The following is a 57,671-nucleotide window of genomic DNA, read 5'->3' on the forward strand; positions in this document are numbered from 1 at the left end:
GCTCGTGGTATCGTTCTCGGTACGGACACCTCCACGTGCGGGGGGCAGCCATGGTCGAATATCCTGCCAAACGCATCGACTACCGCGAGCAAGGATCGGGGCCGACCATTCTTTTCGTGCCCGGCTCATGGAGTACGGGAGCGCTGTGGCGTGGTGTGATCGCTCTCTTAGGAGATAGCTTTCGGGCGGTGACAACGAGCCTGCTCGGTTATGGCGACACCGAAGAGCGCCGCAGCCCGGACGACATTTCTATCGAACGGGAGATCGACATCGTCGAGGCCGTCATCCAGCGCACCAACAGCGCTGTCCACCTCGTTGGGCATTCGTGGGGTGCCACGGTATGCTTGGCGACCGTCCTCCGTGACCGGACCAGGGTCGCAAGCATGACCTTGATCGAGGCGACCCCGTTCAATCTGCTTCGCCACTCCGGCGATCTCGCGCTGTACGAGCAAGTGCGCGCGATGGCCGACGCTTATGTCCGCTCGTGTGACAACGGAGAACTGCTGGCTGCGCGGAGCATCATCGACTTCTACGGGGGCGACGGCAGCTTTGACACCCTCCCAGCCCGGACCCGGGACTACATTGCTGCCACCACGCCGACGAACATTCTCGACTGGTCGTCGGCGTGGGATTTCGACGTGCCGCTTGCCGCCTATGCGAGCATCACTGCGCCAAGCCTCTTCGTGCGAGGCGAGCGCGGTCATCCAGTCGTTCAGCGCGTCGCCGAGGTGCTGACTAACGCGGTCTCCAGATCGTCGCTAGTGACCGTACCCGGCGCAAGTCATTTCATGATCGCGACCCATGCGTCGGATATCGCGAGGCTCATTCGTGAGCACGTCGCGACGGTCGAGACGCTGCGCTAATTTAGCGAGCGATCCGTACGGCATCGGCTCGACCTCGACATCCAATCGTCGGAGAGCAGCGGGCGAGGCGTCAGGCATCGGCCGTGGGTCGAGATCGTCGAAATCTAATTTTCCCTGCTCGCCTGCTCCAGCGCCTCAAGCAGATCATCGATCTCCATGCGCTTGCGGAAGTCGGGATCGACGAAGCGCGCCTTGACGATGCCGTGGCGGCCGACGACGAAGACTGCGGGGATCGGCAGGATCCAGCCGTCGTTGCCGTGGAACTTGGCCATGTCCTGGTAGGAGAGAAGCCCCTGGATCTCCGCGCCGAGCCAGATCGCCAGATTGAGCGAGAGCGCATAGCCGTTGTCGAGATCGGTGAGCACCGGGAACGTCGCGCCGGACTCGGCCTTGAACCTCTCCGAATATTCCTGCGTCTCCGGCATGATTGCGACGATCTGCGCGCCCATCGCCTTGATGCGATCATGCGCCTCGGTCACCGCGCGCACATTCAGCCGGCAGTAGGGACACCAATGGCCCCGGAAGAACATGACGGCCGCCGGGCCACGCGCCAGCAGCGAAGGCAGCGCGATCAGCTTGCCGTTCTCGTCGGGCAGGATGAAAGGCGGCATCGCCTCGCCGGAGCGCGGTGCGTTTTCGCCGCCGCCATTCTCGTTCAATCTCACCACGAGACGATCGACCGCCGCGCCATAGGCCGGAAAGATTTCGCGGCCGGCATCGGCGTAGGCGCGAAGCTGCTCGTTCAGCGTTCCTTCCATGTCGCGGCAGCGCTGGAAGGCGAGCCTGAGCCGGTCGGCATCGGCTGGTGAGAGAGACGTCATTTTCCGCTCCGGCGTTTCGGATCGAATACTAGGTTCGTCGCGGTACCGCCCGCAAGGGCCGGTCACGCGAGCTCGGGGTCAGTACACATTGAATGCCGAACCGCACCAAAGCGCAAATGCCGATCCGCGATCGGTTCGATAGCCTCCGCCTATCGATAGCGCAGGGCTATCGCGTCGAGAGCGAGACGGCATTTCATCGGAGCCCTCGCTTCGACCAAGCTGATCCCACAGCCGGCCATCAGCGAGGCCGCGGCCAACAGAGGAGAAGTTCCATGTTCAAGAATCCAATCCTGTCGCGCGCAGTGTGGGCGGGCCTTGCTCTCACCGGCGCAGTCGTGGCGCAACCGGCGTTCGCTGGCGAATGTCCGGCCGACAAGATCAAGCCGAATGCACGCCAGATGGTCGACATCAAGCCGGTCGGCGTCACCGACGTCACGCTCGGCTCGATCGACCTCGAGAAACAGCCCGCCAACATCAGGGAGCGCGAGCTGCGCTTCCGCAAGCTGACGATCGAGCCCGGCGGCATCGTGCCCTGGCACAGCCACGACGACCGCCCTGCCCTGATCTTCGTGCAGCAGGGCGAGATCGTCGAATACGCCTCCAACTGTATCGATCCGATCGTGCACAAGGCCGGCGATCTTCGTCCCGAAGTCTACGGCACCTCGCACTGGTGGAAGAACCTCGGCAAGGAGACCGTCATTCTCTATGTCGGCGACGTCCGCAAGGATCCGCGCGACCACAACATGTGACGAGTGCCTCATCCATCGTCTCGTCATTCCGGGGCGGCTCGAAGAGCCGAACCCGGAATCTCGAGATTCCCCGAAGCGCAATTGCGCTCGGAGGTCTGGTGCTTACGCACCATCCCGGAATGACCGCCCCAGGGTGCCTCATGACCCATTTGTCTGCACGGATCGAACCATCGCGAATCGAGATGCACGGGCATTCGCCGGGCGCGGTCCTGCGCTCCCTCGTGATCGGCCTCACGGCGTTCCTGACCGTCGTCGACCTGTTCGCAACACAGGCGATCCTGCCTTCGCTGACCCGTCATTACGGCGTTACGCCGGCTGCCATGGGTTTTGCCGTCAATGCCAGTACGTTCGGGATGGCGGTCGCTGGCCTCGTGGTCGGCTTCTTCAGTCCGCGCATCGATCGAAGACTGGGCATTCTGTTCAGCCTGACCCTGCTCGCCATCCCCACCAGTCTGCTCGCGTGGGCGCCCAACCTCGCGGTGTTCACCGCCTTGCGCGTCATCCAGGGCCTCTGCATGGCCTCCGCCTTTGCGCTGACCCTCGCCTATCTCGGCGAGCGGTGCAGCGCCGAGGATGCCGGCGGCGCGTTCGCCGCGTACATCACCGGCAACGTCGCGAGCAATCTGATCGGCCGGCTGGTCTCGGCCGCGGTCGCCGACAGCCTCGGCTTGGCCTGGAACTTCTACTTCTTCGCTGCGCTCAATCTGGCGGGCGCCGTGCTCGTCTATTTCACCATCCAGCGCGCCCGGCCGATGCAGACGATGACGCCGGCGGCGTCCCCGCTCAATGCCCTGTCGGCGCATTGGCGCAGTCCGCGGCTGCGCGCCTCTTTCGGTCTCGGCTTCTGCATCCTGTTCGCCTTCATCGGCACGTTCACGTTCGTCAATTTCGCGCTGGTGCGGCCCCCGTTGTCGCTGGGCATGATGGACCTAGGTCTCGTCTACCTGGTCTTCCTTCCCTCGGTCTTCACCACCCTTCTCGCCGGCCGCGCCGTAGCACGCATGGGAACGCGACCGACGATCTGGGCGGCGCTCGGCGTTGCCGCGCTCGGTTTGCCCTTGATGTTGACCGCGCATCTGCTCAACGTGCTGGCCGGCATGGTGTTGGTTGGCGTTGGCACCTTCTTCGCCCAGGCCGCCGCGACCGGCTTCGTCGGACAGGCGGCCACCGAGCACCGCGGCGTCGCCAGCGGGACGTATCTGGCCTGCTATTTCAGCGGCGGTCTCGTCGGCACGGCGGTGCTTGGCCGGCTATTTGATACTTATGGGTGGACGGCCTGTGTCACCGGCGTCGGAGCGGCGCTGGCCGTCGCCGCACTGCTGACGCTTGCACTCAAAAACGATGCCTAGCGCTTCACCGACCGCAGGTCAGGCTGCGTCTCCTGCGGAGGCTCATCGTCGGCGATCGCGCGCCATGCCGCGCCGTCGAGATCGTCATACTGGCCGCTCTTAAGTGACCAGAGGAAGGCGGCGAGGCCGGCAAGGCCGAGCCCCAGCGCCAGGGGAACCAGGATGATCAGGACTTCCATGATGTGATCCCCCGCGAGGCGCTGCGCGCGCGCAGCGCGTTCAGCATGACCAGGATGGACGATCCGCTCATCGCGGCCGCCGCGATCAACGGCGTCACGACGCCGCTGATGGCAATCGGCACCGCCAGGATGTTGTAGCCGATCGCGAGCCAGAGATTTTGCCGCATCAGGTGCAACGCCTTGCGGGCATAATCGACGGCCGTCACGACCGGCGCCAGGGGCTTGCCGAGGAAGACGAGGTCCGCGGTTGCCTGGCTGAGATGCGCGGCCGAGATCGGCGACATCGAGACGTGGGCAGCAGCAAGCGAGGGCGCATCGTTCATGCCGTCGCCGACCATCAGCACGCGCGTGCCGCGCCGCTTCAGCTCTTCGATCCGCGCGATCTTGTCGGCCGGCGTGACACCGGCGCGCCACTCGGGAATACCAAGCGCAGTCGCCGCCGCCCTTACCGCAGGCTCGCGGTCGCCGGAGAGGATCTCGATGCCGACATTGCGCGCCTTCAGCGCAGCGATCACCGTGACTGCGTCCGGACGCAAGGCTTGCCGCACCGTGAAGACGAATTTTTCGGCGCCCCTGCTGAAGGCCACGATCGAAGCTTCGGGGTCGAGATCGACACTGCTCCGGGCAAGATCATCGGCACCGCAGAAGGACGGCCGGCCGAGACGGATCTCGACGCCGTCGACGCTCGCGTGCACGCCCTGCCCGGCCTCCTCCACCGCGCCGACGATCGGCGACTTGGCACGGGCAGCCTGCGCCACCGCGGCTGCGACGGGATGATGGCTCGACAGCGCGAGCTGCCCGGCGAGCGCCAGGATATCGGCAGGGATCGCCGCCGCATTGACTACGTCGAGATCGGGCAGCGTCAGCGTGCCGGTCTTGTCGAAGATGATGTGATCGGCTTCCGCCAGCCGTTCGATCGCGTCGCCGGCGTTGAGCAACACGCCGGACTTGAACATTGCGCCCGAGGCCACCGTCTGCACCGTCGGGATCGCAAGTCCGAGCGCACAGGGACAGGTGATGATCAGCACGGCGACGCCGGTGACGATCGCATCGTGCCAGCCTGCCCCAGCCAATACCCAACCGAGGATGGTGAGGAGCGCGGTCGCATGCACCACCGGCGCATAGAGCCGCGATGCGCGATCCGCGAGCCGCCGATAGCGCGAGCGCGCCTCGAGCGCGTTGTCAAGGAGGCGCGTGATCTCGGCGAGCAGCGTCGCTTCCGAGGCGGCCGAGACCCGCACCCGCAACGTGCCGGAGATATTCATCGAGCCGGCGTAGACCGGCGTGCCCGTGTCAGCCGTGACATAGAGCGTCTCGCCGGTGATCAGGCTCTGGTCGATTTCCGAACGGCCCTCGATCACGGTGCCATCGACCGCGCAGCGTTCGCCGGGCCGCAGCAGCACGATGTCGCCCGGATTGATCGCGGCGACCGGCACCTGCGAGATCTCGTCGGGCCCGACGAACTTTCTCGCCGTCTCGGCCTTCAGCGCCGCCAGATTGCCCGCAACCGCACGCGTCCGCCGTCGCATGTTCTGGTCGAGAACGCGCCCGACCAGGAGAAACGTCAGCAGCATGATCGCGGCATCGAAATAGGCGTGCTCGGCGTGGTGGATGGTCTCGACCACGGACATGCCGAGCGCCAGGATCACCCCGATCGAGATCGGGACGTCCATGTTGGTGGTCTTCGCCGACAGCGCGCGCCAGGCCGAGCGGAAGAACGGCTGGCCGGCATAGGCCGCCGCCGGCAGCGCGATCAGCGCCGAAAGCCAGTGGAAGAAATCGCGCTGCTCGGGCAGCATATCGCTGACATTGCCGGACCACACCGGGATCGACAGCATCATCACGTTCATGGTGGCGAAGGCCGCAACGCCAAGGCAACGGAGCAGGAAGCGCGACTCCGCGACCTCGGTCGCCTCCGCGCTTGCCGTCTCGTAAGGATAGGCCTTGTAGCCGAGCTCTTCGAGCCGATCGATGAAGCGCGCGGGATCGAGCGTGCCTGCCTTCCATTCCAGCGCGACGCGACGGTCGGTGAGGTTGACCCGCGCCAGCGTCACGTCGGGAATGGCGGAAAGACCGCGCTCGATCTTGGCCATGCAGCCGGCGCAGTGCACGCCCTCGACGGCGAGATCGATGTGCTGCAGCCCCTCACCCGCGGCACGGACATAATGGGAGAAGTCGCGCGAGACCTGCATGAGGAATTCCTTCAGTTCAGGATCACGCGATTGCGCGACATGAACATGCGCTCGCCGCGCGCATCGCCCTCGAGCACGAGATCCCACTGGCCGGGCGCCACGGCCGCCGCGTTGCCGCCATAGACCCCGATACCGATCTCGGCGAGATCGACGGACAAGTCCGCGCGCTTGTCGGTGGGCCGCTCCAGCCGTCCTGAGAATTTCAGGCCGGTGACCGGCCGGCCGGTGGCGTCACGGGCCTCGATCCGCACCGTCGCGCCGCCATCGGCGCTGCGCTGGATCTTCGCGTCGACCTGCCACTTCCGCTCCGCCTGCCCCCGCGCCGCCGCGATCTCCTTTTCGTAGGTGAGACCGGCCGCATAGGGACTGTCGACGTCGGTGCCGGGAAGCGTCGCGATCGCAAGCTTCATCATGGTGACGTTGACGCCGATCACGACGCCGAAAAACGCAACCAGAATGATGAGGACCGTGGTGCCGGTCAGGGGCTTCGGTGCGGCGGATGCCATGGCGAACTCCAAACGATGCTCTCAGGGCGCGACGAAATTGTCGGTGGCGGAGGCGACCTCGCCGAGCCCGATATCGGTGACGTGGAAATGGACCGGGATCGATTTCTCCGGATTGAGTTCGGCCGGCGCCGTCACGAGCAGCCGCAATTCCGCGGTCTGGTCGCGACCGATCACGACCATCGGCCGGTCCGGCGTCACGGAATCGACGCCGACGACGTGGACCGTCGCATTCACCGGCCCCTCGACATCGATCGCGATGACGCGGTCGAAACCGCGCTTGTTGAGCAGCCGTACCGTGTAGGCGTTGCGGATCGAACCGTCGCTCAGCTTGACGGCGATCGGGTTGCGGTCGTGCAGCACGTTGACGTCGAGCAGGCTGCGGGTCAGCAGCGCATAGAGCATGATGCCGCCGATGACCGCGATGATCGCGCTGTAGACGATGGTGCGGGGCCGCACGATACGATAGATCGGCGGCTTGCCTTCCTGGCGGCGCTGGATGTTGATGTCGTTGTCATAGGCGATCAGACGGGTTGGCCGACCGATCTTGGCCATCACGGTATCGCAGGCATCGATGCACAGGCCGCACTGGATGCATTCCATCTGCGGCCCGTTGCGGATGTCGATGCCGGTCGGGCAGACCGCGACGCACTGGTAGCAATCGATGCAGTCGCCGACCTGCTCGCCGAGCGCGCGCAGCTCGGCGGCCTTCTTGACCGACGTGCGCTTCTCGCCGCGGTCGTAGCGGTAGGTGACGTTGAGCGCCCATTCGTCGGTGAGCGCGGCCTGGATACGCGGCCACGGGCACATATAGGTGCAGACCTGCTCGCGCATGTAGCCGGCGAGCAGATAGGTCGTCGCGGTGAGGATGCAGATCCAGATATAGGCGATCATCGGCCCCTGGAAGGTGACGAGCTCCTTCACCAGCGTCGGCGCATCATTGAAGTAGAGCACCCAGGCGCCACCGGTCCACCAGGCGATCAGGAGCCAGATCGAATGCTTGAGCACGATCTCGGAGATGCGCTCGAGCTTCATCGGGTCGGACGAGGCGTCCTTCTTCATGCGCTCACGCCGATCACCCTCGATCAGGCGCTCGACGGCGTAGAACAGGTCGGTCCAGACCGTCTGCGGACAGAGATAGCCGCACCAGATGCGGCCGCCGATGGAGTTCATCAGGAACAGCGCCACCGCAGCGACGATCAACAGGCCGGTGAAGTAATAGACCTCCTGCGGCCACAGCTCGATGAAGAAGAAATAGAAGCGGCTGTTGGGCAGATCGATCAGCACCGCCTGGCTGGGGGCGCCCAGGCCACGGTTCCAGCGCACGAACGGCAGAAGATAGTAGACGCCGAGGCAGAAGGCCATCAGCCCCCATTTGGTCCGGCGGAACGTGCCCGAGACGCTTTGGGGGTAGACTTTCTTGCGGGACGCGTAGAGCGGCCCGTAATCATCTTCCAGTTTGAGCTCGTTCACGGCCTTGTTCATCGCTGGGTCCGTTAGCGGGTACGATTGAACCTAGATCGAACTCCGACCGTGCAGTTGATCCAGCTCAAGGGGGCGGGTTTCCCCGCCCCCTCGATTGCATAAGCAGCCTTCGCTTACTTGCCGCCGCCGAGCGAGTGGACGTAGACCGCCATCGCCTTGAGGGTGGCCGGATCAAGCCGTCCCTCCCACGCCGGCATGACACCGGAGCGGCCCTGGCTGATGGTCTCGATCAGGGTCGCCTCGTCCGAGCCGTAGAGCCAGATCTTGTCGGTCAGGTTGGGCGCGCCCATGTCCTGATTGCCCTTGCCGCCGTCGCCATGGCAGGCGACGCAGTTCTCAGTGAAGATCTTTTCGCCCTTGGCGGCATCAAAGCCCTGCCGGGTCGGCAGGCCCGAGAGCGAACGGACGTAGTTGGCGACCGTGACGATCTCGTCGGGCTTCAGCACGCCGTCCTTGCCGAAGGCGAGCATCTGGCCCTCATGGGTCTTGGCATGGCCGGACCGCGCGCCATACTGGATGGTCTGCATGATCTGGTCGAGCGTGCCGCCCCACAGCCAGTCGTCGTCATTGAGGTTCGGGAAGCCCTTTGCGCCGGCGGCACCGCTGCCGTGGCATGGCGCGCAATTGTCGCCGAATACGACCCTGCCCTTGGCACGCGCGAGCGCCAGCAGCGCCGGATCCTTTTCGATGTCGGCGAGCGGGGTGGCAGCCAGCGCCGCCATCTTCTCGCCGCGGGCCGCCTCGAGGTTGGCGAGTTCCACTGCGAGGTTGGCGCGCGTCGAATAGCCGAACAAACCGGGCGTATTGGTTGTGATGAGCGGCCAGGCCGGATAGACGATCCAGTAGCCGATCGCCCAGACGATGGTGAGGTAGAACGTCACCAGCCACCAGCGCGGCAAGGGCGTATTCAGCTCCTTGATACCGTCCCATTCGTGTCCGGTCGTAGTCTTGCCGGAGACGCTGTCGAATTCACCGTGGTCGGTCATGATCCCTTACTCCTCGCGCAACGGCAGTCGCGCCGCTTCGTCGAAAGCGGCCTTGTTGCGCGGCCAGAATGCGTAGGCGACGATCGCGAGAAAGATCGCGACGAAGACCGGCGTCCAGATCGTCGTCACGAGATCGGACGCAAAGTTATGGACTGTCAGAATTGCTTTCATCGTTCATGCCTTCTCAGCGGAGATTGGCTTTCTCGTTGTAGAGCTTGAAGTCGACGAGCGTGCCGAGCATCTGGAGGTAGGCGATCAGCGCGTCCATCTCGGTCGGCGTGCCCGGCTTGCCGTCGAAGTTGCGCACCACCGCCTTGGCGTAGCGCTTGGTGAAGGCATCGCTGCCGGCATTGTCCGGATCGGCCTGCGCCTTCAGGTCATTGGCCGCATTGGCGATCTGGTCGTCGCTGTAGGGCACGCCGACGGCCTTGAGCGTCCGCATGTGATCGGCAATCGTGGCGGGATCGACTTCATTCTCGGCCAGGAACGGATAGCCCGGCATCACCGACTGCGGCACGATGGCGCGCGGGTTGGTCAGATGGGTCACGTGCCAGTCGTCGGAATATTTGGCGCCGACGCGGGCAAGATCCGGACCGGTACGCTTGGAGCCCCACTGGAACGGGTGGTCGTACATGCTCTCGGCAGCGAGCGAAAAGTGACCGTAGCGCTCGACCTCGTCGCGCAAGGGACGGATCATCTGCGAGTGGCAGAGATAGCAGCCCTCGCGGACGTAGATGTTGCGGCCGGCGAGCTCGAGCGGCGTATAGGGCCTGACCCCGTCGACCACCTCGATGGTGCTCTTGAGGTAGAACAGCGGCGCGATTTCGACGAGACCGCCGATCGAGATCACCAGCAGGATGCCGACGACCAGGATGATCGAGTTCTTTTCGAAGATTTGGTGGCGTGACCAGAACGACATTGCTGAGCTCCTCATTCCGCCGGCTGAAGAGCGACGGGCATCTGCACTTCCGCCTCGCCGACGCGCACGGTCATCCAGAGATTGTAGGCCATGATCAGCGCGCCGATCAGGAACAGCCCTCCGCCGGCCGCACGGATGACGTAGAAGGGATGCATCGCCTCGACGGTCTCGATGAAGGAATATTCGAGGAAGCCGAGCGAGGTGTAGGCGCGCCACATCAGGCCCTGGAGGATGCCGGACACCCACATCGCCGAGATGTAGAGGACGATGCCAAGCGTCGCGATCCAGAAGTGCCAGTTGACGAGCTTGAGGCTGTAGAGGCCCTTGCGGTTCCAGGCCCACGGCACGAGGCAATACAGCGCGCCGAAGGAGACGAAGCCCACCCAGCCGAGCGCGCCGGAATGCACGTGGCCGATGGTCCAGTCAGTGTAGTGGCTGAGCGAGTTGACGACCTTGATCGACATCATCGGGCCTTCGAAGGTCGACATGCCGTAGAAGGCGACGGAGACCACGAGCATGCGCAGCACGGGATCGGTGCGCAGCTTGTCCCAGGCGCCCGACAGCGTCATCAGGCCGTTGATCATGCCGCCCCAGGACGGCATCCACAGCATCACCGAGAAGGTCATGCCGAGCGTCTGCGTCCAGTCCGGCAGCGCGGTGTAGTGCAGATGGTGCGGGCCGGCCCAGATGTAGAGGAAGATCAGCGACCAGAAGTGGATGATCGACAGCCGGTAGGAATAGACCGGCCGCTCGGCGCGCTTGGGGATGAAATAGTACATGATGGCAAGGAAGCCGGCCGTCAGGAAGAAGCCGACAGCGTTGTGGCCGTACCACCACTGGAACATCGCATCCTGCACGCCAGCCCAGGCGACGTAGGACTTGGAGCCGAACACCGAGACGGGAAGCGCGGGATTATTGCCGAGATGCAGGACGGCAATGGTCACGATGAAGGCGAGATAGAACCAGTTCGCGACGAAGATGTGCGGTTCCTTGCGCTTAATCACCGTGATGAGGAAGACAAGCAGGTAGACTACCCAGACGATGGTCAGCCAGAGGTCCGCATACCATTCCGGCTCGGCATATTCCTTGGACTGGGTAACCCCGAGCAGATAGCCGGTGCCGGCGACGAGGATGAAGAAGTTGTAGCCGACCACGACGAACCAGGGCGCGAGTTCACCGGCAAGCCGGACACGGCAGGACTTCTGCACGACGTAGAAAGAGGATGCGATCAGCACGTTGCCGCCGAACGCGAAGATCACCGCCGAGGTGTGCAGCGGACGCAGGCGGCCAAAACTCGTCCAGGGCAGATCGAAGTTGAGCGCTGGCCAGGCGAGCTGCGAGGCGATGATCAGGCCGACCAGGAAGCCGGCGATGCCCCAGAACATCGACATGAAGGCGGAGAACTTGATCGGCCCCATATTGTAGTTGGGCCGGCCGTTGATCTCCGCAGGCGGCAGCGCCGCCGGGCGCTCGAAGTAGCGGTTGAGAATGACGAAGACCGCCGCGATGCTCGCCGCAGCGCTCAGCGATGCATGGAAGGCGAAGGGCGCGTCGAGCGCCTTGGCTGCCGCGACCACGCAGAGGAAGGCGGTGACTGCGAACACTACCGCCAGGCCGCTTTCACCGATGGTCATGGATTTGGAAATGGAGGGCTGGCTCATGCGGATTCTCTCTGAAAGAACACGCAGCCAGAAACCATATTCACACTCGCGGGGAATTGATTGAAATCAAGATAGTCGGATTTCCGGCGGCCCCGATCGACAGGACATCGCGAAGCAATATCAGCCGCTTACGTGGGTTTTTCGCGCGCACGACGGACCGCGCCTCCGGCAAATTCACGGAGCCCGGATGTCGCAAAAATGATCCAGCCGAAGTGCTAGTCGCGCGAGGTCGCCTTGAGCGCGGTGATGACGTTCTCCCGCGCAATGATGCCGACGAGCTTCTGCGTTCCGTCGAGCACGATGATGCTCCGAATCCGATGCTCGACCATGAGCTGGAGCACGCGGGTCAACCGCGTATCGGGGTGAACGTAAATGAATTCCGGCGTCATGACGTCGCCGACCTTGCGATTCATCAGGTCGAGATAGCGCGGCACCATCTGGCTCGGCGTGAACGCGAAGCATTTCAGGATGTCGAACTTGGTGACGATGCCGACGACCTGCCCGTCCTCCTCGACCGGATAGCCGTTGAAGTCGTCGCGCTCGAACATCTCGCTGAGCTCGAGCATGTTGAGGTCGCGCACAACCGTCTTGACGTTGCGCGTCATGTAGCCGTCGGTGGTCTGTTCAAGGAATCTGTACACGGCGCGTCCTCTGATTGTCTTTCAGTCAACCGATGTTAGTGCGACAGCAGCACGCAACGGGTTGATTGGGTGAGCAGATATTGCGTGACGCCGCCAAGGACCAATTCGCGGAACCTTGAATGGCCGTAAGCGCCGGCGACGATCAGGCCGGCTCCGACGTCGGCAGCCAACTGATCGAAATGGTCAGCCGCGGTTTCGTTCCGGCCCGCTTCCGACACCCGGGCGGTGGCCGTGATGCCATGGCGGGCGAGCCACGAAACGACGTCGGTGACGGAGGCCAGCACCGCCGGGCGATCGTCATCCGGCTCCGGAACAGCGACGATCGTGACCTCCCTAGCCTTGCGCAGCAGCGGCAGTGAATCGACGACCGCCCGCCGCGCCTCCGGCGTATCCTTCCAGGCCACCAGCACGCTGCGCAGATCGAGCCAGTTGAAACTGTCGGGCACGACCAGCAGCGGACGGCCGGCCTGCATCACCAGATCCTTGGGGCTCGCAAGCGAGAAGGCGTCCGAGAAGGCCGGGCTTTGCCCGCCGCTGACGATGATGTCGGCACAACGCGCCTGCTGCAGCGCGTAACGCGCCGGGAAATCGACCGCGCCGCGCCACTCGACGTGCCCGCCGCGATTCCTGGTTGCGGCACGGAATTGCCCCTCCAGCTCCGCAAGGCGCTGCCGGACCGAGGTCTCGCCCCGGTCGATCAGACGCTGGGCCTCGGCGCCGTCGGTGAAATAGAGCGGCGGCGCGAACTGCGCCGCAGCAACGCCGACGATCGCCGCCTCGAAGCGCTCCGCGAGCTCGCCCGCGACCTGAAGCCTCGCCTCGTTGGGCTGACCAAGCGCCAGGCTGACCATGACGGTCGCGTATGTCATTCCATGTCTCCCGAACCTGCCGATGTTGGCCATGCTAGGCGTGCCGCGGCGGGCGCGGGATGAGATAGATCAAGCCCGCAGACGGTTCGGACCGCGGCTGGACCGTTCAACCTGTCGCGAGGTAGCCGATCGCCGAACTTGCCTCCGAGGCGGCCATGCGCGAAATTGCAGCCGGAACCGCGCCCCCCGGACCCACGACAGGATGGAAGAAAATTGAGCCCGACCCGCGTAACTCATCCGGCAGATGACGGTCGGGGCGAACATTTCCGGGTCCGGATCGAGGGATTCGGCGTCGGCACCTGGGACCTCGACCTCAAGACGCAGGAATTCGAGTGGTCGGATGCGGCCGGGGCCATGTTCGGCGTCGGCCGCGACCAGCCGGTCACCTACGAGATCTTCCTGTCGCGCCTCGAGCCGAGAGACCGCGAGCGGGTCGAAGCTGCGATCAGGCGCGTCGCCGAGCGCGGCGGCGGCTTCGACGTGTCGTTCCGAATCGCCGATTCCGGCAGAGGGCAATGGATCAGGGCCCGCGCCGGCCTGATCCGGGACGAAGCCGGTAGCGCACGCCATCTCAGCGGGATCTTCCTCGACATCGACGAGGAGAAGCAGGTCGAGGAGGCGCTGCGCACGCGCGAGACTCATCTCCGCTCGATCCTGCACACGATCCCCGATGCCATGATCGTCATCGACGGCCATGGCATCATCCAGCTGTTCAGCACGGCCGCCGAGCGCCTGTTCGGCTATTTGGAGCATGAGGCGATCGGCCAGAACGTCAGCATCCTGATGCCCGAGCCCGACCGCTCCCGCCACGACAGCTATATCGCCCGCTATCGCACCACGCGCGATCCCCACATCATCGGCATCGGCCGCATCGTCACCGGCAAGCGGCGCGACGGCACGACGTTTCCGATGCACCTGTCGATCGGCGAGATGCAATCCGGCGGCGAGCCCTATTTCACCGGCTTCGTCCGCGACATGACCGAGCACCAGCACACCCAGGCGCGGCTCCAGGAATTGCAGTCCGAGCTCGTCCATGTCTCGCGCCTGAGCGCGATGGGCGAGATGGCCTCGGCGCTCGCACACGAGCTCAACCAGCCGCTGGCGGCCATCAGCAACTATATGAAGGGTTCGCGCCGGCTGCTGGCGGGCAGCAGCGATCCGAACATCGAAAAGATCGAGAACGCGATGGACCGCGCCGCCGAGCAGGCGCTGCGCGCCGGCCAGATCATCCGCCGCCTGCGCGATTTCGTCTCGCGCGGCGAATCCGAGAAGCGGGTCGAGAGCCTCTCCAAGCTGATCGAAGAAGCCGGCGCCCTCGGCCTTGCCGGCGCGCGCGAGCAGAACGTCCAGCTCCGCTTCAACCTCAATTCGGAAGCCGACCTCGTGCTGGCCGACCGCGTGCAGATCCAGCAGGTGCTGGTCAACCTGTTCCGCAACGCGCTGGAGGCCATGGCGCAATCGCCACGGCGCGAGCTCGTCGTGACCAACACCGAGGTGGCCGACGACATGATCGAAGTCGAGGTCGCCGATACGGGATCCGGCTTCCACGACGACGTGATACCGAACCTGTTCCAGACCTTCTTCACGACCAAGGAGACCGGCATGGGCGTGGGACTCTCCATCAGTCGCTCGATCATCGAGGCTCACGGCGGCCGCATGTGGGCCGCGAGCAACGCATCGGGCGGCGCGACGTTTCGTTTCACCTTGCCGGCAGCCGACGAGAACTGATCAATGACCACCAAAGGACATGTCTACGTCATCGACGACGACGAGGCGATGCGGGATTCGCTGAACTTCCTGCTGGATTCGTCCGGCTTCAGTGTCCGATTGTTCGAGACGGCGCAGAGCTTCCTCGATGCGCTGCCGGGCCTCTCCTTCGGCTGCGTGGTCTCCGACGTGCGCATGCCCGGGCTTGACGGGATCGAGCTCTTGAAGCGTATGAAGGCCACGCAAAGCCCATTCCCGATCCTGATCATGACCGGTCATGGCGACGTTCCGCTGGCGGTCGAAGCCATGAAGCTTGGCGCCGTCGATTTCCTCGAAAAGCCGTTCGATGACGATCGCCTGACCGCGATGATCGAAGCCGCGATCCACCAGGCCGAGCCTGCTGCCAAGAGCGAGGCGATCACGCAGGATATCGCCGCGCGTGTGGCCTCGCTCAGCCCGCGTGAGCGCCAGGTCATGGAAGGGTTGATCGCGGGCCTCTCCAACAAGCTGATTGCCCGCGAATACGACATCAGCCCGCGCACCATCGAAGTGTATCGGGCGAACGTCATGACCAAGATGCAGGCGGGCAGCCTGTCGGAGCTGGTGCGGCTGGCGATGCGCGCCGGCATGCTCAAGGATTGAGGCGGCTTCGACTTGAGGCATGTCAAGTCCGTCCCCTCGCCGCGTGCTAGCAAGGCTGCCATGACCGAGATCAGCCTGCATCATGAGCGGCATCCGATGTCGTCCCCACTCAAGCCTACCGTCTATGTGGTCGACGACGACGATGCCGTCCTGGGATCACTGCGATTCCTGCTGGAAACGGACGGCTTCGCCGTGCGGACCTTCAGGAATGCCACGGCATTGCTGAATGCCCCGAACTCTCCTGGCGCGGACTGCTACGTGATCGACTACAAGATGCCCGATATCAACGGTGTCGAGCTCGCCAGGCGCTTGCGCAAGTCGGAGGAAGACACGCCCGTGATCCTGATCACGGGCTATCCGGACGAGAATATTTCGACCCGGGCCGCCGCGGTCGGGATCAAGGACGTGATCTTGAAGCCGCTTCTCGACGAGAATCTCATCAAGCGCATCCGTGGCGCCATCCAGGGCAAGCCCAAAAGTTGACCTCGAGGGCTGACCTACGGGAATCTACGTAGGTACACCTCCTTAAGATATCGCTCGAAATTTTCACGCCCCGTGACCCGCGGTAACCATCTGCCATCTGAAATGGAGATGGCCAACATGCTCACCCAGTCGCTCAACACCCAGGTTCACGGCAGCAAGATCGCCCCCGCCGCGCATCACGTTTCCGATCAGTTCGGCGCCATCACCGGCCATGTCGGTCTTGTCGCCACCGAGTTTTCCTACCGCAAGGACGAGGAGATCTACGGCGAGGACGAGCCTGCAGAATACGTGTACCAGGTCGTCTCCGGCGCGGTGCGCAGCTACAAGCTCCTCTCCGACGGCCGCCGCCAGATCGGCGCCTTCCATCTCCCCAGCGACGTGTTCGGCCTCGAATCCGGCGCCACACATCGTCTGGCCGCCGAGGCCATCATCGACACCACCGTGCGCCTCGTGAAGCGCTCCAGCCTCGAGAAGGCCGCCGGCACCGACGTGCAGGTCGCCCGCAAGCTCTGGGCGATGACCGCGGGCGAGCTGCGCCACGCCGAGGACCACATGCTGCTGCTTGGCCGCAAGACCGCGATGGAGCGGGTTGCGACCTTCCTGCTCGAAATGGACCGCCGGCTTGCTGTTGCCGGCATGATGGCCTTGCCGATGTGCCGCCGCGACATCGGCGACTATCTCGGCCTGACGCTGGAGACTGTGTCGCGCGCGCTGTCGCAGCTCCATTCCCAGGGCATCCTGGGCTTCTCCGGTGCCCGTCAGATCGTGTTGCGCAACCGTCAGCGCCTGCACAATCTCGACGCCTGACTTCTTCCTCCCTGCCATCTTCCCAACTGGCCGGCCGAATCCGTTTCGGCCGGCCTTTTTTTATGCTCAACGCGCCCTGCGCCGCGTCTCCGGCATCACCAGGAAAATCAGGACGAGCCCGACTGCCGCGACGCAGGCGAGGCCGACGAAGGCGGTGCTGCTGCCGAACCTGTCGCTGATGAAGCCGCCGAGCACGGTGCTCAGCGACGCACCGATGCCGGTCGCGGTTCCCACGACTCCCTGCGCAAGATTGAAATGGCCGCTGCCGAAGGCGACGTCGGCAACGATCAGCGGAATCATCACCGCGAACACCGCGGCCGTGATGCCATCGAACACCTGCACCAGCACCAAGAGATAGGGATCGCGGACGGTCGCGAACAACAGGCCGCGAATCGCGAGCGCGCCAAATCCGATCAGCAGGAGCGGCCGCCTGCCCCAGGCCTGCGCCTTGCGCCCGACCGAAGGCGACATCAGCGCAACGATCGCCTGCGGCACGATGATGCAGCCCGCGATCAGGACGGTCGCCCACTGGCTCGACCGCGTCGTCACCACGCTCGCCATCAAGGGCAGCATCGCCGCGTTCGCGAGCTGTAACAGCAACACGCTGCAGGCGAAGATCAACAGCGGCCGCTGCCTCAACAGGTGCCACACATTCGTGTCCGCGGCCTCGGTGGCTTCGCGCGGCATCGCGCCGTGTGCGCGCGCCACGTCGACCTCCTCCTCGCGGATCCGCGACAAGGCGATCAGGGTCGGGATCGCGAGCAGGAAAGTGACCAGGAATACCGAGCGGCTCGACAGCAGATAGCCCGCGGTGCCCATCACTGCAGCGGCGACGCCATTGCCGAGTGAAGCGAAGCGCGCGTTGCGGCCGAGCCGTTCGCCGATCGCGAACGGGCCGACGAGACCGAGGCTGATCGCAGCGATCGCAGGCCCCAACACGCAGCTCGCGGCGGCATGCAGGGTGGCCGCCGTCACCACGACCGGGAAGATCGGCATCGCCGCATAAGCGAGCGCGCAGCAGCCGATGGTCGCAATCGCCAGCCCCGCGACCAGCCGCTCGGATTTCGCGGCATCGATGATCGCGCCGCCCGGCACCTGGCCGATCAGGCCGACGATGCCGCCAATCGACAGCACGAGGCCGATTTCGACCTGCGTCCATTTCTGCGTCGTGAGATAGACCGCGATGAACGGGCCGAAGCCGGTCTGCACGTCGGCCAGGAAGAAGATGAACCAGTCCAGCGCCCGCAGGCTTTGCTTCGACGGGACCGGTTGCGCAAGCGCAGGGACAGCGTTGCGGCTCTCAGCTCGGCCACGTTGATCATCGCTCGGATGGCTCGGCTTCCTGGACAAGCGCACCGGCAGTCTGCCCTCCCTTCCTTACGGAATGAACTGCAGCGGTTGCAGGGTGCCGGAGGCGCCCAGCACGACGATCGGTGTGTCCTCCTTGTATTCCGGCGCAGCCGCGACCTGCGCCTTGGTCAGCTCCAGGCTGATGCTGTCTTTCTTGTTGGCGATCTTGCCGAAGTGCAGCGCGTTCCAGTCGACCACGATCTTGCGGCTGCCGACGCCAAGGAAGCCGCCGAAATCAATCACCGCCGCACGCACCTTGCCGGTGCGATCGACGACGACGTCGACGATGCGTCCCATGTCCTCATCGGCGGCGCTGCGCACGTCGCGACCGAGCACGCCATGCGCGTCGCTGGCCCCGATGATGGTGACCGACGGCGGCGGTGGTGCGTCCTTCGGCACCACCGGCACGGCCGGCGTCGGCGACGGCGGCGCGTTCGGCTCGGCTTGCGTCGCAGGCGGCTCCTCTGCCGCGTACGACACGGCGGGCGCGATGCCTCCCGCGATTATTGCGACCAGCATCAACCGCATCATGGCGCGCATGCGACGTCCTCCGGCTGATTGCGCTAATGCGCCAGCACGATCGATACCTGGATCTGGCCGCGCGTTCGCAGCACCTCGAGCGCGACATCGCCGCCGTGGCGGCGGATCCGCAAATCGACGCTCGACGGGCCCAGTTGCAGGTCGCGCAGCACCACCTCGTTCAGGAACGCTGGCAGATGCGGGTTGCGCAGACGGATCTCGCTGCGCGCGACGTCGAACTCGATGCCGAGCGCCGCTTCCAGCAGCGTAAACGGCGTCGCGCTGGCCCAGGCCTGCGGCGCGCAGGCGACCGGATAGAGCGTCGGACCGCGGCGCTTCTCGCGCCGGAAGCCGCAGAACAATTCCGGCAGCCGCCGAAGATCCATATAGGTCGCGGCCTCGAACAGGCCCTTGAAGACATGCGCGACCGAATGCTTCAGGCTGTAGCGCGCGAGCCCGAGCGCGATCAGCGCATTGTCGTGCGGCCAGATCGAGCCGTCATGATAGGACATCGGATTGTAGCGCATTTCGCCGAGCGCCACGGTGCGGATGCCCCAGCCGGAGAAGAAATGCGGCCGCATCAGGTCGGCGGCAACCTTGCGCGCGCGGTCCTCTCTGATCATGCCGCTGAACAGAAGCTGGCCCGCATTCGACGTCCGCACCTTGCAGGGACGCTTGGCGCCGTCGAGCGCGAGCGCGTAGGTGCCGAGCTCCTCGCACCAGAACGCCTCCTCGAAACGCGCGGCGAGCGCCTTTGCCTCAGCCTCGAGCTTCCTCACCTTGTCCGGCTTGCCCAGGCGCAAGGCGCAGCGCGCGGCGAGCTGTTTGGCGGCAAAGACGTAGCCCTGCACCTCGGCGAGGGCGATGTAGCCTTCCGCGAGGGTGCCGTCGGCATGGAAGATAGCATCATAGGAGTCTTTCCAGCCCTGGTTGGCGAGGCCTTGTTCCGAGGCGCGCTGATATTCGACGAAGCCGTCATGGTCGGGATCGCCGGGGCCATCGATCCAGGTCAGCGCGGCCTCGATCGCTGGCCACAATTCCAGCAGCGTTTCGACATCGCCCGTGCGCTCGAAATAGCGGCCGGCGAGCAGCACGAACAGCGCCGTGGAATCGACGCTGCCGTAATATTGCGCGAACGGCACCTCGCGCAGCGCCGCCATCTCGCCGCCGCGCATCTCGTGCAGGATCTTGCCGGGCTCCGCGTCGGCGAGCGGATCAGTGGCCTTGGCCTGGAAGTGCGCAAGCCGCCGAAGCACTCCCCTGGCAACCCGCGGATCGATCCACAGCATCTGCAAGGCCGTGATCAGGCCGTCGCGGCCGAACGTCGTCGAGTACCAGGGAATGCCGGCATACGGATAGCGGCCTTGCGGCGTATCCGTCATCAGCATGTTGAGGTCGGCCATCGCCTGGCACAGCACCTCGTTGAAGATGTTGTTGGAGGTCTCGATACTGGTCGTCCCCGCCGTACAGGAACGCATCTCGCGGCGATGCGCGAGCATGGCTGGAAAGAAGCGCACCGGCTTGAGCGTTTGCGGCCGGTTGCAGGACACCGCCACGAACAACGACTTCGTATGATGCGGCTCGAGCTCGAGCTGCCAGGTGGCGGCATTGACCGAGAGCCGGGTTGGCCTTGGATCGAAATGTAGCCCGGTCGTGCGCTGCGCGTCATCGAGGCCGCGATATTCGAACAGGACGTCGGTCGGGCCGAGCAATTTGCTGGCGCCGGTCCCCCGCCGCGGCCGCTTCTCGCCGCGCACCTCGAACAAATCGGCGAAGTCGCTGTCGAACAGCAGCGTCAGATCGAAGCTCGCCGGCCGGTCACCATGGTTCTGCAGGCCGATGCGCTGATACGCCGTGCCGCGCCACAGGAACACGGTGCGCACAATGTGCAGCAAGTCCTTATGGAGGATGATGCGGCCATTGCGGTAGATATCGGGATTGGTCAGATCGACGGTCAGGGCCGAGTTGTCGTCCCGCAAGTTCGAGCCGAGCAGCAACGGCTGAAGATCGTCGAGCACGAGCTCAAGCCGCGCAAGATAGCGCGTATCGCAGTTGAACAGGCCGTCCGGACCACCGGCGGAGGCGCCGATATCGCCGTGGCTGTCGAGCACGATGAAGGTGTCGTCGTGCTTGAGCGAACGCCGCGGCCTCGCCGCAGGTCCCGTCATGGGAATGTAGAACGGCTGCTCCTCCACCACTTCCACGGTTCGCGATGCCGCGACGAACTGGGTGACGACTTCGGCTGACATGCGCTATTCCCCTGCGCCGTTATCCAAAACGCAATCGACCTGAACGCGACGACCTGGACGCGACTGACAACTTACGCGGCGAACTTCGAGAGCCGGTTCATCTCCTGCGTCACCAGCTCACGGTAAGGTCCGTGGTTCTGCATTAGGCGGTCGGGCGATCCGTCCTCGATGATCTTGCCGGCCTTCAGCACCACCACGCGGTCGAAATTGCGCAAGGTTGCCAACCGGTGCGCGATCGCAACTACAGTGCGGCCGCGCATCAGGCGCGACAGAGCCTCGCGGATCGCCTCCTCCGCCTCGCTGTCAAGCGCTGCGGTGGCCTCGTCGAGCAGCAGGATCGGCGCGTCCTTCAGGAAGGCGCGCGCAATCGCGATGCGCTGGCGCTGGCCGCCGGAGAGCTTTACGCCGCGGTCGCCGACCATGGTGTCGAGCCCTTCGGGCATGCTCTCGACGAAATCGCAGCGCGCCGCGATCGCCGCGCGCAACACCTCGTCGTCGGTCGCATTGGGTCGGCCGTAGCGGATGTTCTCGCGAACCGATCGATGAAACAACGAAATGTCCTGCGGCACCACGGAAATCGCCTCGCGCAGGCTCTGCTGTGTCACCCGCGCGATATCCTGGCCATCGACGGTGATGCTGCCGTCATCGACATCGTAGAACCGCTGCAACAGCGTGAACAACGTCGACTTGCCGCCTCCGGACTGCCCGACCAGGCCGACGCGCTGGCCAGGTTGCAGCCGCAGGCTGAAGCGCTCGAAGATCTTCGAAGCTCCGGGATAGCCGAACGTCACGTTGTTGAAGGCAATTGCGGCGCCGCGCTTGACCAGCGGCTCAGCTTCGGGGTGGTCGCGCAGTTCATGCGGTACCAGAAGCGTTGCGATCGCCTCCGTCAGCCGCGCGACGTGCTGGGTGACGTCGACCAGCGCGACGGCAAGGTCGCGCGTCGCATTGAGAATCGAGAGCCCGAGAGTGCAGACCAGCACGACGTCGCCGGTGGTTGCCTCACCCTTCTGCCAGAGCGTGATCGCCCAGGCGAGCAGTGCGATCGTGAGGACGACGGTCACCGCGGCGTGGGTCAGGCGCAGCTTTTCGAGGTAGCGCAGGCTGCGGCCGCGCGCGGTGAGTTCCCGGTTCACGGTTGCATCGAAGCGCTGATGTTCGTGTGTGATGCCGCAGAACGCCCGTACCAATGGCATGTTGCTGATGACGTCGATCATCTCGCCGTCCACGACGGCAGCCTTGTCGGCGAAATCGTCATGCAGCGGCTTTCCGGCCGCCGCGAGGTGGAACATCGCGATTACCATGCCGCCGGCAATCACGATCAGTCCGGCTGCCATATAAGGGCTCACGGTTCCAATCAGCAGGATTGCCGCAACTGTGGCAATGCACGGCGGCAAGACATTCCAGACGAACATGTTCTCGACCGTGAACACGGCGTTGGAGGTCGCGGTGATACGACTTGTCAGCATGCCCGGCATGCGATCCGAGAAGTAGCTGGGCGCATGGCCCGTCAGATGGCGGAAGATGTCGCGACGAAGATCGCCCGTCACGCCAACAAAGGTGAAGCTCGCTGTCCAACTTGCGATACGCCAAAGGAAGTTGTCGGCGGTGATCAGCGACATGAGTAAAACGAATGACAGCCATACGCCTCCGCTATGGGAGGCGCCCGCGGAAAGGCTGTCGACCAGCGATTTGACGCCGTATTGCGTTCCCACGGAGCAGGCAACGGCCGCGACCACGGCGGTCAGGATCACCAGGTGCGACGCGAGCCGCCGGCGAAGATAGCGCAAAACAAAGGCAAACGGCCGCCTCGCGTAGCCCGATAGTTGATCCATGTAGCTGCCACCCCGTCATCAGAATTGTCAGTCGTGCCTGCGCAGCACTGGCTGAGTGAACATCGACCGGTTCGTTCCGGTTCCCTTGCAATGCGATCACGACATGACGATGCGGACGGACTGAGAAACAGTCGTGACATCATCAAGACCAGATTGCGGACGAGTCACGCCGCATTGCGGACGTGTCGAATAAGTAACCTTCACGGGTGGGAACTTCGCAGATGCGGGAACGTTCCCATGGCTGGCATTTGCCGGTGCCGAAGTGAGCTGGGGGGGTTCAACTTTCATGATCGCGACAAGGAGATGGTGAGATGCGCATCGCGCAGGTAGCTCCGTTGACGGAGGCTGTTCCACCCAAGCTTTATGGCGGCACCGAACGGGTGGTGCATTGGTTGACGGAGGAACTGGTGGCGCTCGGACACGATGTGACCCTGTTCGCCAGTGGCGACTCGCATACCTCGGGCAAGCTCGACGCAATGTGGCCGAAGGCGCTACGCCTCGACGGCGCGGTGCGCGATCCCAACGCTCTGCACATGGTGATGCTGGAGCGGGTGCGGCAGAAATGCGACGACGAGGAATTCGACTTCCTCCACTTCCACCTCGATTACTATCCGTGGTCGCTGTTCTATCGCCAGCCGACGCCGTTCCTGACGACGCTGCACGGCCGGCTCGACCTGCCCGAGCACCAGCCGGTGTTTAATACGTTCTCTGAAATCCCGGTCATCTCGATCTCGAACGCGCAGCGTCGGCCGGTGCCGCAGGCCAATTGGGTGCGCACCATCCATCATGGCCTGCCCGAGAATCTGCTGACGCCTGTCCCTGCGAAGCAGGATTATCTCGCGGTGCTCGGCCGCATCGCGCCGGAAAAGGGCGTCGATCGGGCCATCAGCATCGCAACGCGCTGCGGCATTCCGCTGAAGATCGCGGCCAAGGTCGATCGCGCCGATCAGGATTATTACGACGAGCTGATCCGGCCGCTGATCGAGAACAATCCGCTGGTCGACTATATCGGCGAGATCAGCGACAACGAGAAATCGGAATTTTTGAGCGGGGCGCTCGGCCTTCTGCTGCCGATCGACTGGCCCGAGCCGTTCGGGCTGGTGATGATCGAAGCCATGGCCTGCGGCACGCCGGTGATCGCCTTCAACCGCGGCTCGGCGCCGGAAATCATCGACGAGGGACTGACCGGGTTCGTCGTCGAGGACGAGATCAGCGCGGTCGCGGCCGTCGGCCGCCTGTCGCAGCTGAGCCGCACGGCGATCCGCAAGCAGTTCGAAACGCGCTTCACCGCAAGACGCATGGCGCTGGATTATCTCGCGGCGTATCGCGGCCTGATGGAGGCGACCGCACCGAAGATCAAGCTGGTGAGCAGCGCGGAGTAGCGGTGTGTCGTCATTCCCCGCGAAAGCGGGAATCCAGTACGCCGCGTCCTCTCCGTATCCTCGCACTGCCTCTGGAATACTGGATCGCCCGCCCCAGTGCGCAATTGCGCACAAGGCGGGCGATGACACCGAAAGTGTGGCTCCTACGTCACCACCACCCGCTTCGGCTCGACGATCTCGAACATGCGCGGGAATTCGTCCATCAGGGCCATCAGCTCGGCAAGGCGCAGCGCGTTGCCCGACAGCTTGATCTTGCCGGCGGCAACCGCCTCCGGGAAGGTCGTGAGCTTGGCGATCACCTCGTCGAGCGTGGCGCGGGCAAGCGTGAAGCTGGCGTCGGCTTTCTCAGCCTGTGCGCTTTCGGTGTAAGTGAGCGCCGAATTCTCCAGGTTGAGCACGAAGGTCTCGCCGGTGTCGGAAAAGCTCCAGTTCAGCACGATGTGCTTGCCCTCCGCCTTCGGGCCGTTGAGACGGATACCAAGCACGTCCCAGAGCTGCGAGGTGCGAAGCGCGGCCAGCGTCTCTCGCGGCATCGGCGGGCGCGGCGGCGTCTTCGGCATGCCCTGGCGCAATTCCTGTGCACCGAACAGATAGGCGTTGCGCCAGGTCGCGCTTTCGGCGGCATAGCCGAGCTGCTCCAACGTGTCGGCGAGCAGGCTACGCGCCGCCACATGATCCGGCTCGGCGAAGACGAGATGGCTCAGCGCCTGCGCCACGAAGCGAAATTCACCCTTGTCAAAATCCTTGCGCGCGCGTGCGAGGATCGCGTCCGCACCACCCATATACTCGACGTACTTCTTGCCGGATTCGACCGGCGGCAGCGGATCGAGATTGACGGGGTTCGCATCGTACCAGCCGAGATATTTCTGATAGATCGCCTTCACATTGTGACGGATGTGGCCGTAGTAACCGCGGCCGTGCCAGGCGCCTTCGAGACTCTTCGGCAGTTGGATGGTCTCGGCGATTTCGCTGGCGGTCAGACCATGATTCATCAAGCGGATGGTCTGGTCATGCGCGAATTTATAGAGGTCGCGCTGCTGGCGGATCATGGTGTCGATGCGCTCGCGCCCCCACACCGGCCAGTGATGCTGGCCGCACATCGCCTCTGCTTTGCCGCCCCATAGAGCCAGCGCTTCGTTCAGGTATTTCGACCACGCCAGCGCATCGCGCACGTCGGCGCCGCGGAACGGCAGCAGATTGTGGAAATTATGCGTGCAGTTCTCGGCTAAGTTCAAAATCTTGTAGCGCGGGATGAAGAAGTGCATCTCGGCCGGCGCCTCGCTGTTCGGCGCCATCTGGAATTCGAATTCGACGCCGTCGATCACCCGCGTGTCGCCGGTCGCCATGATCAGGTCGGTCGGACGCAGCAACGCAACCGAACCGGCCGCCATCGACTTGCCGAGACCGCAATCGACCTGGCCGCGCGGCCCCTTGGCGAGGAACGGGCCGAACTGATACTGCGCGCGGCGCAGCATCGCCGGTCCCGCGATGATGTTCTCGGAGACCGCGTGCTCCATGAACAGGTTGGGCGCGATGATCGGCACGCGATCCGTGGCGAGCGCGTCCTCCTCCAGAACGCCGCGCACACCGCCCCAGTGATCGGTATGGGTGTGGGTGAAGATGACGGCCGCAACCGGCCGTAGGCCGCGATGCCTGAAATAGAGATCGAGCGCGGCGCGGGCGCCCTCGATCGAGGTCAAGGTGTCGACCACGATAACGCCGCTGTCGCCTTCGATCAGCGTCATGTTGGCGATGTCGAGCCCGCGCACCTGGTAGACACCGGGCACCACCTCGAACAGGCCGTGATGCATGTTGAGGCGCGACTGTCGCCACAGGCTCGGATTGACGGTCGGCGGCGTCTGCTCGGCCGACAGGAAGCCATAGGGCTCGAGGCTCCAGACCGTCCGGCCTTGCGGATGATTGATTCTGGCGTTCTCGATCGTGCCGAGGAAGCCGCGGGCAGCATCCTCGAAATCCCGCGTGTCGGAAAACGGCAATGCGCTCAGCATCGCCTCGTGCTGCGCGACGACGGACGACATTGCATCTTTCGGCTCGCTGCTGGCGACCTCGGCCATCGGACCGGCTCCCTTCCTGATCTGGTGGGGCGCCATCTAAGCGCATTCGCGCGCCGGTTCCAACAGCCCGCGCGACCGGCAAGGCCGGTCGCTACGTATGCGAAGCCTGATCCTAGTGCATCCCGAGCAGTCTCGGCAGGAACAGCGTCAACTCGGGCCAGTAGGTCACGACGACCAGGAAGGCGAGCATCGTGAGCAGCCACGGCATGACGGCCACCGCGAGCTCGGTGATGCGCATTCGCGCGATCATCGAAGCAACGTAGAGATTCAACCCTACAGGCGGATGGCAGAGGCCGACCTCCATGTTGACGTCGATGACGATGCCGAAATGCACGAGGTCGATGCCGAGCTTTTTCGCCGCCGGCGCGAGGATCGGCGCCATGATCAGGATGATCGAGTTCGGCTCCATGAAATTGCCGGCGAGCAGCAACAGCACGTTGACGACCAGGAGGAAACCGACCCAGCCGAGATTTTGCGCCGCGATCCAGTCGGCGAGCGTTGCCGGCAGGTTCTCGTTGGAGAGCACGAAGGAAAACAGCACCGCATTGGTGACGATGTAGAGCAGCATCGCGCTGGTGTTGGCGGCGCGGAGCAGCACGCGCGGCACGTCCTTCATCCCGATCGCCTTGTAGACGAACACCGAGATGAAGAAGGAATAGACCGCCGCCATCGCGGCCGCCTCAGTCGCGGTGAACAGGCCGCTATAGATGCCGCCGATGATGATGACGACCAGCATCAATCCCCAGATGCTCTCGCGGAACGTGCGCACCGTCTCGCCCCAGCTCGCTTTGGGCAGGCGCGGATAGTCGCGCTTCTTCGCGAGCCACCAGGTGACGATGCACAGCATCGTGGTCAGCATCATGCCGGGCAAAAGGCCGGCAACGAACAGCGCGCCGATCGAGGTGTTGGTCGAGACCGCGTAGACGATCTTCGGAATCGAAGGCAGCATCAGGATGCCGAGCGAGCCGGCGACCGTGATGATGCCGGCACCGAAGCGCATGGGATAGCCGTGGCGGACCATCTCGGGCAGCACGATGGCGCCGATCGCGGCCACCGTGGCGACGCTCGAGCCGCACACCAGCGCGAACATCGCGCAGGCGACGATGCCGGCAAGACCGAGGCCGCCGTGCCAGTGGCCGATCAGCGAGGTCGCGAAATTGATCATGCGCCGCGCCACGCCGCCATGGGTCAGGAAATTTCCCGCCAGGATGAAGAACGGGATCGCCATGATCTCAAAACTCTCGATGCCCGTGAAGAGCTTCATCGAGACCGCCTCGATCGGCACCGTCGTCAGCGTGAACAGGAACGTCATCACGGTGAGGCCGAGCGCGATCGAGACCGGGATGCCCGTCAGCATCAGCGCGATCAGCAGCGCAAACACGGTCGCGGCGCGCATCCAGTGCGGCAGCACGATGACGCCGGACTTTTCGGCAAGGCACAGCGCGAAGATCAGGATCGGCGCCAGAATCAGGATTAGGCCGAGCGGCGAGATTTTTCGCGCAGCTGCCTTTGTCGCGGCACCCGCCGGCTGCGGATGCAGCGCGGGCGAAGCGTCGGCCTGCACGCCCTCGACATGGGTCTCGTCGTGATGCGGCAGCTCGCCGGTCCAGAAATAGAACCAGGCGACCTGGAGGAAGCGGAAGCACATCAGGCCGGAGCCGAGCGGGATCGCCAGATAGACGATCCACATCGGCGCTTCCAGATCGTTCGACTGCTGTCCGGTGTGGAACATCTCGCCGACGAAGGAGGCGCCGAAGGCCGCGATCATGCCGGTGAAGATCGCGCCGCAGAGCAGCGCGAACAGGATCACGTGCTTGCGGGAATGTTCGGGCAGGCGGTTGACGAGCAGGTCGACGCCGACATGGATGCCGGTGCGCACGCCATAGGCCGCGCCGAACTTCGCCATCCAGATGAACATGTAGATGCAGAGCTCCTGCGCCCATGACAGGTCGAGCTCGGACAGGAAGGTGAATGCAGCCTTCGACAACGCCGCGAGCCAGGTCAGACCGTGCGCCGTGGCCCATCTGGAGAGCGCGATCGACTCGCCGGCGCCGTAACGATGCAGCACGGCGATGAAGATCAGGCCCGTTGCAGCCGCAATGAGCGTCGCGATCAGCCATTCCTCAAGGTGATCGAGCGCACGATTTAGCACGCGTAGCAAATCAAGTCCCCCCTCTCAGACCGAAACGGCCGGGAGTGCGTTCACTCCCGACCGTTCTTGTTGTTGTTCTACGCCAGGCCGCGTCAGTTCATCTTGACGTCGAGTTCCTTGGCGACGAGATCGAGCACCTCCTGCCCGACCCGGCCCTTGGCCCATTTATACGTCGGCTGCATCGCTTCCTGCCATGCCTTGCGGTCGGCATCGGAGAGATAATGCAGCGTGGTCTTGCCCGACTTCTTGATCTCGGCGAGCGCGTCCTCGTTCTCCTGGCGCGCGATCGAGTTGGTGTAGTCGGTCGCCTCCGCCATCGCCTTCTCGAGCTGGGCACGGATGTCCGGCGGCAGGCCGGACCAGAACTTCGAATTGACGATCACGGCATATTGCAGATGCGCATGATAGGACACGGTGATGTCCTTCTGCACCTCGTAGAACTTCTGCGTCAGGTAGTTCGACGCCGTGTTCTCGCAGCCGTCGACGACGCCGGTCTGCAAGGCCTGATAGACTTCGGAGAACGCCATGATCTGCGGGATCGAGCCGACGAGGCGGAAATACTGGTCGGCGATTTTCGAGCCGGAGATGCGGAACTTCAGCCCCTGGAAGTCGGCGGGCTTCATCAGCGGACGGTTGGAGGACACCATGTGGAAGCCGTTGTCCCAGTAGGCGAGACCCGTGATTCCCTTTGCCTCCAGTTTCTGGAACAGCCACTTGCCGATGGTACCCTTCATGGCGGCGGCGTAGGTCTCGTCGTCCTTGAACAGCCAGGGCAGGTCGAGCGCCTCGAACTCCTTCACCCCGAGCGGCGCGAATTTCGCGGTCGAGGGCGCGAGCATCTGTACGGAACCAAGCTGGAGCGCCTCGATCTCCTCCTTGTCCTTGTAGAGCGAGGAGTTCGGATAGACCTCGATCTTGACCTTGCCGTCGGTGTATTTCTCTGCGAGCTCCTTGAACTTGAGCGCGCCCTTGCCCTTGGGCGTATCGTTGGCGACGACGTGGCTGAACTTGATGACGATCGGGCTCTGGGCCGCGGCAGGGGCCAATGTGAACGTGGAGACGAGCGCAGCCATAGCGGCCGCAAGCAGCAGTTTGCGCATTAAGTACCTCCCAACAACCTCTGAAACCGGTTCTTTTTGGTTTTTCCGGTCTCTTTAGTGGCAGCAAACCACCAGGCGAACAACTAGACCTAAGCCCAACTTGCCGCAGCCAAATCGCCTTGACGGCTTTTGTATACGCAAGTTTGCGCCCGCTCCAGCCCCGACGGGCGAGCGCTTATGTCGCATCAGCGAACGAAGTTAACCCTTGCGCTGGGCGACCATGAACAGCCGCCGGAACGGGAACAGCGTCTGCCCCGCCGCGTTCTTCGGGTAGGCCTTGGCGACGCGCATCCCATAGGCGGCCTCGAAGGCAGCCTTCTCCTCGCCCTGCAAGACGTCGAGATAGCGCGTCAGCCAAGTGCCCTTGGTCCACTCCTTCACAGGATTGTCGCCTTCCAGGACCTGGAGATATTCGGTCTCCCAGATGTCGATGTTCTGCGACAGGGGCGCAAGAAGATCGTGATAGAAGGCCGGCCCCTCGACCGGCGGCGGGGTGACGAGATGCTCGACCTTGGCCCGCCACGGTCCGTCAAGAGCGGTCTCGCCGATCAGAACATGGGACGGCGCGGTGAAATTGCGCGGCATCTGCACCGCCAGCATGCCGCCCGGCGAGACCTTCTCCATCACCGCGGGGAAGAGTGCCGCATGATTGGGCAGCCAGTGCAGTGCGGCATTGGAATAGATCAGGTCATATTGCTTCGCCGGGCGCCAATGGCCGAGATCCTCATGTGACCATTCCACCTCCGGCGCCGCCTTGCGGCCTGCGGCGACCATCTCGGCCGAACCCTCGACACCGGTGACGGCAGCCTTCGGCCAGCGCTCCTTGATCAGTTTCGTGACGTTGCCGGCACCGGCGCCGAGATCGGCAATATCAGAGATGGCAAAATCCGGAATCCGCATCAACAGATCAACCGCCGGTCTCAAGCGGTGGCCGGAGAATTTCAGATATTGCTGCGGATCCCACACCATCTTCGCGAACCTGTTTTTCGTGTTTCCTTCACTGTCGCTCTTCGTTACCACTGCTCGTCCCGGTCGGGCAAATCGCTCCCGGGACGGGTTGGAAACGATCAGCAAACACAACAAAAGCAAACAAGAGAGCGTGTGACCATGGACCTCGGGCTCAAGTCGAAAACCGCAGTCGTCACCGGAGCGAGCATCGGCATCGGTCGCGCCATCGCCAAGGGGCTTGCCACTGAGGGTGTGCGCGTGGTGGCGGTGGCGCGGCGCAAGGACCTGCTCGACCAACTCGTGCAGGAGACAGGCGCGGGACTGATCACGCCGTTCGAGCAGGATGTGATGGCGGCGGACGCCGCCGAGCGGCTGGCGGCCTTTGCGCTCGGGGAGTTCGGCCATGTCGACATCCTTGTCAACAATGCCGGCGGCAGCCGTCCGCTGCCGGTCGATGCGCCCGACAGCAAATGGGACGAGGCGATCGCGCTGAATTTCACCAGCTACCGCCGCATCGCGCATGCGCTCTTGCCGCAGATGATGGAGCGCAACTGGGGCCGCATCATCAACATCACCGGCAAGTCCGAGCCGGAAGGGCTCAACGCCGCCTTCGCCGCCAAGGCCGCCGTGCACGCCTGGGCCAAGGGCCTGTCACGCGAGATCGGCAAGCACGGCATCACCATCAACTGCATCCCGCCCGGCCGCATCATGAGCGAGCAGATCCGTCGCAATTATGCACCCGATTATCGCGAGCGCTTTGCCGAGGAAGAAATCCCGGTCGGCTATTGGGGCGAGCCGGAGGACCTCGCCGCCCTCGCCGTATTCCTGGCCTCACCGGTTGCGCGCTACATCACGGGCACGGTGATCCCGGTCGATGGCGGGTTGCGGCGGTATCAGTTCTGAGGCGGGGCCGGCCCTAGGGGCTTGCTTCGGAGCCCGACAGCAGCGACCGAATTTTAGCGAGGATTTGCGGAGCCCGGGTCGAGGCGGATCTTGTAACGATGCAGCTTCGCATAGACGGTGCTTTTGGCGAGACCGAGCGCGGACGCGGTCGCCGTCACGTTGCCGCTGCACGACCGCAGCGTACGCGATATCAAGTCACGTTCGGCTGACTCGGCCAGAGACAAGCCCGGTTCGCGCGCATCGTCCGTCCGCCGGATGGTATCGGGCAGATCCGACGGCTCGATCTGGTCCCCGCTACTGGTCAGCATCAGGCTCTCGATCAAGTTGCGCAGTTCGCGGACGTTGCCGGGCCAATCATGGCGACGCAGGCATTCGAACACTTCCGGCGCAAAACGGCGATCGGCAAGGCCATAGCGCGACTTTGCCTGGGCAACGAAATGATCGACCAGCAGCGGAATGTCATCGCAGCGCTCCCGCAGCGGCGGTATGACGACGGGCACGACGGCCAGCCGGTAGTACAGATCCTTGCGGAAGCGCTGTGCATCGACCTCGGCTTGCAGATCGCGGTTGGTCGCGGCGACAAGGCGGAAGTCCACCTTGCGCGCCACGGTGTCGCCGACCCTGCTGATCTCGCCATTCTCCAGAGCCCGCAGCAACATTGGCTGGAGATCGAGCGGCAGTTCACCGATTTCATCGAGGAAAAGCGTGCCGCGGGACGCGGCCTCGATCTTTCCGGACATGCCGCCGCGCCGCGCACCAGTGAAGGCGCCGTCGACATAGCCGAAGAGTTCGCTCGCCAGCAGCTCGCGCGAGACGGAGCCACAGTTCACGACGACCAGTGGGCCGCTCCGGCGCGGGGACGCAGAATGAATGGCTTGAGCGAAAACCTCCTTGCCGACGCCGGTCTCACCAAGCAGCAGGACAGGAGCCGCGGTCGTGCCGACACGACGGCATTTTTCGACGACGGCGTGCATCCTGGGATCCGTAAAAATGATGTTGGCGAAGGCCCTGGCGTCACCCTGCGCGGGTGGCAAAACGGACCTGCTCGAGACCGCTGGCTTCGGCGCCACCATGACGGTTCCCAGATGCTCCCCCTGATACGCCACTGGTCGCAGCCATTCCTCCTTGATCCAGGCTGGGCGCGAATTGCTCCATGGCCGATCATCGCTGCTCACAAGGTGGGGAAAATTCGACTGGCTGTGCGGCGCGCCGAGGTCGCGCAAGATCTGCGCCATTTCGCCGTTCGCCTTGAAGGGCCGCCCGGCGCTATCGAACAGCACGGTGTGATGGCGGTCCGAAGGAGGCAGCATCCAGAAGCATTGGTCGAGAAGCCGGTAACGGGCATCCATCTCCATCTGGAGCAGATGTGCCTCGATGCGCGCGGCTGCCGAAATCGCCAGCGCGAGTGCCTGCCGTCCGTAGGAATCCGACAGCCCGGAAATATCGATGGCTCCGATCACGGCGCCATCGATGGGATCGCGGATGACGGAGGCCGAGCAGGTCCAACGCTGGATCCCTGAGCAGAAATGCTCGGTGGCATGAACCTGGATGGCCTGACCGGTTTCCAGCGCCGTGCCGATCGCGTTGGTGCCGCAGGTCGCTTCGCTCCAATTGCTGCCGGGCAACAGGTGAGTCTTCTCCACCGCATTGCGCAATGCGATCCTGGTGTCGCCTTCCAGGCGCAACACGATGCCATCGACATCGGTCAGAACCATCACCGTGCCGGTTTCGAGCATGTAGTCGCGCGCCAGTACCATGGTCGACGCGCCGGCGTGGACCAGGCGGGTGCGATTGTCGAGCAGGCGCCGCAGCCGCTCGTCGTTCATCGGCAGCGGAGCCTGGCTGCGCCGGTAGTCCACGGCCGATTTCTGGCTCCGCCGCCAGGAATCGTTGATCGCGGGCCGAACGACCTGCCCGCCAGCGCCGGTCCCGGACAGGAAGTGCTCCCAGCTTGTCAGGACGTCGCGCTCAATACCTGGATTCGCAAAAGCTTCCTCTGGCGTCTGACCCAACACGCTTCCTCCTTTGACGCGCTGAGTGGTCCAGGATCTTATTGTTGTTGGCGGACCCCGAGCTTTATCGACCGATTTTGAGACCATTCCATTCCAATGCGCAACTGATTACGGGATCACGGCGCAACTTTGACGCGCCTCCGACCGCACTGCGAAAGCGTGAGGCCGGAGGCGCAACCAATGATTGTGGCCTGACAAGACCCCTAAAGCGGGATGAGATCGGGATGAATCGTTATCGCGCTTGAGGTTATTGTTTGAGCAATATCTCCGCGCAAACGCGTTCCGCGTTTATCGCGAGGGAAAGCCGCTTCAAACTTTGCGCCAACGCGGCCCTCCGGGTCCGGACCATGCTCAGGCTGCCTTGCGCCGGTGCAAGGTGTCATAGAAGGCCGTCTCGAAGCGCATGTATCCGGTGAACGAAGCCGGATCGCCAAACGGCAGGATCTGGGTCGCCCAATAGCCGCCGAAGCCATTCTTCCGGTCGATCCAGTAGAACAAGTTCGCCAGGCCAGCCCAGCCGAGCGCGCCTGCGGGGCGGCCCGTCGGGGCCTCCTCGTCATTGACCATGAACGTGAACGACCAGGATTTCGACTGGCCCGGGAAGAACTCGGCATCGTTGGAGAGCGACTTGATCACCCCCGGCAGTGCGGTGACCTTGAGATCGCCGAGGTGGTTCTTTTCCGCCATCGTCACGGTCTCCGCTTTGAGCACCCGGCCGTGCGGGCCGTTCCCGTCGTTCAACCACATCCGAATGAAGCGCATGTAGTCGCCGACCGTGCTGTAGAGGCCGTGCCCGCCCATATGGACCTCGGGCTTCGCCGGCAATTCGAAGTCCATCGGCGTGAGCGAGCCATCGGCGTTGCGGGCATGCATCCCGGCGAGCTTGCTGCGCACCGTGTCATTGATCTCGAACGTCGTGTTCGCCATTCCGAGGGGCTTGAAGATGCGCTCGGCGAAGACCTCGCCGAGCCGCTTGCCGGTGATGCCCTCGACGACCTGCCCGACCCAATCGATGTTCGTGCCGTACTCCCATTTCGAACCGGGATCGAACAGAAGCGGCGTCATGATCGCAGCCTTCGACGAGGTGATCACGCTCGGCTGTCCGTGGTCGGTCGCCAGGCGCAGATAGTTCTCGTTGAAGAAGTCGTAGCCGAAGCCACCGGTGTGCAGCAGCAGCATGCGCGTGGTCACGTCGCGCTTCGGCGCGCGAAGCCTGGGCTGGCCCTTGGCATCGAAGCCCTCGATCACCTGCAGCTTGCCGATGTCGGGCGCATATCTCTTCGCGGGAGCATCAAGGTCAAGCCGGCCCTCTTCGATCAGTTGAAGAGCGGCGGTGCCGGTGATCGCCTTGGTGGTCGAGAAGATCGCAAAGCTCGTGTCCGTCGTCATCGCCTCCGGCTTGTCGGTCCGACGCCTGCCTGCGGCGCCTTCGTAGATATTGCCGTTGCGATCCGTCACCATGGCGACGACGCCCGGCACACCCGGCCCCGTCGTAACCGTCTCATTGAGGATTGCGTCGGCGTCTACAGCAAATTCTCTGCACATGTGTTTCCTCCATTGAATTTTGGGAGAGATGCGAAAAGAAGGGCCGCGCTCGCGGGGAGCGCTCGCGCGACCCTGCGTCGATCACTGCTTGGCAAAGCCGAGATAGGCCGAGGAGGCGACTTCATCGCACTTCTGGCGGTAGGTCCCGACGCCGCCGATATAGGAGAGCAGACGGCGCGGCTTGCCCTCGACATTCGAGCCCATGTACCAGGAGTGCGTCTTGGTCACGAGGGTCGTGTTCGCGATCTCATCGTGATGCGCGACCCAGGCGTCCTGCGTCTCCTTCGTCGGCTCGATGACGCTCAAATGGTTCTTCTTGAGATAGGCGATGCAATCGCTGATCCACTCGACCTGTTGCTGAAGGCACGTCGTCATGTTGCAGAGGGCCGTCGAGGGCGCCAGCGGCGCGCCGGTCGTGAACATATTGGGATAGCCGTGAACCTGAAGCCCCATCGTGGTCCTGATGTCGCGGCTCCACTCGTCCTTCAGCGAGCGGCCGCCGCGGCCACGGATGTCGATGCGCGTCAACGCACCGGAGCCGGCGTCGAAGCCGGTCGCGAGGATGATCACATCCAGCCCATACGACGTTCCATCGGTGAGCTCGATACCATGGGGCGTGATCCGCTTGATCGGGTTGTTCCTGACGCTGACCAGTTCGACATTCGGCTGGTGAAAAGCCTCCAGGTAGTTGGTCTCGAGCGGGACCCGATGCGTGCCGAAGCCATAATCGGTCGGGATCAGCGCCTCGCAGAGTTTGGGGTCCTTCAGGCGCGCGCGCATCTTCTTGCGGACGAACTCGGAGATCTCCTCGCTGACATCCTCCTCGAAGAACATCTCGACAAATGAGGCGAGCCACAGCCGTAGCGAGCCTTCATCCCAGATCTTCTCCAGAACGGCGTGACGCTGGTCCGCCGTGAGATCCTTCCAATTGCCGTTGGTGAAGTCGTACTCGAACCCGGTGAACGAGTGCGGCAGGGTTTTGCGGAATTCCTCGAACCGCGCCTTGTAGGCCTCGACCTCCTTCGGCCCGTATTTCGGGTTCTTCATCGGAATGATGTATTGCGGCGTGCGCACGAACACCTTCAGGCTACCGACCTCGCCGGCGATGGTCTGGATCACCTGAATGCCCGTGGCACCATTGCCAACCACGGCAACGCGCTTGCCCGCGAGATCGAGCTTCTGCTTCGGATAGCGGCCGGTATGGACGAGCGTGCCCTTGAACGTGTCCTGTCCGGGAAACACCGACGTCAGCGGCGCAGACAGCATGCCGCAGCAGGTGATCAGGAACTGCGCGTCGATGGTGCCGCCCTTGTCGGTCGTGAGCGTCCATCGCTGCGTCGCCTCGTTGAAGACGGCGCTCGTGATCGTCGTTGAGAATCGGATATCTTTGCGCAGATCGAGCTTGTCGGCGACGTAGTTGAGCCACTTTTCGATCTCCGGCTGACCGGGGAAACGCTCGCTCCAGCTCCAGCCTTTGTAGAGCTCCTCCGAAAAGAGATACTGGTAGATATAAGCCTCGGAGTCGAAACGTGCTCCCGGATAGCGATTCCAGTACCAGGTGCCGCCGACGCCGGTGGCCGCATCGACGGCCTTGACCTTCAGGCCTTGTTCGTCGCGCAGCTTGTGGAGCTGGTAGAGACCGGCAACGCCCGTGCCGATCACCACTGCGTCCAGGCTTTCGTGCCTGCCCGCGCCACTACTCTTGGACTCACTCATGCATTTCCTCCCAATTGTTCTGCTCCCCGCCGTAAGGCGCGTGGGAGACGCGGGGAGAAACGCAGATTGCGTGCCAGATCAGATTTGTGGATTTAAGCGCTTGCAGTCATTGAGGTGTTGGCCGCGGAAGCCAACCTCTCGTCCGTTCGAAAATCAAACGGTGGACATGCGGCCAGACCGAATTTCGATCGGCCAGGCTGCGAAACCGGAACGCGAACGCAATGTCGCGCCGCGATCAATCCTGGATCTTGCGGTGCAATAGCTCCGCCACCGCGGCGCCCATCGCCGCTGTGCCCAGAATACCGCCGATGTCGCGCGTCGTGCGTCCCTGGGCGATTGCGGTCGCCACCGCGTCCTCGATCGCGCGCGCAGCCTCCTCATAGCGGACCGCGCGGCTCTTTTCCCCGTGCCATGCCAGCAGCAGCGCGGTCGACAGGATCAGCGACACCGGGTTGGCGACGTCCTGCCCCGCGATGTCAGGCGCCGAGCCGTGCGCGGCCTGCGCCATGGCGTGACGGTCGCCGACATTGAGCGAGCCGCCGAGGCCGAGGCTGCCGGACAGTTCCGCGGTGAGGTCGGACAGGATGTCGCCGAACATGTTGGTGGCGACGATGACGTCGAAGCTGGCGGGGTTGCGCACAACATGCGCCATCATGGCGTCGACCAACACGTCGTCGACCGCGAGCCCTGGATAGCTTTTCGCCGCCTCCCGGCAGATGTCCAAAAACATGCCGTCGCCGATCTTGAGCACATTGGCTTTGTGAACGATGGTGAGATGCTTGCGCCGCTTCATCGCCAGCCGGCAGGCCGCATGCGCGATGCGCTCGCAGCACGATCGCGTGATCCGGCGCAGCGAGATCACGACATCAGGCGTGACCAGCAGCTCGCCATTGCCTTCTTCCATGTTGCGGTCGGCATAAAAGCCCTCGGTGTTCTCGCGCACCACCACAAGATCGAAATCGCCGAGCTGGCCGGGCCGGCCGGCATAGGTGCGCGCGGGGCGAACGTTGGCGAACAGATCAAGGTTCTTGCGGAAGTAACGCGACGGATTGATCTCGCCACGCGCCTCATCCTTGAAATCGAAGGTCGCGGTGGGGCCGAGCATCAGGCCGTCCGCCGCGCGAACCATGTCGAGGAGATCGGGCCGCACAGTTGTGCCGAATTGCTTCAGGCTGGCGTGACCGATGGCATGCTCCTCGAGCCGCAGATTGAGCTGGAAGCGTTCGGACGCGGCGCGCAGCACGCCCGTGGTCGCGGCTGTGATCTCCGGCCCGATGCCGTCACCCGGCAGCACGACAATTTGCATCGGTCATTCCTCTCAAGCCAGCTCGGGCCGATCATACGCCATGGCGCGCAATCTCCGCCCGATCTTCGCGCATAGCCGTATGCAAGCATATGCCTGTGGCACGCAGCGCGGCCGTAGTACATCCCGGATGGCAACACTCAACCCACGCTTTCCGGAGACAGCGCAGGCAATGACAATCACGTTACCTGCGCTCGCGAAGGAGCCCGAACGCCCCGTCGCCGACGGCCTGCCCACGATGCGCCGGCGCTGGGCGATCGCCGCGATCTTCACCGCGCTCGCGATGGCCTCGCTCGATACCGCGATCGCCAATATCGCCCTGCCTGCGATTGCGGCCGATCTCCATGTCAGTCCCGAGCAGGTGGTCTGGGTGGTCAACGTCTACCAGATCGCGCTGGTCGCCACGCTGTTGCCGCTGGGAGCGCTCGGCGAGATCGTCGGTCACCAGCGCATCTATCTCGGCGGTCTCCTGCTCTTCACCATCGCCTCGCTGCTCTGCGCGGTGGCGTGGTCGCTGCCGAGCCTGCTCGTGGCGCGCACGCTCCAAGGCCTCGGCGCCAGCGGCATCATGAGCGTGAACACGGCCCTCGTGCGCTTCGTCTATCCCGGGCGGATGCAGGGCCGCGGCTTCGGCCACAATGCGCTGGTGGTCGCCACCGCCTTCACCTTCGGGCCGTCGATCGCGTCCGCGATCCTCGCGCTCGGGCCGTGGCCATGGCTGTTTGCGGTGAACATTCCCTTCGGCCTCATCGCCATGGGCATCGGCTTCGCGATGCTGCCGAAGACGCCGCGCGCCGATCACGGCTTTGATTTCGCAGGCGCCGTGCTGGCGGCGATCTGCCTCGGCCTGTTCATCACCGGCATCGGCAGCGCGGCGCATAATCTCTCCGCTCGCCTCGTCGCGGTCGAGCTGGTCGCAGCACTCGTGATCGGCTTGATCCTGACGCGCCGGCATGCCGATCATCCCGCACCCATGCTGCCGATCGACCTGTTTAGCCGTCCCATGTTTGCGCTGTCGGCGGCAACTGCGGTCTGCTCCTTCGCCGTGCAGGGCCTCGCCTTCGTCTCGCTGCCGTTCTATTTCGAGGACGTGCTCGGGCGCTCCCAGGTCGAGACCGGCTTCTTCATGACGCCGTGGCCGCTGGTCGTCGCCATCATGGCGCCGATCGCCGGCCGCCTGTCCGACCGTCACGCGGTCGGACTTCTCGGCGGCATCGGGCTCGTGCTGCTCGGCATCGGCATGGCGCTTTTGGCGACGCTTCCGGCCAATCCGTACATCCCTGACATCATCTGGCGCATGGTGATCTGCGGCATGGGGTTCGGCTTCTTCCAGGCACCGAACATGAAGGCGGTGATGTCAAGCGCGCCGCCACATCGCAGCGGCAGCGCAAGCGGCATCGTCGCCACCGCGCGGCTGACCGGACAGACGACCGGCGCGGCGCTCGCCGCGCTCTGCTTTGCGCTTGCGGGACATGACGGCGCGACCGGCGCGCTGGCACTCGGCGCCGGCTTCGCCGCGCTCGGCAGCGTGATGAGCTTCCTCAGGCTGGCGGTGAAGTAGAGTGTGACGCGGACGCGACCGCCGCCGGGATCGGCATTTGCTCGTCCAAGGCAGCGAGACGGGCATCGATGGCTTCGATGACCCGGCGCGAGAACGGTCCGAGATGCGCATAGGCCGCGATCATCGCGACCGCGATGCGCGCCGAGGACGTGTCGCGCTTGGCGCAGCTGAGGAAGGTTTTCCAGAGCGGACCGTGCGCTTCGGGAATGCTTGACGTGACGCGATGCACGGTTTCCAGCGCGCGCACCTTGTTGCGAATGTCGCCCTCGGGCAGCTCCGGCCGCTGCCGCGAGCGGTCGAGCATCGTCATCAACCGGTCGACACGGCTCGCATAAGCGACGGGATGATAGATGCTCTCCAGGACCTGCTTGTAATCCGTCAGGATATCCCGCAGCGGGCGCACCGGATCAAAATTGATCCCGCCGGTGCACTGATCGCCCTCCGTGGTCGAGGCAAGATCGTGGTGCGCGTGCAGCCTGCCTTCGCGAGCCAGACGGCGGGTGAGCTGCGTGTTCGGCAAGGCATAGAGCAGACCGACCATGCAGACCGGAATGGCGGCCTCCTCGATGAAGCCGATCATGGCATCCGCCATCGAGACCTTCTCGCTGTCGAAGCCCACGATGAAGCCTGCGGTGACGAGCATCCCGGCGCCGTAAATCCTGTGAATGCTCTCGGCGATGTTGCGCCGCGTGTTCTGCTTCTTTCGCATCGCAACCAGCGTCGCCGGGTCCGGACTTTCGATACCGACGAAGATGCCGAAGAAGTTGGCTGCGGCCATCAGGTCCAGGAGTTCCGGATCATCGGCAAGGTTGACCGAAGCTTCGGTTGAAAATTCGAACGGGTAGTCGTGCGCGCGCTGCCATGCGGCGAGCTCGGGAAGGAACAGCTTGAGCGACTTCTTGTTGCCGATGAAATTGTCGTCGACGAAATCGAGATGGCCGCGGTAACCCATCTGGTAGAGCACATCGAGCTCGTTAAGCATCTGGGGCGTCGTCTTGGTGCGCGGGACGCGACCGTAGAGCTCGATGATGTCGCAGAATTCGCAGGTGAAGGGGCAGCCGCGGGAATACTGCACACCGAGATAGAGATAGTCGTCGAACTTCAAGAGGTCGAAACGCGGCACCGGCGTCGTGGTCACGTCGGCCTGGAATTTCGGCGCGGTAAATACGCCTGAGCGGGCGCCGCGGTCCCAGGCTGCAATGAACTCGTCAATGACGCCTTCGGCTTCGCCCAGCACCTGGAAGTCGGCCCGCGCGTAGACGTGGGGACTCGATGTCGGATCCGGGCCGCCGACGACCACCGGCTTGGCTCTGGCGCGGCAAAGCTCGATCAGCCGCAGCGCGTCGGCCTGTTGCGGCAACATTCCACCCGTGAAGACGACGTCTGCCCAGTCGAGATCGTCATCACCCAGCGCCGTCGTGTTGCAGTCGACGAGGCGTACCGTCCAGTTCTCGGGCAACATCGCCGCGACAGTGATCAACCCCAGGGGAGCCGCGGGGCGCCGGACGCCCATCAATTTGCAGGACTCGCCAAAACTCCAGAACGAGTCCGCCGTGAACAGCGGATAGAGCATGAGCACGTTGCAAGGGCGCGGCAGTTTCATGGAACCCCTTTAAGGCTTGGTACCGAGTGTATCAAAGCGCGCCAGTCTTGCATCCTTGCAAGCGGGACGAGCGGTCACTTTCTGTTCCAGTGCGGGTCAGTCGTCAGCCGAGCGTCGTAACAGGCCATCTTGCTGACGTTCGGGGCGAAGCGATGGCTCACTGATCCCTGTGTCCTGGCGGAACTCCCCACGACCAAAGTCTATTCCTGCAGCGCCCGTTCATCGGGAACCGGGCGACAGCCGAAGCTTTTCTTCAGATATCCCCACGCGCAGGAGGTGCGTCATGAGCAAGTGGCAAGAGCGCGAAACGGTACCCGATCTCTACAACCTGTTTCTCGCCGCCGTGTTGTTCTTATCGCCATGGCTGTTCAGGCTGACCAACGAGCAAGGCAAGGTTGACCTCTGGATCACGGGCGCGATCATCGGCATCGCCTCGCTGGCCGCCATCATCGCCTATCGCGACTGGGAGGAGTGGGTGAACGTCCTGATGGGCGTCTGGCTCATCGCGTCGCCCTGGCTGCTTGGCTTCCCGCATACGAGGGCGATGCATATCAGCATCGGAATGGGCGCCGTCATCACGCTTCTGGCCTTCCTCGATCTCTTCCTTCACTACGAGAAGAGGCACCCGGAGGAATTTGCTTCGCCAGGCGGACAGGAAGGACCTCATCCGTGAGATGCGACGCATAGGCGCCGCCACTCAGCCCGCCCATTCCTCGCCCCAGACCTGGACGACGTGGCCCGGCGAGACCTCGCGATACTCACGCGCAGGTGGCTGATAGTCAGGCGCCCGCACCGGACTTTTGATCTCGTCGTTCGACACACCGCGCGTCTCGCCCCGGCGCGCAGGATCGGGGACCGGCACGGCCGCCATGAGCTTCCTCGTATAGGGATGCTGGGGATTGCCGAACACCGCCGCGCGGGGGCCGATCTCGACGATCTCGCCGAGATACATCACCGCGACGCGATGGCTCATCCGCTCGACGACCGCGATGTCGTGCGAGATGAAGAGATAGGCAAGGCCCATGCTGGCCTGAAGGTCGAGCATCAGGTTGACGACCTGCGCCTTGACCGAGACGTCGAGCGCCGAGACCGCCTCATCCGCGATGATCAGCCTGGGCCCGAGCGCGAGCGCACGCGCAATGCAGATGCGCTGGCGCTGGCCGCCGGAGAATTCGTGCGGAAAGCGTGCGGCCATGTCAGCGGTCAGACCGACGCGAACGAGCAGATCGGCAACCTTCTCGTGGGCTAGCGAGTTGGAAGCAAGGCCATTGGCCCGCAGCGGCGCGGCGATCGCCGAACCGACCGACATGCGCGGGTTGAGGCTTGCAAACGGGTCCTGGAAGACGATCTGCATCTGCCTGCGAAACGCGCGCAAGGTTCGCGCATTCATGCCTAGAACATCCTGGCCATCGAGCCGGACAGTTCCACTGTCAGGCTGAACCAGCTTGAGAATGGATCGGCCCGTTGTCGACTTTCCGCAGCCGGACTCGCCGACCAACGCCAGCGTTTCGCCGGCGCGCAAATCGAACGATATGTTCTCGACCGCGTGGACGCGGCCCGAGACCTTTCCGAACAATCCCGACCGGATCGGAAAGCGCGTGGTGAGGTTGGACACTTCGAGCAGCGGCGGCCCTGAGGTCGCGACTGTATCAGGCGTATCCGCTGGATCGTCCGATGCCCCGGTCATCTTGTCGACGATAGGAAAACGCACCGGCCGCGGCCGTCCGTCCATGGAGCCGAGACGCGGCACAGCGGCAAGCAGCGCACGCGTATAGGGATGCGAGGGGGCGGCGAAGATGCGCGCTGTCGCGTCGGTCTCGACCGCCTGCCCGCCATACATCACCACGGTACGATCGGCGATCTCGGCGACCACGCCCATGTCGTGGGTGATGAAGAGGATCGACATCCCCTCCTCGTCCTGGAGCTCCTTCAGGAGCGTGAGGATCTGGGCCTGAATGGTGACGTCGAGCGCGGTGGTCGGCTCGTCGGCGATCAGGAGCTTCGGCTTGCAGGCCAGCGCCATCGCGATCATCACGCGCTGGCGCATGCCGCCGGAGAAACGATGCGGATGCTCGTGGAAGCGCGATTTCGCCGCGGGAATGCGGACGCGGTCGAGCAGCCGGATTGTCTCGGTCTCGGCCGCCGCACGCGACAGGCCGCGATGATAGATCAGCGCCTCGGCGATCTGGAAGCCGATCGTGAGCACCGGATTGAGGCTCGTCATCGGCTCCTGGAAGATCATGGCAACCTCGTTGCCACGGACGTCCTTCATGCTCGGTTCGGGCAGCGCCAGGAGATCGCGGCCGGCAAGCTTGACGCTGCCCTCGATGCGGCCGCTCTCCTGCGGAATGAGCCGCATGATCGAGAGCGCGGTGACGCTCTTGCCGGAGCCGGACTCGCCGACGATCGCCACGGTTTCCCTGGCCGCGATGTCGAACGAGACGTTGCGGACGACGGGCAGCCATTTCCGCTCGCGCAGGAAGGACGTGGTCAGGCCCGCGACCGACAGCACCGGCGTCCGCGCCTCGGCAACCGCTTGGTAAACTCCGCTTGCGCCGATGCTCATGCGAAGAACCTAACGCCTGCCGCGGAGACGGTGCGCACCCTCCCCCGCTTGCGGGGGAGGGTTGGGGAGAGGGTACTGCCATGATCGAGGCCCCCCAAGAAGAGAGAGCCCTCACCCGCGCGTTCGGCGCGACCTCTCCCGCAAGCGGGAGAGGTGAACCGAGCTCGTGGCTGCACCGACATCACCATCGCCATCGTACCCTCAGTAGCCGCGGTCACGGTCAACGCGCCCAGGCAAGGCCTCGCCGCGGCGGTGGCGTGCGATGACGTCGAGCACGAACTCCACGGCCGTTTCCGGCTTGGTCGTGCTTGCGATATGCGGCGTCAGAAGAATGCGCGGATGGCTCCAGAACGGATGGCCTGCAGGCAGCGGCTCGGGCTCGGCAACATCGAGAACGGCAGCCGACAGCACGCCGCTGTCGAGCGCCGCGATGAGATCGGCTCCGACCAGATGCCCGCCTCGCCCGACATTGAGAAGCCGGGCGCCACGCGGCAGATGCGCGAACAGATTTGCGTTGAGGATGCCGCGCGTCTCCGACGTCAGCGGCAGCAGGCAGACGAGAATGTCGGTTTGCCCGAGAAAATCGGGCAACGCGCCCGCGCCCACAAAGCAGGTCACGCCCGCGATGCTTCGCGGCGAACGATTCCAGCCTAGAAGCGGAAAGCCGAACGACTTGAGTCGCCCGAGCAGGGCCTGACCGAGCAGGCCGAGCCCCATCACGCCGACACGCCGCTCGCCGGTCTGGGTGACTGGAAGCTCTCGCCAGACCTGCTCCCGCTGCTGGGCGATGAAGTGCACGAGATCGCGATGCAGCGCCAGCACGGCCATGCTGGCGTATTCGAGCATGCGCTCGGTGATGCCGGGCTCGAGCATGCGGACAAGCGGAATGTGAGGGGGAAGTTTTGTGATATCGAATTGATCGACGCCTGCCCCCACTGAGAAGACGAGTTCGAGATTGGGAAAGGACTTCGCGATGTCGTCCGGCGGCATCCACGCCACCAGATAGCGCACTTCCGTGGGATCGCCGATGTCGGGCCAGAGCCGGAACGGCAGGTCGGGCGCTCGCTCGGCGAAGAGGCGCGCCCACTCCGCGCCGCGAACCATATTGGCCTTGTAGAGAACCGTCATGCCACCGAAACTCTCAGAACGGGCTGACCGGCGCGAGCCGCCGGCCGTCGATCATGCGCTTGTGGCTGTAGGCGGCGGGATCGACCAGCGGTGTCGAGCCCGTCACGATATCGGCGGCAAGCTTGCCGGCCGCAGGCCCGATGCCAAAGCCGTGGCCGGAAAAGCCGGTCGCGAGGAAGAAGCCCGGCAGCGCCTCGACGGGCGAGATCACCGGAATGGTATCGGGCGTGGTGTCGATCGTGCCGCCCCAGGCTTCGGCGATCTCGATGTCCTTCAACTCAGGGTTCGATTTGATCAGCGCTGATAGCGCCGAAGTGACCAGCGACATGTCGGGCTCGGGATCACGCACGCGCTCAGCCTCGAACGGTGACGGCTTGTCAAAACTCCAGCTCGTGCCGCGCATGATCTGGTCGAAGAACGACTTGCCAAACGACAGTTTCAGTCCGTTCTTGCGATGCTGATAGGTCGGCCAGAAGGTCCGCGCGTAACGGAAGAGATCGGGCGACAGCTCCACCGTGCCGCGGTTGCGCACCGCGAGCGTAAAACCGCCGTCGAGGCGGCGGCGGATGCAGAAGAAGTCGGTTCCGAGCGCACCCGACGTGATCTCCGGCCCCGGCGTGGTCCGGCACGCGGTGGCATTGACGAGACCGATCGGCAGCTCGATGCCATGGCGCCGGCAGAACAGCGACGACCACGCACCGCCCGCAAGCAACACGGACTGTGCGCGGACGGTCCCCTTCTCGGTGACGACGGCGCTGACATGTCCGCCTTGGGTCTCGAGCCCGCGCGCGGCGCAGCCTTGATGGATGGTCACGCCGTGCTTGCGCGCGGCGACGGCGAGCGCGGGCACAGCCATCGACGGTTCGGCGCGTCCGTCGCTCGGCGTGTGCAGGCCGCCGACCCATTTGTCGGCATTGCCGGGCAGGCGCTCGGCGATCTCGGACGGCGTCAGGATCGTGGAGTGAACCTGCTGCTCGCGTGCAACGGCGGCCCAACGCTCCCAGCCGGCAAGCTCGTCCTTGCTCTTGGTCAGAAACAAGACGCCGGTGCGCCGGAAGCCGGCATCGACGCCGGCATCGTTCTGCATGTCCTCCCACAGCCGCAGCGCCTCGCGCGCCAGCGGAATCTCCTCGCGGGCGCGGCCCTGCTGGCGGCACCAGCCCCAATTGCGGCTCGACTGCTCGGCGCCGACATGCCCCTTCTCGAGAAGCGCGACGGAATGTCCCTTCCTCGCCAGATGATAGGCCGCGGAGACACCGATGACGCCGCCCCCGATGACGACGATGTCTGCCTGCGCCGGCAGGCGTTCGTCGCTTGCTATACGGTTGAGCGGCGGGGACATGGGACACTCCTGGTGTTCAGTTCGAGCGAAGCGGGTCTGCTCGTCATGGGATGTTCATTCGCGGATCGAGCGCGTCGCGCAAGCCGTCGCCGAGGAAGTTGAAGCTCGTCACCGCAAGCGTGATGGCGACGCCCGGCGCGATCGCAAGCCAGGGCGCGCTGGTGAGATAGATCTGGGCATTGTTGAGCATGTTGCCCCAGCTCGCTGCCGGCGGCTGGATGCCGTAGCCGAGATAGCTGACATAGGACTCCAGCAGGATCGCCTTGGCGACGTTCAGCGTCGCCGCCACCACGATCGGCGCGATCGCATTGGGCACCAGCTCACGGAACATGATGCGCAGGTTCGAGGAGCCGAAGGCGACGGCGGCAATCGCGAATTCACGCTCGCGCAGCGAACGGACCTGGGCCTCGACGACGCGGGCGACCGCCATCCAGGCGGTCGCCGCGATCAGCACGGTGGTGGTGACGAGGCCCGGCTCGGTGAGTGCCGCAAGCGCCAGCAGAAGAAAGATCGTCGGGAAGCACAGCACCGCGTCGACGAGCCGCATCAGCACCGCGCCAATGACGCCACCATAAAAGCCGGCGAACGCGCCGACGACGATGCCGACGGCCATTGCGATCACCATCGCAACGATTCCGATCGAGAGCGACACCCGCCCGCCCATCATCAACCGCGCCAGCACGTCGCGGCCGAGCTCGTCCGTGCCGAGGATATGCGCGCCCGACAGTGGCGGCGCGAACCGTTTCAGCACGTCGATATAGGTGTCGTCGAACGGCAGAAGATAAGGGCCGAATGCCGAGCCGAGGACGAGGATGAGAATGATGATGGCGCCTGCCAGCGCAAGCCGGTGGCGACGGAAGCGCAGCCAGGCGGCGTGAGCGGGCGCGGGCTGGGCGATCTGCATGGCGGCTGTGCTCATCGCTATCCGACCCGGATGCGCGGATCGACGACGGCATAGAGGATGTCGGCGATGAGAGAGCCGATCAACACCATCGTCGCAGAGAACATCAAGATGCCCATCACCACCGGATAGTCGCGATAGCCGATGGAATCGAGGAACAGGCGGCCCATGCCGGGCCAGGTGAACACGGTCTCGGCGACCAGCGCGCCGCCGAGCAGAGTCGGAAACTGAAGGCCGGCTACCGTGATCATCGGCAGCAGCGCGTTGCGCAAGGCGTGCAGCGTAAGGATGCGCCATTCGGGCATGCCCTTGGCACGCGCGGTGCGGATGTAGTCCTGATTGATCACCTCGAGCATGGAGGAGCGCATGAAGCGTCCCCACATCGCGGTCTCGACCAGCGCCAGCACCATGGCCGGAGCGATCAGGTGATGCAGAAGATCGAGGAAGGAGCCGTCCCCGATGGTCTGCCGATCGCCGGAGGGAAGCCAGCCGAGCTTGACAGAGAAAACATAGATGGTGACGAGCCCGAACCAGAAGGTCGGGATCGACAGCGCGACCATGGCGCCGACGGTTGCGAGCGTATCGAACAGCGAATAGCGGCGCAGCGCGCCAAGTACACCGATCCAGCAGCCGAGCAGAACGGCGATGATGGTTGCGGTCGCCATCAGCTCGAAGGTGGCACCAAGATGCGAGCCGATGACTGATAGCACCACCTCGCCGTCGCGATAGGAGCGCCCCCAATCGCCTTTCAGCATGCGGCCGAACCAGTCGAGATACTGTATCGGCAGCGGACGATCGAGCCCTAGCTGGCGAGCGACGCGGTCGAGGTCCTCCTGCGTCATTTGCGCGGAGGCCGCAAATTGCGAGAGCGGGCCGCCTGGCGCCAGATGCAGCATCGCAAAGCCGAGCGCGGAGACGATCACCAGCAGCATCATCGCCTGCGCCAGGCGATTGGCGACGTAACGGGCCATCTCAGGCGATCCCGCAGGCCGGATCCATCACGCCCAGTACCATTCGCGGATATTCCAGCAGTTGATCGAGGTGTTGATGTTGGGACGGAAGCCCTGCAGCCCCTCCTTGACGCCCTCGGCAATGAACCCCTGGAACAGCGGCAGGATGGCGAGATCGTTGCGGATGAGCTTTTGCAGATCGCCGTAGGTGGTCTTGCGCTGCGCCAGATCGAACTGCTTGGCGCCCTCGGCAAGGAGACGGTCGGCCTCCGCGCTCTGGTACTGATAGGTATTGTAACCGCGGCCGCCCTTGGCGGGAATGGCGCCGGACCCGAAGCGCGGCGTCACGTCGGGATCGCTGCCCAGCATGAAGTTAACGGACACCAGCACCGAATTGAATTTCGACTGCTGCCAGTAATCACCCCAGATCACCGCAGCCGGCATGTTGTTCACGCGCATGGCGGCGCCGATCGCCCGCCAATCCTGGATCAGGAGCTGCTGGGTCTGCTCGCGCACGGCATTGCCAGATGTCGTCGAGTTGGTGAATTCGAGCTTGACGCCGCCCTTCTCGCGAACGCCACCGGAGCCGCGGACCCATCCGGCGGCATCGAGCAGCGCATTGGCCTTGGCCGGATCGTAGCTGTGCTGCGGCAGGCCTTGCTGGAACGACCAGGCCTGCTGCGGCACGAAGCTTTCGGTCAGCGTCGGCAGGCCGTAGTTGAGCGCTTCGATGATCGCCTTCTTGTTGATCGCGAGGTAAAGCGCCTCGCGCACCGTGCGATCGGCGAACGGGCCGAATTCCAGGTTGGGCGCAATATGCTCCACCGAGGACGTCGAGGAGACGAAGATCTTCCGCCCCTTCAGCGTCTTCGCCTCCTGCACGAAGTTCGGCTGGATGCCCTGCAGGCCGGTGTAGTCGACCTGACCAGTGCGGAATTGCGTGTAGAGAACGGTGAGGTCGGGGATGTATTTGAAGACCACACGTTCGAGGTACGGCCCCTTGCCGTGGTAGCCGGCATAGGCATTGAGCAGAATATGGTCGCCCGGCACGCGCTCGCCCCAGCGGAACGGTCCGGTTCCGACCGGCGCATTGTGGAACGGCGAGGCGTTCGGATCGGACACTTTCTCCAGGATGTGCTTGGGCACGATGAAAGTCAGCGATCCCAGGATCGACATGTAGGGCGAATACGGCCGCTCCATGCGCCAGTGAATCTCGTCGGGCGCGACGACCGTGATGTCCTTCACCAGGCTGTGGCCAACGCGGCTGCGCGCACGAAAGTCCGGATTGTTGTTCAGCTCAAGCGAGAACTTCACATCCTCCGCCGTGAACGGCGTGCCGTCGTGCCACTTCACGTCGTTGCGCAGCTTGACCTTCCAGGTCAGCCCGTCGGCCGACAGCCCGCCATTCTCGATTGAAGGGACTTCGCGAGCGAGATCGGGAACGAACTTGCCGTCGGGATCGATGAACCAGAGCGGCGAGAACACTTGCCACCAAACGCCCTGATCGACCTCGATGCTGGGCATCAGGGGATGAAAGACGGTCGGCTCCTGCGACAGTGCCGCGATCACCTGCCCGCGCGGCTTGTCCGGCGGATTGGTCGGACGTTCGGTTTGCGCGAAAGCCGTGCCTGAAAGGCCCCATCCGGCGGCTGCGCTCGCGCCAAACTGGATGAACTGGCGGCGGTTCGGGATGCCGGAACGCAGTGCTGGAACGCCGAACTTGCCGGTCTCGCCTGCCATGACCACTCTCCGATTCTCGCGCACGGCACCCTCTCCCGCGCCCCGTGACCCGGCAAAGGGACAGGAGTGGGCTTTAGTGCTTCTAAATTATTCGAACGAAATTTCATCACGGCTAAATACACCTGTCAATCGCATTGCTAGTATGCGTCACATTTTCAATCCGACTGAACTGCGCCTGATGATGCGGCGAGATGATGCAGGAGAGCAATAATGGCTGGGCGCGGCGAGACGAGCATTCCGAACAACGCCCCGATCGACAGCGACGAGGCGGTCGACCAGCGTCTCGGCGAGACCGTGCGCCTGCTTCGTCAGCGCGCCGGCCTCTCGATCCAGGACGTCGCCAATCGCACGGGCCTCTCCACCGGCATGATCAGCCAGCTCGAACGCGCGCGCGCCATGCCGTCGGTGCGCACACTGCGCCTGCTCAGCATCGCGCTGGACGTGCCGATCTCCTATTTCTTCGAGACCAGCGATCCCAGCGAGGCACCGCGCTACATCGTGCGCAAGAACAGCCGGCGGCTGCTTCGGCTCACTGCCAGCGGCGTCGTCAAGGAAGCGCTGACACCGGAAGGGAAAGGCCAACTCGAACTCTATGAGCTCACGCTCAACCCTGGCGGCTCGTCGGGCACCGACTTCTTCCAGCACACCGGCGAGAAGGCGGGCTACATATTGTCCGGCAGCCTGCGGCTATGGCTCGACAATCAGGCCCATCTGCTCGAGGCCGGAGACAGCTTCCGCTTCCCGAGCATCGTGCCGCACATGTTCGACAACCCGACGCAGCAGGTGGCGCGGGTGATCTGGGTGACGACGCTGCGCCAGACCGATCCGCCGGCCGGTTGAGGCCGTTGTGCAAGCACCTCATGAGCTCTGCGCGCCTCGCCGATGCGCACACGGCATAGCCGTGAAGACGGCGTAACACCGCATCCTCGACAATCTTCCCGCTCCCACAAGATTCTTAGCGGGCCCAACCCCAGATTGTTGATTTGAAACGGTTCCGTTTGCCGGACAGATTGCGCGCCTTGGGCCTCATCGGTGGATGGGCCAATCAGGGGACTGCGATGGCAAACCTTACGATCAACGGTAAATCAATCACTGTCGACGTCGAGCCGGATACGCCTCTCTTGTGGGCGATCCGCGAGAATGTCGGCCTTACCGGCACCAAATATGGCTGCGGCATCGCGCAATGCGGCGCCTGCACGGTTCACATCGACGGCGTCGCCGCCCGCTCCTGCGGCGTCGCGGTCAGCGAAGCCGAAGGCAAGCAGATCACCACGATCGAGGGGCTGGCGAGCGGCGCTACGTTGCACAAGGTGCAGCAGGCGTGGATCGCCCATGACGTTCCGCAATGCGGCTATTGCCAGAGCGGCATGATCATGGCGGTTGCGGCGCTGCTCAAGGAGAAGCCGAAACCGACCGACGCCGATATCGACGAGGCCATCACCAATATCTGCCGCTGCGGCACCTTCCAGCAGGTGCGCGAAGCGATCCACACGATCGCGAACGCTTGAGGAGGCGGCCATGAACAAGTACGTTTCGCCCGCAATGAATCGCCGTGCCTTCGTCATCGGCACCGCCGCAGTCAGCGCCGGCCTTGCGCTCGGCCTCGACATCCCCTTCGGCAGACCGGCCGTGGTCCGCGCCGCCGACGGCTCGCCCGAAGTCAACGCTTGGGTCGTGGTGCGGCCCGACGACACCGTGGTGATCCGCATCGCCCGCTCCGAGATGGGCCAGGGCTCACTCACCGGCCTTGCGCAGCTCGTCGCCGAGGAGCTCGAATGCGACTGGTCGAAGGTGACGACCGAATATCCGACACCCGGCCAGAGCGTCGCCCGCAAGCGCGTCTGGGGCGACTTCTCGACCGGCGGCAGCCGCGGCATCCGCTCCTCGCAAGACTATGTCCGCAAGGGCGGCGCCACCGCGCGCATGATGCTGATCCAGGCCGCGGCCAATGAATGGAAAGTGCCGGCGTCCGAATGCACGGCCGCCAAGAGCGTCATCACCCACACGCCGTCGGGCCGGACCACGACTTACGGCAAGGTCGCGGAGGCCGCCGCGAAGCTGACGCCGCCCGCCGAGGTCAAGCTGAAGGATCCCAAGGACTGGACCATCGCAGGCAAAGGTGTGAGCCGGCTCGACACCGCCGACAAGACCACCGGCGCGATGACCTACGGCATCGACGTCAAGCTGCCGGGCATGCTGAACGCCGCGATCAAGGACTGCCCAGTGTTCGGCGGCAAGGTGAAGAGCTTTGACGAGGCCAAGATCGCGGGCATGAAGGGCGTCAAGAAGGTCGTCAGGGTCGGCGATAGCGCGGTCGCGGTCGTCGCCGATACCTGGTGGCACGCCAAGACCGCGCTGGAAGCGCTGCCGATCGTCTGGGACGAGGGCGACAACGCGAAGGTCTCCAGCGAGTCGATTGCGAAGTGGCTGGCCGAGGGCCTCGACAACGAGCAGCCGGCCTATGTCGGCAACAAGAACGGCGACGCCAAAGCGGCGATTGCCGGCGCCGCCAAGAAGATCGAGGCGGTCTACAACTATCCCTACCAGAACCACGCCACCATGGAGCCGATGAACGCCACCGCGCTCTACACGGCGGACAAATGCGAGGTCTGGTGCGGCACGCAGAATGGCGAGGCCGCCTTCGCGGCGGTGCTGGAAGCCTCAGGCCTGCCGGCAGAGAAGTGCGACGTGCACAAGCTGATGCTCGGCGGCGGCTTCGGTCGGCGCGGCCAGACCGACTATGTCCGCCAGGCGGTCGCAATCGCCAGGCAGATGCCGGGAACGCCGATCAAGCTGTTGTGGTCGCGCGAAGAGGACATGGCGCACGGTAGGTATCACCCGATCACCCAGTGCAAGATGACCGGCGCGTTCGATGCCGACAACAATCTGGTCGCGCTGCACTACCGCCTGTCCGGGCAGTCGATCCTGTTCTCGCTCCGCCCCGAGGCGCTGCAAAACGGCATGGACCCGGCCGCGTTCCAGGGCGTCGCCCAGTCCGGCGAAGCCGCGTTCGGCTACTCCGTGCCGAACCTCCTGATCGAGCATGCGATGCGCAACCCGCACGTTCCGCCCGGATTCTGGCGCGGCGTCAACGTCAATCACAACGCGATCTACATGGAATGCTTCATGGACGAGCTGGCCCATGCCGCAGGCCAGGACCCGCTCGAATTCCGCCGCAAGCTGATGGGCAGTCATCCCAAGCATCTGGCGGTGCTCAATGCCGTGGCCGGGAAGATCGGCTGGAGCAAGCCGGCGCCGCAGGGCGTCTATCGCGGCATCGCGCAGGTCATGGGTTATGGCAGCTATGTTGCCGGCGCCGCCGAAATCTCGGTGACCGACGGCAGCAAGATCAAGGTGCATCGTATCGTGGCCTCCACCGATCCCGGCTACGTCGTCAATCCGGCGCAGGTGGAACGCCAGATCGCGGGCTCTTTCGTCTTTGGCCTCAGCGCGCTCTTCTATGGCGGCTGCACCGTGAAGGACGGACGCATCGAGCAGAGCAACTTCGACACCTACAACTCGATGCGCATCAACGAGATGCCGAAGGTGGAAGCGGTGATGGTGCCGAGCGGCGGGTTCTGGGGCGGTGTCGGCGAGCCGACCATCGGGGTTGCCGCACCTGCGGTGCTCAACGCCTATTTCGCAGCGACGGGAAAACGCATCCGATCGGTGCCGCTGCGCGACCAGAACATCTCCTTCGCTTAAGCAAGGTGCAGCTGCGGCGGCCCACGGGCCGCCGCAGCATCTTCCGGATGATGCTCATGACCACGCGCTCCGTGACACGGCGAAAGGCCGTCCTCGGCATCGCGGCCGCACCGCTGGCCCTGCCCGCGATCGTGCGCGCGCAAGGCTCAGCCCGCGTCGTCGTGATCGGCGGCGGCTTTGGCGGGGCGGCCTGCGCCCGCGCGCTGAAACGCAGCGAAGCGAACTTGCAGGTCACGCTGGTCGAGCCGAACAGGACCTTCACCGCGTGCCCGTTCAGCAACGAGGTGATCGCGGGCCTGCGCGAGATCGAAGCGCAGCAGTTCGGCTATGAGAAGATCGCGTCCGACGGCGTAACCGTCATCGCTCAGGCCGCAACCGTGGTGGATCCGCAAGCTCGCCGCGTCACGCTGGCCGACGGCTCATCCCTTCCCTACGACCGTCTCGTGCTCTCGCCCGGCGTCGATTTCCATTTCGACGGCCTGCCCGGCTATGACGAAGCCGCAAGCCAAAAGATGCCGCATGCCTGGAAGGCCGGCGAGCAAACCATGCTGCTGCGCAGGCAGTTGGAGGCCATGGAGGATGGCGGCCTCGTCACGATCGCGGTGCCGGCCAACCCCTCGCGCTGCCCGCCGGCGCCTTACGAGCGCGCCAGCCTGATCGCTCATTATCTCAAGACGAAGAAGCCGCGCTCAAAAGTGCTGATCCTGGACGCCAAGGACAATTTCACGCAACAAAGACTGTTCGAGAAGGCGTGGACGGAGCTTTACGGCGGCATGATCGAGCGCGTATCGCTGTCGCAGGGCGGCCGCGTCACCTCCGTCGATCCCGCGAGCAACACTGTCATCACCGAGTTCGGCAATTACACGGCGCAAGTCGCCAACGTCATTCCGCCGCAACGCGCCGGGCGCATCGCCGCGATTGCCGGGGTGGCGGATACCACCGGCTGGTGCCCGATCGATCCCATGACCTTCGAATCCAGGCTCGTGCCCAACATCCACGTCATCGGCGATGCCTGCCTCGGCGGCGGCATTCCGAAATCGGCCTCGGCCGCGAGCGCGCAAGGACGGGCCTGCGCGGATGCGATCGTCAACCTCGTCGCTGGCCGGACGACGGAAACGCCACGGCTGACCGGCGTCTGCTACAACACGGTCGCCCCCGCTTACGGCTTTTCGCTCGCCGGCAACTACCAGCCGAAAGGAGACATCTTCGCCGAGGTCGAGGGCGGCACCACCAGTCCGCTCGACGCACCGCCAGAACGACGCGCCCGCGAAGCTGCGGAAGCCGAGCGCTGGTTTCAAACCATCACGGCGGCGACCTTTGGCTAGGCCGATGATCCATATCGCCGCACTGATCGCGGCAAGCCTTGCACTTACCGACGGCACGCGGGCACAGGCGCTGGTGTCCTACAACATTGTCGGCGATGGCATCCCGGAGTCGCTCACCGGCGCGCCCGGCGATGCGGCGCGCGGGCGCGCGTTGGTGCTCGATCGCAGCACGACCTGCATCCTCTGCCATTCCGGGCCGTTTCCGGAGACGCGGTTCCAGGGCGATCTCGCGCCGGACCTCACGGGCGCCGGGAACAGGTGGTCGACAAGTCAGTTGCGACTGCGATTGGTGGACGCGTCGCGGTTCAACCGAGAGACCATCATGCCGTCGTACTATCGTAACGACGGGCTCGTTCGCGTCGGCCGCAACCTTGCCGGCAAGCCGATCCTGAGCCCGAGCCAGATCGAGGACATCGTGGCCTATCTTGCAACGCTTCGGGACTAGGACGGGGAATGCCAAGCACACGTCGACAGTTTTTGCACCTCACGGTCGCCGCCGGGACGATTCCCATCGTCACGATCCGCCCGATCGAGGCGACACCCGCGATGCTCGGCACGGCGATCCGCAATGTCGTCGGCGAGGCGCAACTACGCACCGGCAAGATCAGGCTCGACATTCCGCCACTGGTCGAGAACGGCAACACCGTGCCGATGACAGTCAGCGTCGCGAGCCCGATGACCGCGGCCGACTACGTCAAGAGCATCCACGTCTTCAACGAGAAGAACCCGCAGCCGAATATCGGCAATTTCCATCTCGGCCCCTGGGCCGGGCGCGCGCAGGTCTCGACCCGCATCCGCCTCGCGGACAGCCAGAAGGTTGTCGCGATCGCGCGCCTGTCCGACGATTCCTTCTGGCAGGTCGCGGCCGACGTCGTCGTGACACTTGCCGCCTGCACCGAAGAGGTGAACTGATGGCCTCCGCTCTCATCAACGTTCCGCCGAAAGCCAAGCGCGGCGATGTCATCGAGATCCGGACGCTGACCTCGCATATCATGGAAACCGGATTTCGCCGCACGGCGGCCGGCGAGCTCGTGCCGCGCGACATCATCACCAGCTTTACCTGCCGCTACAACGGCACCGAGATCTTTCGCGCCGACCTCTTTCCCGCAATCGCCGCGAACCCGTATCTGTCGTTCTTTACGGTCGCAAAAGATAGCGGCAAGCTCGAGTTCGAATGGATCGGCGACAACGGCTTTGTCTCGACCGCGTCGGCATCGATCACGGTAGAATGAGCGTTGCACGCACGATCATCGCGGCGATGCTGCTCGTCGCCGCACCTGCCCTGCTCGCCGGCGAAATCCCACAGGACGCGCGCCACTCGGGCTATTCCTTCATGGGACCGGACACGCGCGCGATGCAGGACGACGATACGTCCAATCCGGGTATGCTGTTCGTGCTGGACGGCGAAGCACTGTGGAAGACAAGAAGCGGCAGCGCCGGCAGGGCGTGCGCCGATTGCCATGGCGATGCGCGCGAGAGCATGAAGGGCGTCGCGGCGCGCTATCCCGCCTTCGACAAGGCGCTGGGCCGCCCGGTCACGCTCGACCAGCGCATCAATCTTTGCCGCGCCAACCATCAGCAGGCAACGCCCCTGTCTCACGAAAGTCGCGACCTACTCGCGCTCTCGGCATTCGTCGCCCACCAGTCGCGAGGGGTGGCGATCACGGCCGGCGATGATCCACAGCTCAAACCGTTCGTCGAACAAGGCCGTGCGCTGTTCGTGCAGCGGCAGGGCCAGCTCAACCTCGCCTGCACCAATTGCCACGACGACAACTACGACAAGCATCTGGCGGGCGCGCCGGTCACGCAGGGGCAGCCGACCGGTTATCCGCTCTATCGGCTGGAATGGCAGACGCTGGGATCTCTGGAGCGCCGGTTGCGCAGCTGCATGAGCGGGGTGCGCGCCCAGGCTTTTGACTACGGCGCGCCCGAACTGGTCGCGCTCGAGCTCTATCTGATGGCACGGGCGCGCGGCATGCCCATGGAGAGCCCGGCCGTGCGGCCTTAATCCCCTTAACCCGCAGAGAAATATTAGGACTAGGCAGACGCGGCGCGGACGCTAGTATCCCTCCCAAGAAACGAGTCACAGGGAGGACAAACGTGGCTGACCATCGTATTTCGCGCCGCACGCTTTTGAAGGGGACCGCCGCGGCTGGCGCGCTCAGCCTGACCGGATTCCCGGCGCATGCCGAGGTCAATTGGAAGAAATATGCCGGGACCAAGCTGGAGGTGATCCTCGCCAAGGGTCCGCGCGGCGACAACCTGCAAAAGAACATCAAGGAGTTCACCGACCTGACCGGCATCCAGGTGGAATCGGAGCAGATCCCCGAGCAGCAGCAGCGCCAGAAATGCGTCATCGAGCTCACCTCGGGCCGGCCGAGCTTCGATGTCGTCCATCTCAGCTATCACGTGCAGAAGCGGCAGTTCGAGAAAGCCGGCTGGCTCACCGACATCACGCCCTTCATGAAGGATCCGACGCTGACCGCGCCCGATCTCGTCGAGAGCGATTTTTCGGCCGCCGGCCTGCAATACGCCAAGAACGACAAGGGCCAGATGCTGTCGCTGCCCTGGTCGGTCGACTATTTCATCCTCTACTACAACAAGGAGCTGTTCCAGAAAAAGGGCGTTGCGGTGCCCAAGACGCTGGACGAGATGGTCGCGGCCGCAGAAAAGCTCACCGATGCCAAGGAAGGCACCTACGGCTTCGTCGGGCGCGGCCTGCGCAACGCCAACATGACGTTGTGGACCAACTTCTTCCTCGACTATGGCGGTGAATTCCTCGATGCCAAGGGCAACATCCTGACTGACGGCCCCGAAGCCGTCGCGGCGACGAAGCTCTACCAGACGCTGCTGACGAAGGTCGCTCCGCCCGGCGTCGCCGGCTTCAACTGGATGGAGTCGATGG

The 57,671-nt window shown here is 64.2% G+C and carries 50 protein-coding genes and 1 pseudogene (1 of these 51 running past the window's edge); 20 read left to right on the top strand and 31 right to left on the bottom strand.

Annotated elements, in window-relative coordinates:
* Positions 1-863 (top strand): alpha/beta fold hydrolase (locus tag YUU_RS0131965; protein WP_156944610.1); only part of this gene is annotated, 863 nt, incomplete at its 5' end.
* Between the two features lie 104 nt (positions 864-967).
* On the opposite strand, the gene YUU_RS0131970 is transcribed toward YUU_RS0131965, so the two are convergent.
* On the bottom strand, positions 968-1,684 hold the full coding sequence (locus tag YUU_RS0131970) for a peroxiredoxin-like family protein (protein ID WP_027526007.1): 717 nt from the start codon (positions 1,682-1,684) through the stop codon (positions 968-970).
* A 272-nt stretch (positions 1,685-1,956) separates the two neighbouring features.
* Here YUU_RS0131970 and YUU_RS0131975 point away from each other — a divergent pair, with 272 nt between their 5' ends.
* Positions 1,957-2,433, top strand: coding sequence for a cupin domain-containing protein (locus tag YUU_RS0131975; protein WP_027526008.1), 477 nt, complete (start codon positions 1,957-1,959; stop codon positions 2,431-2,433).
* 140 nt (positions 2,434-2,573) lie between these two features.
* On the top strand, positions 2,574-3,782 hold the full coding sequence (locus tag YUU_RS0131980; protein ID WP_027526009.1) for an MFS transporter: 1,209 nt from the start codon (positions 2,574-2,576) through the stop codon (positions 3,780-3,782).
* On the opposite strand, the gene ccoS is transcribed toward YUU_RS0131980, so the two are convergent.
* The 10 genes from ccoS to YUU_RS0132030 all read right to left on the bottom strand — a co-directional run bounded on the left by ccoS (position 3,779) and on the right by YUU_RS0132030 (position 13,217).
* Complete coding sequence (gene ccoS / locus YUU_RS0131985) at positions 3,779-3,961, bottom strand: cbb3-type cytochrome oxidase assembly protein CcoS (RefSeq protein WP_027526010.1); 183 nt, start codon at positions 3,959-3,961, stop codon at positions 3,779-3,781. The genes YUU_RS0131980 and ccoS overlap by 4 nt on opposite strands.
* Positions 3,949-6,153 carry a cation-translocating P-type ATPase gene (locus YUU_RS0131990; protein WP_027526011.1) on the bottom strand — a complete coding sequence of 735 codons (2,205 nt, stop codon included), beginning with the start codon at positions 6,151-6,153 and terminating at the stop codon, positions 3,949-3,951. Before YUU_RS0131990 ends, ccoS begins: the two co-directional genes overlap by 13 nt.
* Before the next feature lie 11 nt (positions 6,154-6,164).
* Positions 6,165-6,659, bottom strand: a complete 495-nt coding sequence (locus tag YUU_RS0131995; protein WP_035663965.1) for a FixH family protein — start codon at positions 6,657-6,659, stop codon at positions 6,165-6,167.
* A gap of 21 nt (positions 6,660-6,680) precedes the next feature.
* The gene (gene ccoG / locus YUU_RS0132000; RefSeq protein ID WP_027526013.1) at positions 6,681-8,141 is read right to left on the bottom strand and encodes a cytochrome c oxidase accessory protein CcoG; all 1,461 of its coding nucleotides are present in this window, start codon (positions 8,139-8,141) and stop codon (positions 6,681-6,683) included.
* A gap of 113 nt (positions 8,142-8,254) precedes the next feature.
* The gene (gene ccoP, locus YUU_RS0132005; protein WP_027526014.1) at positions 8,255-9,127 is read right to left on the bottom strand and encodes a cytochrome-c oxidase, cbb3-type subunit III; all 873 of its coding nucleotides are present in this window, start codon (positions 9,125-9,127) and stop codon (positions 8,255-8,257) included.
* A 6-nt stretch (positions 9,128-9,133) separates the two neighbouring features.
* The gene (locus YUU_RS0132010) at positions 9,134-9,298 is read right to left on the bottom strand and encodes a CcoQ/FixQ family Cbb3-type cytochrome c oxidase assembly chaperone (RefSeq protein ID WP_027526015.1); all 165 of its coding nucleotides are present in this window, start codon (positions 9,296-9,298) and stop codon (positions 9,134-9,136) included.
* 13 nt (positions 9,299-9,311) lie between these two features.
* Positions 9,312-10,046 carry a cytochrome-c oxidase, cbb3-type subunit II gene (gene ccoO / locus YUU_RS0132015; RefSeq protein ID WP_027526016.1) on the bottom strand — a complete coding sequence of 245 codons (735 nt, stop codon included), beginning with the start codon at positions 10,044-10,046 and terminating at the stop codon, positions 9,312-9,314.
* An 11-nt stretch (positions 10,047-10,057) separates the two neighbouring features.
* Positions 10,058-11,707, bottom strand: coding sequence for a cytochrome-c oxidase, cbb3-type subunit I (gene ccoN / locus YUU_RS0132020; protein WP_027526017.1), 1,650 nt, complete (start codon positions 11,705-11,707; stop codon positions 10,058-10,060).
* Between the two features lie 215 nt (positions 11,708-11,922).
* The gene (locus tag YUU_RS0132025) at positions 11,923-12,348 is read right to left on the bottom strand and encodes an HPP family protein (RefSeq protein ID WP_027526018.1); all 426 of its coding nucleotides are present in this window, start codon (positions 12,346-12,348) and stop codon (positions 11,923-11,925) included.
* A 35-nt stretch (positions 12,349-12,383) separates the two neighbouring features.
* Complete coding sequence (locus YUU_RS0132030) at positions 12,384-13,217, bottom strand: universal stress protein (protein ID WP_027526019.1); 834 nt, start codon at positions 13,215-13,217, stop codon at positions 12,384-12,386.
* Between the two features lie 213 nt (positions 13,218-13,430).
* On the opposite strand from YUU_RS0132030, the gene fixL reads away from it, so the two are divergent.
* The 4 genes from fixL (at position 13,431) to YUU_RS0132050 (ending at position 16,856) form a co-directional block, all read left to right on the top strand.
* Positions 13,431-14,945, top strand: a complete 1,515-nt coding sequence (fixL, locus tag YUU_RS0132035; RefSeq protein ID WP_027526020.1) for a sensor protein FixL — start codon at positions 13,431-13,433, stop codon at positions 14,943-14,945.
* Positions 14,946-14,948: 3 nt separating this feature from the next.
* Positions 14,949-15,566: a response regulator FixJ gene (gene fixJ, locus YUU_RS0132040; protein ID WP_027526021.1), complete on the top strand. Its 618-nt coding sequence runs from the start codon at positions 14,949-14,951 to the stop codon at positions 15,564-15,566.
* A 60-nt stretch (positions 15,567-15,626) separates the two neighbouring features.
* Positions 15,627-16,049, top strand: coding sequence for a response regulator (locus YUU_RS0132045; RefSeq protein ID WP_027526022.1), 423 nt, complete (start codon positions 15,627-15,629; stop codon positions 16,047-16,049).
* A 117-nt stretch (positions 16,050-16,166) separates the two neighbouring features.
* The gene (locus YUU_RS0132050; RefSeq protein WP_027526023.1) at positions 16,167-16,856 is read left to right on the top strand and encodes a helix-turn-helix domain-containing protein; all 690 of its coding nucleotides are present in this window, start codon (positions 16,167-16,169) and stop codon (positions 16,854-16,856) included.
* A gap of 66 nt (positions 16,857-16,922) precedes the next feature.
* On the opposite strand, the gene YUU_RS0132055 is transcribed toward YUU_RS0132050, so the two are convergent.
* From YUU_RS0132055 to YUU_RS0132070, 4 genes are all read right to left on the bottom strand, one after another.
* Positions 16,923-18,212 (bottom strand): MFS transporter, encoded by a 1,290-nt coding sequence (locus YUU_RS0132055; RefSeq protein ID WP_027526024.1) that lies wholly within the window; start codon positions 18,210-18,212, stop codon positions 16,923-16,925.
* 21 nt (positions 18,213-18,233) lie between these two features.
* Complete coding sequence (locus YUU_RS0132060) at positions 18,234-18,746, bottom strand: PRC-barrel domain-containing protein (protein WP_027526025.1); 513 nt, start codon at positions 18,744-18,746, stop codon at positions 18,234-18,236.
* Positions 18,747-18,769: 23 nt separating this feature from the next.
* The gene (locus tag YUU_RS0132065) at positions 18,770-20,974 is read right to left on the bottom strand and encodes an amylo-alpha-1,6-glucosidase (protein ID WP_027526026.1); all 2,205 of its coding nucleotides are present in this window, start codon (positions 20,972-20,974) and stop codon (positions 18,770-18,772) included.
* A 71-nt stretch (positions 20,975-21,045) separates the two neighbouring features.
* Complete coding sequence (locus tag YUU_RS0132070; protein ID WP_027526027.1) at positions 21,046-22,809, bottom strand: ABC transporter ATP-binding protein; 1,764 nt, start codon at positions 22,807-22,809, stop codon at positions 21,046-21,048.
* Positions 22,810-23,120: 311 nt separating this feature from the next.
* On the opposite strand from YUU_RS0132070, the gene YUU_RS0132075 reads away from it, so the two are divergent.
* A complete protein-coding gene (locus YUU_RS0132075; RefSeq protein WP_027526028.1) occupies positions 23,121-24,191 on the top strand; it encodes a glycosyltransferase family 4 protein in 1,071 nt (356 codons plus the stop codon).
* Positions 24,192-24,334: 143 nt separating this feature from the next.
* Here the strand turns inward: YUU_RS0132075 and YUU_RS0132080 are convergent, their stop codons facing one another.
* The 5 genes and pseudogenes from YUU_RS0132080 to YUU_RS0132095 form a co-directional block, all read right to left on the bottom strand.
* Complete coding sequence (locus YUU_RS0132080) at positions 24,335-26,266, bottom strand: alkyl/aryl-sulfatase (protein ID WP_027526029.1); 1,932 nt, start codon at positions 26,264-26,266, stop codon at positions 24,335-24,337.
* A 112-nt stretch (positions 26,267-26,378) separates the two neighbouring features.
* Positions 26,379-27,662, bottom strand: coding sequence for a TRAP transporter large permease subunit (locus YUU_RS62815; protein ID WP_027526030.1), 1,284 nt, complete (start codon positions 27,660-27,662; stop codon positions 26,379-26,381).
* Between the two features lie 237 nt (positions 27,663-27,899).
* Positions 27,900-28,418 (bottom strand): annotated as a pseudogene (locus YUU_RS62820) (TRAP transporter small permease); the annotation flags it as partial.
* 92 nt (positions 28,419-28,510) lie between these two features.
* Complete coding sequence (locus YUU_RS0132090) at positions 28,511-29,518, bottom strand: DctP family TRAP transporter solute-binding subunit (RefSeq protein WP_027526031.1); 1,008 nt, start codon at positions 29,516-29,518, stop codon at positions 28,511-28,513.
* Positions 29,519-29,716: 198 nt separating this feature from the next.
* Positions 29,717-30,487, bottom strand: coding sequence for a methyltransferase domain-containing protein (locus tag YUU_RS0132095; protein ID WP_027526032.1), 771 nt, complete (start codon positions 30,485-30,487; stop codon positions 29,717-29,719).
* Positions 30,488-30,625: 138 nt separating this feature from the next.
* Between YUU_RS0132095 and YUU_RS0132100 the strand changes: the two genes are divergently transcribed.
* A complete protein-coding gene (locus YUU_RS0132100) occupies positions 30,626-31,369 on the top strand; it encodes an SDR family NAD(P)-dependent oxidoreductase (RefSeq protein WP_027526033.1) in 744 nt (247 codons plus the stop codon).
* A gap of 53 nt (positions 31,370-31,422) precedes the next feature.
* On the opposite strand, the gene YUU_RS0132105 is transcribed toward YUU_RS0132100, so the two are convergent.
* From YUU_RS0132105 to YUU_RS0132120, 4 genes are all read right to left on the bottom strand, one after another.
* On the bottom strand, positions 31,423-33,384 hold the full coding sequence (locus tag YUU_RS0132105) for a sigma-54-dependent Fis family transcriptional regulator (protein ID WP_245288158.1): 1,962 nt from the start codon (positions 33,382-33,384) through the stop codon (positions 31,423-31,425).
* A 348-nt stretch (positions 33,385-33,732) separates the two neighbouring features.
* Positions 33,733-34,926 (bottom strand): serine hydrolase, encoded by a 1,194-nt coding sequence (locus YUU_RS0132110; RefSeq protein ID WP_027526035.1) that lies wholly within the window; start codon positions 34,924-34,926, stop codon positions 33,733-33,735.
* 81 nt (positions 34,927-35,007) lie between these two features.
* On the bottom strand, positions 35,008-36,642 hold the full coding sequence (locus YUU_RS0132115) for an NAD(P)/FAD-dependent oxidoreductase (RefSeq protein ID WP_027526036.1): 1,635 nt from the start codon (positions 36,640-36,642) through the stop codon (positions 35,008-35,010).
* Between the two features lie 235 nt (positions 36,643-36,877).
* Positions 36,878-37,948, bottom strand: coding sequence for an isocitrate/isopropylmalate dehydrogenase family protein (locus tag YUU_RS0132120; protein WP_027526037.1), 1,071 nt, complete (start codon positions 37,946-37,948; stop codon positions 36,878-36,880).
* Between the two features lie 169 nt (positions 37,949-38,117).
* Here YUU_RS0132120 and YUU_RS0132125 point away from each other — a divergent pair, with 169 nt between their 5' ends.
* Positions 38,118-39,506, top strand: coding sequence for an MFS transporter (locus tag YUU_RS0132125; RefSeq protein WP_027526038.1), 1,389 nt, complete (start codon positions 38,118-38,120; stop codon positions 39,504-39,506).
* On the opposite strand, the gene YUU_RS0132130 is transcribed toward YUU_RS0132125, so the two are convergent.
* Positions 39,487-41,109: a B12-binding domain-containing radical SAM protein gene (locus YUU_RS0132130; RefSeq protein ID WP_027526039.1), complete on the bottom strand. Its 1,623-nt coding sequence runs from the start codon at positions 41,107-41,109 to the stop codon at positions 39,487-39,489. The genes YUU_RS0132125 and YUU_RS0132130 overlap by 20 nt on opposite strands.
* 283 nt (positions 41,110-41,392) lie before the next feature.
* Here YUU_RS0132130 and YUU_RS52455 point away from each other — a divergent pair, with 283 nt between their 5' ends.
* Positions 41,393-41,782, top strand: a complete 390-nt coding sequence (locus YUU_RS52455) for an SPW repeat protein (RefSeq protein WP_051390002.1) — start codon at positions 41,393-41,395, stop codon at positions 41,780-41,782.
* A gap of 24 nt (positions 41,783-41,806) precedes the next feature.
* Here YUU_RS52455 and YUU_RS0132140 read toward each other — a convergent pair whose 3' ends face one another.
* The 6 genes from YUU_RS0132140 to YUU_RS0132165 all read right to left on the bottom strand — a co-directional run bounded on the left by YUU_RS0132140 (position 41,807) and on the right by YUU_RS0132165 (position 49,736).
* On the bottom strand, positions 41,807-43,675 hold the full coding sequence (locus tag YUU_RS0132140) for an ABC transporter ATP-binding protein (protein ID WP_027526040.1): 1,869 nt from the start codon (positions 43,673-43,675) through the stop codon (positions 41,807-41,809).
* A gap of 201 nt (positions 43,676-43,876) precedes the next feature.
* On the bottom strand, positions 43,877-44,803 hold the full coding sequence (locus YUU_RS0132145) for a glyoxylate/hydroxypyruvate reductase A (protein ID WP_027526041.1): 927 nt from the start codon (positions 44,801-44,803) through the stop codon (positions 43,877-43,879).
* Between the two features lie 13 nt (positions 44,804-44,816).
* Positions 44,817-46,145 (bottom strand): FAD-binding oxidoreductase, encoded by a 1,329-nt coding sequence (locus YUU_RS0132150; protein WP_027526042.1) that lies wholly within the window; start codon positions 46,143-46,145, stop codon positions 44,817-44,819.
* Positions 46,146-46,188: 43 nt separating this feature from the next.
* Positions 46,189-47,064 (bottom strand): ABC transporter permease, encoded by an 876-nt coding sequence (locus YUU_RS0132155; RefSeq protein ID WP_027526043.1) that lies wholly within the window; start codon positions 47,062-47,064, stop codon positions 46,189-46,191.
* A gap of 2 nt (positions 47,065-47,066) precedes the next feature.
* Positions 47,067-48,017 (bottom strand): ABC transporter permease, encoded by a 951-nt coding sequence (locus tag YUU_RS0132160; protein ID WP_027526044.1) that lies wholly within the window; start codon positions 48,015-48,017, stop codon positions 47,067-47,069.
* A gap of 27 nt (positions 48,018-48,044) precedes the next feature.
* A complete protein-coding gene (locus YUU_RS0132165) occupies positions 48,045-49,736 on the bottom strand; it encodes a peptide ABC transporter substrate-binding protein (RefSeq protein WP_027526045.1) in 1,692 nt (563 codons plus the stop codon).
* Positions 49,737-49,946: 210 nt separating this feature from the next.
* Here YUU_RS0132165 and YUU_RS0132170 point away from each other — a divergent pair, with 210 nt between their 5' ends.
* The 9 genes from YUU_RS0132170 to YUU_RS0132210 form a co-directional block, all read left to right on the top strand.
* On the top strand, positions 49,947-50,576 hold the full coding sequence (locus tag YUU_RS0132170) for a cupin domain-containing protein (RefSeq protein WP_027526046.1): 630 nt from the start codon (positions 49,947-49,949) through the stop codon (positions 50,574-50,576).
* A 218-nt stretch (positions 50,577-50,794) separates the two neighbouring features.
* Positions 50,795-51,244, top strand: a complete 450-nt coding sequence (locus tag YUU_RS0132175; protein ID WP_027526047.1) for a (2Fe-2S)-binding protein — start codon at positions 50,795-50,797, stop codon at positions 51,242-51,244.
* A 10-nt stretch (positions 51,245-51,254) separates the two neighbouring features.
* Positions 51,255-53,441, top strand: coding sequence for a molybdopterin cofactor-binding domain-containing protein (locus YUU_RS0132180; protein ID WP_027526048.1), 2,187 nt, complete (start codon positions 51,255-51,257; stop codon positions 53,439-53,441).
* A 47-nt stretch (positions 53,442-53,488) separates the two neighbouring features.
* Positions 53,489-54,766 carry an FCSD flavin-binding domain-containing protein gene (locus tag YUU_RS0132185; protein ID WP_027526049.1) on the top strand — a complete coding sequence of 426 codons (1,278 nt, stop codon included), beginning with the start codon at positions 53,489-53,491 and terminating at the stop codon, positions 54,764-54,766.
* Between the two features lie 4 nt (positions 54,767-54,770).
* On the top strand, positions 54,771-55,211 hold the full coding sequence (gene soxX, locus YUU_RS0132190) for a sulfur oxidation c-type cytochrome SoxX (RefSeq protein WP_371260528.1): 441 nt from the start codon (positions 54,771-54,773) through the stop codon (positions 55,209-55,211).
* Positions 55,212-55,219: 8 nt separating this feature from the next.
* Positions 55,220-55,678: a SoxY-related AACIE arm protein gene (locus YUU_RS0132195; RefSeq protein ID WP_027526051.1), complete on the top strand. Its 459-nt coding sequence runs from the start codon at positions 55,220-55,222 to the stop codon at positions 55,676-55,678.
* Positions 55,678-55,998 carry a thiosulfate oxidation carrier complex protein SoxZ gene (gene soxZ, locus YUU_RS0132200; protein ID WP_027526052.1) on the top strand — a complete coding sequence of 107 codons (321 nt, stop codon included), beginning with the start codon at positions 55,678-55,680 and terminating at the stop codon, positions 55,996-55,998. The genes YUU_RS0132195 and soxZ overlap by 1 nt, the downstream gene beginning before the upstream one ends.
* Entirely contained in the window at positions 55,995-56,774 is a 780-nt protein-coding gene (soxA, locus tag YUU_RS0132205; protein ID WP_027526053.1) for a sulfur oxidation c-type cytochrome SoxA, read from the top strand. The genes soxZ and soxA overlap by 4 nt, the downstream gene beginning before the upstream one ends.
* A gap of 92 nt (positions 56,775-56,866) precedes the next feature.
* On the top strand, positions 56,867-57,671 hold the 5' portion of the coding sequence (locus tag YUU_RS0132210; protein WP_027526054.1) for an ABC transporter substrate-binding protein. Its footprint extends 521 nt past the window's final position; 805 of the gene's 1,326 nt are visible here — the first part of the coding sequence; the start codon lies at positions 56,867-56,869; its stop codon lies off the right edge, out of view.

Source organism: Bradyrhizobium sp. Ec3.3, from assembly GCF_000472925.1.
GTDB lineage: Bacteria > Pseudomonadota > Alphaproteobacteria > Rhizobiales > Xanthobacteraceae > Bradyrhizobium.

Coding starts and splice junctions, on each gene's coding strand:
- YUU_RS0131970 (WP_027526007.1), bottom strand. CDS start 1,684: ATGACGTCTCTCTCACCAGCCGATGCCGACCGGCTCAGGCTCGCCTTC.
- YUU_RS0131975 (WP_027526008.1), top strand. CDS start 1,957: ATGTTCAAGAATCCAATCCTGTCGCGCGCAGTGTGGGCGGGCCTTGCT.
- YUU_RS0131980 (WP_027526009.1), top strand. CDS start 2,574: ATGACCCATTTGTCTGCACGGATCGAACCATCGCGAATCGAGATGCAC.
- ccoS (WP_027526010.1), bottom strand. CDS start 3,961: ATGGAAGTCCTGATCATCCTGGTTCCCCTGGCGCTGGGGCTCGGCCTT.
- YUU_RS0131990 (WP_027526011.1), bottom strand. CDS start 6,153: ATGCAGGTCTCGCGCGACTTCTCCCATTATGTCCGTGCCGCGGGTGAG.
- YUU_RS0131995 (WP_035663965.1), bottom strand. CDS start 6,659: ATGGCATCCGCCGCACCGAAGCCCCTGACCGGCACCACGGTCCTCATC.
- ccoG (WP_027526013.1), bottom strand. CDS start 8,141: ATGAACAAGGCCGTGAACGAGCTCAAACTGGAAGATGATTACGGGCCG.
- ccoP (WP_027526014.1), bottom strand. CDS start 9,127: ATGACCGACCACGGTGAATTCGACAGCGTCTCCGGCAAGACTACGACC.
- YUU_RS0132010 (WP_027526015.1), bottom strand. CDS start 9,298: ATGAAAGCAATTCTGACAGTCCATAACTTTGCGTCCGATCTCGTGACG.
- ccoO (WP_027526016.1), bottom strand. CDS start 10,046: ATGTCGTTCTGGTCACGCCACCAAATCTTCGAAAAGAACTCGATCATC.
- ccoN (WP_027526017.1), bottom strand. CDS start 11,707: ATGAGCCAGCCCTCCATTTCCAAATCCATGACCATCGGTGAAAGCGGC.
- YUU_RS0132030 (WP_027526019.1), bottom strand. CDS start 13,217: ATGACATACGCGACCGTCATGGTCAGCCTGGCGCTTGGTCAGCCCAAC.
- fixJ (WP_027526021.1), top strand. CDS start 14,949: ATGACCACCAAAGGACATGTCTACGTCATCGACGACGACGAGGCGATG.
- YUU_RS0132045 (WP_027526022.1), top strand. CDS start 15,627: ATGACCGAGATCAGCCTGCATCATGAGCGGCATCCGATGTCGTCCCCA.
- YUU_RS0132050 (WP_027526023.1), top strand. CDS start 16,167: ATGCTCACCCAGTCGCTCAACACCCAGGTTCACGGCAGCAAGATCGCC.
- YUU_RS0132060 (WP_027526025.1), bottom strand. CDS start 18,746: ATGCGCGCCATGATGCGGTTGATGCTGGTCGCAATAATCGCGGGAGGC.
- YUU_RS0132065 (WP_027526026.1), bottom strand. CDS start 20,974: ATGTCAGCCGAAGTCGTCACCCAGTTCGTCGCGGCATCGCGAACCGTG.
- YUU_RS0132070 (WP_027526027.1), bottom strand. CDS start 22,809: ATGGATCAACTATCGGGCTACGCGAGGCGGCCGTTTGCCTTTGTTTTG.
- YUU_RS0132075 (WP_027526028.1), top strand. CDS start 23,121: ATGCGCATCGCGCAGGTAGCTCCGTTGACGGAGGCTGTTCCACCCAAG.
- YUU_RS0132080 (WP_027526029.1), bottom strand. CDS start 26,266: ATGGCCGAGGTCGCCAGCAGCGAGCCGAAAGATGCAATGTCGTCCGTC.
- YUU_RS62815 (WP_027526030.1), bottom strand. CDS start 27,662: ATGCGCGCCGCGACCGTGTTTGCGCTGCTGATCGCGCTGATGCTGACG.
- YUU_RS0132090 (WP_027526031.1), bottom strand. CDS start 29,518: ATGCGCAAACTGCTGCTTGCGGCCGCTATGGCTGCGCTCGTCTCCACG.
- YUU_RS0132095 (WP_027526032.1), bottom strand. CDS start 30,487: ATGGTGTGGGATCCGCAGCAATATCTGAAATTCTCCGGCCACCGCTTG.
- YUU_RS0132100 (WP_027526033.1), top strand. CDS start 30,626: ATGGACCTCGGGCTCAAGTCGAAAACCGCAGTCGTCACCGGAGCGAGC.
- YUU_RS0132110 (WP_027526035.1), bottom strand. CDS start 34,926: ATGTGCAGAGAATTTGCTGTAGACGCCGACGCAATCCTCAATGAGACG.
- YUU_RS0132115 (WP_027526036.1), bottom strand. CDS start 36,642: ATGAGTGAGTCCAAGAGTAGTGGCGCGGGCAGGCACGAAAGCCTGGAC.
- YUU_RS0132120 (WP_027526037.1), bottom strand. CDS start 37,948: ATGCAAATTGTCGTGCTGCCGGGTGACGGCATCGGGCCGGAGATCACA.
- YUU_RS0132125 (WP_027526038.1), top strand. CDS start 38,118: ATGACAATCACGTTACCTGCGCTCGCGAAGGAGCCCGAACGCCCCGTC.
- YUU_RS0132130 (WP_027526039.1), bottom strand. CDS start 41,109: ATGAAACTGCCGCGCCCTTGCAACGTGCTCATGCTCTATCCGCTGTTC.
- YUU_RS52455 (WP_051390002.1), top strand. CDS start 41,393: ATGAGCAAGTGGCAAGAGCGCGAAACGGTACCCGATCTCTACAACCTG.
- YUU_RS0132140 (WP_027526040.1), bottom strand. CDS start 43,675: ATGAGCATCGGCGCAAGCGGAGTTTACCAAGCGGTTGCCGAGGCGCGG.
- YUU_RS0132145 (WP_027526041.1), bottom strand. CDS start 44,803: ATGACGGTTCTCTACAAGGCCAATATGGTTCGCGGCGCGGAGTGGGCG.
- YUU_RS0132150 (WP_027526042.1), bottom strand. CDS start 46,145: ATGTCCCCGCCGCTCAACCGTATAGCAAGCGACGAACGCCTGCCGGCG.
- YUU_RS0132155 (WP_027526043.1), bottom strand. CDS start 47,064: ATGAGCACAGCCGCCATGCAGATCGCCCAGCCCGCGCCCGCTCACGCC.
- YUU_RS0132160 (WP_027526044.1), bottom strand. CDS start 48,017: ATGGCCCGTTACGTCGCCAATCGCCTGGCGCAGGCGATGATGCTGCTG.
- YUU_RS0132165 (WP_027526045.1), bottom strand. CDS start 49,736: ATGGCAGGCGAGACCGGCAAGTTCGGCGTTCCAGCACTGCGTTCCGGC.
- YUU_RS0132170 (WP_027526046.1), top strand. CDS start 49,947: ATGGCTGGGCGCGGCGAGACGAGCATTCCGAACAACGCCCCGATCGAC.
- YUU_RS0132175 (WP_027526047.1), top strand. CDS start 50,795: ATGGCAAACCTTACGATCAACGGTAAATCAATCACTGTCGACGTCGAG.
- YUU_RS0132180 (WP_027526048.1), top strand. CDS start 51,255: ATGAACAAGTACGTTTCGCCCGCAATGAATCGCCGTGCCTTCGTCATC.
- YUU_RS0132185 (WP_027526049.1), top strand. CDS start 53,489: ATGATGCTCATGACCACGCGCTCCGTGACACGGCGAAAGGCCGTCCTC.
- soxX (WP_371260528.1), top strand. CDS start 54,771: ATGATCCATATCGCCGCACTGATCGCGGCAAGCCTTGCACTTACCGAC.
- YUU_RS0132195 (WP_027526051.1), top strand. CDS start 55,220: ATGCCAAGCACACGTCGACAGTTTTTGCACCTCACGGTCGCCGCCGGG.
- soxZ (WP_027526052.1), top strand. CDS start 55,678: ATGGCCTCCGCTCTCATCAACGTTCCGCCGAAAGCCAAGCGCGGCGAT.
- soxA (WP_027526053.1), top strand. CDS start 55,995: ATGAGCGTTGCACGCACGATCATCGCGGCGATGCTGCTCGTCGCCGCA.